This window comes from Cohnella sp. OV330 (assembly GCF_900112065.1).
In the GTDB taxonomy this organism is placed as follows: domain Bacteria; phylum Bacillota; class Bacilli; order Paenibacillales; family Paenibacillaceae; genus Cohnella.
Genome location: NZ_FOKE01000002.1, coordinates 247,230 through 304,900, shown reverse-complemented (window position 1 = coordinate 304,900; position 57,671 = coordinate 247,230). Strand labels below are relative to the sequence as shown.

The 57,671-nt window shown below is 57.1% G+C and carries 43 protein-coding genes and 1 pseudogene (1 of these 44 only partly in view); 27 read left to right on the top strand and 17 right to left on the bottom strand.

The features are described from left to right. Window positions 1-30: 30 nt before the first annotated feature. Together BM235_RS05255 and BM235_RS05250 are read left to right on the top strand one after the other, a co-directional pair. A complete protein-coding gene (locus tag BM235_RS05255) occupies window positions 31-870 on the top strand; it encodes an AraC family transcriptional regulator (protein WP_090111031.1) in 840 nt (279 codons plus the stop codon). A gap of 157 nt (window positions 871-1,027) precedes the next feature. After that, complete coding sequence (locus tag BM235_RS05250; RefSeq protein ID WP_090110195.1) at window positions 1,028-2,002, top strand: GNAT family N-acetyltransferase; 975 nt, start codon at window positions 1,028-1,030, stop codon at window positions 2,000-2,002. 821 nt (window positions 2,003-2,823) lie between these two features. On the opposite strand, the gene BM235_RS05245 is transcribed toward BM235_RS05250, so the two are convergent. Next, window positions 2,824-5,100: a helix-turn-helix transcriptional regulator gene (locus BM235_RS05245; protein WP_090110193.1), complete on the bottom strand. Its 2,277-nt coding sequence runs from the start codon at window positions 5,098-5,100 to the stop codon at window positions 2,824-2,826. Window positions 5,101-5,335: 235 nt separating this feature from the next. Here BM235_RS05245 and BM235_RS05240 point away from each other — a divergent pair, with 235 nt between their 5' ends. The 7 genes from BM235_RS05240 (at window position 5,336) to BM235_RS05210 (ending at window position 17,069) form a co-directional block, all read left to right on the top strand. Continuing rightward, window positions 5,336-6,316 carry a Gfo/Idh/MocA family protein gene (locus tag BM235_RS05240; protein ID WP_090110191.1) on the top strand — a complete coding sequence of 327 codons (981 nt, stop codon included), beginning with the start codon at window positions 5,336-5,338 and terminating at the stop codon, window positions 6,314-6,316. 128 nt (window positions 6,317-6,444) lie between these two features. Continuing rightward, window positions 6,445-7,350 carry an ABC transporter permease gene (locus BM235_RS05235; protein ID WP_255374063.1) on the top strand — a complete coding sequence of 302 codons (906 nt, stop codon included), beginning with the start codon at window positions 6,445-6,447 and terminating at the stop codon, window positions 7,348-7,350. A 19-nt stretch (window positions 7,351-7,369) separates the two neighbouring features. After that, the gene (locus BM235_RS05230; RefSeq protein ID WP_090110187.1) at window positions 7,370-8,236 is read left to right on the top strand and encodes a carbohydrate ABC transporter permease; all 867 of its coding nucleotides are present in this window, start codon (window positions 7,370-7,372) and stop codon (window positions 8,234-8,236) included. Window positions 8,237-8,286: 50 nt separating this feature from the next. Continuing rightward, window positions 8,287-9,846 carry an extracellular solute-binding protein gene (locus BM235_RS05225; protein WP_090110185.1) on the top strand — a complete coding sequence of 520 codons (1,560 nt, stop codon included), beginning with the start codon at window positions 8,287-8,289 and terminating at the stop codon, window positions 9,844-9,846. A gap of 135 nt (window positions 9,847-9,981) precedes the next feature. Next, window positions 9,982-15,294: an S-layer homology domain-containing protein gene (locus BM235_RS05220; RefSeq protein WP_090110183.1), complete on the top strand. Its 5,313-nt coding sequence runs from the start codon at window positions 9,982-9,984 to the stop codon at window positions 15,292-15,294. 625 nt (window positions 15,295-15,919) lie between these two features. Further along, window positions 15,920-16,414 carry a hypothetical protein gene (locus BM235_RS05215; RefSeq protein WP_090110181.1) on the top strand — a complete coding sequence of 165 codons (495 nt, stop codon included), beginning with the start codon at window positions 15,920-15,922 and terminating at the stop codon, window positions 16,412-16,414. A 1-nt stretch (window position 16,415) separates the two neighbouring features. Further along, window positions 16,416-17,069 (top strand): PspA/IM30 family protein, encoded by a 654-nt coding sequence (locus tag BM235_RS05210; protein ID WP_090110178.1) that lies wholly within the window; start codon window positions 16,416-16,418, stop codon window positions 17,067-17,069. Window positions 17,070-17,138: 69 nt separating this feature from the next. Here BM235_RS05210 and BM235_RS05205 read toward each other — a convergent pair whose 3' ends face one another. Beyond that, window positions 17,139-18,386 carry a carbohydrate-binding protein gene (locus tag BM235_RS05205; RefSeq protein WP_090110176.1) on the bottom strand — a complete coding sequence of 416 codons (1,248 nt, stop codon included), beginning with the start codon at window positions 18,384-18,386 and terminating at the stop codon, window positions 17,139-17,141. A gap of 334 nt (window positions 18,387-18,720) precedes the next feature. Here BM235_RS05205 and BM235_RS05200 point away from each other — a divergent pair, with 334 nt between their 5' ends. Next, window positions 18,721-19,809, top strand: a complete 1,089-nt coding sequence (locus tag BM235_RS05200) for a VanZ family protein (protein WP_090110173.1) — start codon at window positions 18,721-18,723, stop codon at window positions 19,807-19,809. Between the two features lie 78 nt (window positions 19,810-19,887). Here the strand turns inward: BM235_RS05200 and BM235_RS05195 are convergent, their stop codons facing one another. Both BM235_RS05195 and BM235_RS05190 read right to left on the bottom strand, forming a co-directional pair. Then, window positions 19,888-20,439, bottom strand: a complete 552-nt coding sequence (locus BM235_RS05195; protein ID WP_090110171.1) for a dihydrofolate reductase family protein — start codon at window positions 20,437-20,439, stop codon at window positions 19,888-19,890. Window positions 20,440-20,579: 140 nt separating this feature from the next. Further along, a complete protein-coding gene (locus BM235_RS05190; protein WP_090111028.1) occupies window positions 20,580-22,007 on the bottom strand; it encodes a DHA2 family efflux MFS transporter permease subunit in 1,428 nt (475 codons plus the stop codon). Window positions 22,008-22,295: 288 nt separating this feature from the next. Between BM235_RS05190 and BM235_RS05185 the strand changes: the two genes are divergently transcribed. Further along, the gene (locus BM235_RS05185) at window positions 22,296-22,889 is read left to right on the top strand and encodes a TetR/AcrR family transcriptional regulator (protein WP_090110169.1); all 594 of its coding nucleotides are present in this window, start codon (window positions 22,296-22,298) and stop codon (window positions 22,887-22,889) included. 23 nt (window positions 22,890-22,912) lie between these two features. Here the strand turns inward: BM235_RS05185 and BM235_RS05180 are convergent, their stop codons facing one another. The 5 genes from BM235_RS05180 to BM235_RS05160 form a co-directional block, all read right to left on the bottom strand. Further along, a complete protein-coding gene (locus tag BM235_RS05180; protein ID WP_090110167.1) occupies window positions 22,913-23,920 on the bottom strand; it encodes a bifunctional glycosyltransferase family 2/GtrA family protein in 1,008 nt (335 codons plus the stop codon). Between the two features lie 34 nt (window positions 23,921-23,954). Continuing rightward, window positions 23,955-24,980 carry a phosphodiester glycosidase family protein gene (locus BM235_RS05175; RefSeq protein ID WP_090110165.1) on the bottom strand — a complete coding sequence of 342 codons (1,026 nt, stop codon included), beginning with the start codon at window positions 24,978-24,980 and terminating at the stop codon, window positions 23,955-23,957. A gap of 617 nt (window positions 24,981-25,597) precedes the next feature. Next, window positions 25,598-26,410, bottom strand: a complete 813-nt coding sequence (locus tag BM235_RS05170; protein WP_090110163.1) for an AraC family transcriptional regulator — start codon at window positions 26,408-26,410, stop codon at window positions 25,598-25,600. A gap of 28 nt (window positions 26,411-26,438) precedes the next feature. Then, a complete protein-coding gene (locus tag BM235_RS05165; protein WP_255374062.1) occupies window positions 26,439-27,197 on the bottom strand; it encodes a sugar phosphate isomerase/epimerase family protein in 759 nt (252 codons plus the stop codon). Window positions 27,198-27,317: 120 nt separating this feature from the next. Continuing rightward, the gene (locus BM235_RS05160) at window positions 27,318-28,214 is read right to left on the bottom strand and encodes an AraC family transcriptional regulator (protein ID WP_158543907.1); all 897 of its coding nucleotides are present in this window, start codon (window positions 28,212-28,214) and stop codon (window positions 27,318-27,320) included. Window positions 28,215-28,370: 156 nt separating this feature from the next. Between BM235_RS05160 and BM235_RS05155 the strand changes: the two genes are divergently transcribed. The 3 genes from BM235_RS05155 (at window position 28,371) to BM235_RS05145 (ending at window position 31,381) form a co-directional block, all read left to right on the top strand. After that, complete coding sequence (locus tag BM235_RS05155) at window positions 28,371-29,216, top strand: sugar phosphate isomerase/epimerase family protein (RefSeq protein WP_158543908.1); 846 nt, start codon at window positions 28,371-28,373, stop codon at window positions 29,214-29,216. A 10-nt stretch (window positions 29,217-29,226) separates the two neighbouring features. Then, complete coding sequence (locus BM235_RS05150) at window positions 29,227-30,228, top strand: hydroxyacid dehydrogenase (RefSeq protein WP_090110157.1); 1,002 nt, start codon at window positions 29,227-29,229, stop codon at window positions 30,226-30,228. Window positions 30,229-30,424: 196 nt separating this feature from the next. Then, window positions 30,425-31,381, top strand: a complete 957-nt coding sequence (locus BM235_RS05145; RefSeq protein ID WP_090110155.1) for a Gfo/Idh/MocA family protein — start codon at window positions 30,425-30,427, stop codon at window positions 31,379-31,381. Here BM235_RS05145 and BM235_RS05140 read toward each other — a convergent pair. Further along, window positions 31,378-32,319, bottom strand: a complete 942-nt coding sequence (locus tag BM235_RS05140) for an AraC family transcriptional regulator (protein ID WP_090110153.1) — start codon at window positions 32,317-32,319, stop codon at window positions 31,378-31,380. The genes BM235_RS05145 and BM235_RS05140 overlap by 4 nt on opposite strands. A 98-nt stretch (window positions 32,320-32,417) precedes the next feature. Between BM235_RS05140 and BM235_RS05135 the strand changes: the two genes are divergently transcribed. The 9 genes from BM235_RS05135 (at window position 32,418) to BM235_RS05095 (ending at window position 46,521) form a co-directional block, all read left to right on the top strand. After that, the gene (locus tag BM235_RS05135) at window positions 32,418-33,632 is read left to right on the top strand and encodes a neutral/alkaline non-lysosomal ceramidase N-terminal domain-containing protein (RefSeq protein ID WP_158543909.1); all 1,215 of its coding nucleotides are present in this window, start codon (window positions 32,418-32,420) and stop codon (window positions 33,630-33,632) included. A gap of 13 nt (window positions 33,633-33,645) precedes the next feature. After that, window positions 33,646-34,842 carry a DegT/DnrJ/EryC1/StrS family aminotransferase gene (locus BM235_RS05130; RefSeq protein ID WP_090110148.1) on the top strand — a complete coding sequence of 399 codons (1,197 nt, stop codon included), beginning with the start codon at window positions 33,646-33,648 and terminating at the stop codon, window positions 34,840-34,842. Window positions 34,843-35,304: 462 nt separating this feature from the next. Next, window positions 35,305-36,570 (top strand): extracellular solute-binding protein, encoded by a 1,266-nt coding sequence (locus BM235_RS05125; protein WP_143106631.1) that lies wholly within the window; start codon window positions 35,305-35,307, stop codon window positions 36,568-36,570. A 12-nt stretch (window positions 36,571-36,582) separates the two neighbouring features. Then, window positions 36,583-37,578, top strand: a complete 996-nt coding sequence (locus BM235_RS05120; protein WP_255374061.1) for an ABC transporter permease — start codon at window positions 36,583-36,585, stop codon at window positions 37,576-37,578. Continuing rightward, on the top strand, window positions 37,538-38,461 hold the full coding sequence (locus BM235_RS05115; RefSeq protein ID WP_090110142.1) for a carbohydrate ABC transporter permease: 924 nt from the start codon (window positions 37,538-37,540) through the stop codon (window positions 38,459-38,461). The genes BM235_RS05120 and BM235_RS05115 overlap by 41 nt, the downstream gene beginning before the upstream one ends. A 16-nt stretch (window positions 38,462-38,477) precedes the next feature. Continuing rightward, window positions 38,478-42,761: a family 43 glycosylhydrolase gene (locus BM235_RS05110; RefSeq protein WP_090110140.1), complete on the top strand. Its 4,284-nt coding sequence runs from the start codon at window positions 38,478-38,480 to the stop codon at window positions 42,759-42,761. 221 nt (window positions 42,762-42,982) lie between these two features. Further along, the gene (locus tag BM235_RS05105; protein ID WP_090110139.1) at window positions 42,983-43,900 is read left to right on the top strand and encodes an ABC transporter permease; all 918 of its coding nucleotides are present in this window, start codon (window positions 42,983-42,985) and stop codon (window positions 43,898-43,900) included. A 22-nt stretch (window positions 43,901-43,922) separates the two neighbouring features. Continuing rightward, entirely contained in the window at window positions 43,923-44,861 is a 939-nt protein-coding gene (locus tag BM235_RS05100) for a carbohydrate ABC transporter permease (protein ID WP_255374125.1), read from the top strand. 58 nt (window positions 44,862-44,919) lie between these two features. Then, window positions 44,920-46,521, top strand: a complete 1,602-nt coding sequence (locus BM235_RS05095; protein ID WP_090110126.1) for an ABC transporter substrate-binding protein — start codon at window positions 44,920-44,922, stop codon at window positions 46,519-46,521. A 67-nt stretch (window positions 46,522-46,588) separates the two neighbouring features. Here the strand turns inward: BM235_RS05095 and BM235_RS05090 are convergent, their stop codons facing one another. From BM235_RS05090 to BM235_RS05080, 3 genes are all read right to left on the bottom strand, one after another. Further along, on the bottom strand, window positions 46,589-48,334 hold the full coding sequence (locus BM235_RS05090; protein ID WP_158543910.1) for a cache domain-containing sensor histidine kinase: 1,746 nt from the start codon (window positions 48,332-48,334) through the stop codon (window positions 46,589-46,591). Next, the gene (locus BM235_RS05085; RefSeq protein WP_090110122.1) at window positions 48,327-49,889 is read right to left on the bottom strand and encodes a response regulator; all 1,563 of its coding nucleotides are present in this window, start codon (window positions 49,887-49,889) and stop codon (window positions 48,327-48,329) included. Before BM235_RS05085 ends, BM235_RS05090 begins: the two co-directional genes overlap by 8 nt. A gap of 186 nt (window positions 49,890-50,075) precedes the next feature. After that, complete coding sequence (locus BM235_RS05080) at window positions 50,076-51,800, bottom strand: S-layer homology domain-containing protein (RefSeq protein WP_090110120.1); 1,725 nt, start codon at window positions 51,798-51,800, stop codon at window positions 50,076-50,078. A gap of 241 nt (window positions 51,801-52,041) precedes the next feature. On the opposite strand from BM235_RS05080, the gene BM235_RS05075 reads away from it, so the two are divergent. Then, the gene (locus BM235_RS05075) at window positions 52,042-52,812 is read left to right on the top strand and encodes a YhcN/YlaJ family sporulation lipoprotein (RefSeq protein WP_090110118.1); all 771 of its coding nucleotides are present in this window, start codon (window positions 52,042-52,044) and stop codon (window positions 52,810-52,812) included. A gap of 134 nt (window positions 52,813-52,946) precedes the next feature. Here the strand turns inward: BM235_RS05075 and BM235_RS32450 are convergent. Next, a pseudogene (locus BM235_RS32450) lies at window positions 52,947-53,027 on the bottom strand (DNA-binding response regulator); the annotation flags it as partial. 191 nt (window positions 53,028-53,218) lie between these two features. Here BM235_RS32450 and BM235_RS05065 point away from each other — a divergent pair. Next, window positions 53,219-54,688 (top strand): serine/threonine-protein kinase, encoded by a 1,470-nt coding sequence (locus tag BM235_RS05065; RefSeq protein ID WP_090110116.1) that lies wholly within the window; start codon window positions 53,219-53,221, stop codon window positions 54,686-54,688. Window positions 54,689-54,907: 219 nt separating this feature from the next. After that, entirely contained in the window at window positions 54,908-55,546 is a 639-nt protein-coding gene (locus BM235_RS31940) for a hypothetical protein (RefSeq protein ID WP_177244192.1), read from the top strand. A 43-nt stretch (window positions 55,547-55,589) separates the two neighbouring features. Here BM235_RS31940 and BM235_RS05055 read toward each other — a convergent pair whose 3' ends face one another. From BM235_RS05055 to BM235_RS05045, 3 genes are all read right to left on the bottom strand, one after another. Continuing rightward, window positions 55,590-55,868 carry a transcriptional repressor LexA gene (locus BM235_RS05055; protein WP_090110114.1) on the bottom strand — a complete coding sequence of 93 codons (279 nt, stop codon included), beginning with the start codon at window positions 55,866-55,868 and terminating at the stop codon, window positions 55,590-55,592. A gap of 11 nt (window positions 55,869-55,879) precedes the next feature. After that, on the bottom strand, window positions 55,880-56,560 hold the full coding sequence (locus tag BM235_RS05050) for an SOS response-associated peptidase (RefSeq protein WP_090110112.1): 681 nt from the start codon (window positions 56,558-56,560) through the stop codon (window positions 55,880-55,882). Between the two features lie 108 nt (window positions 56,561-56,668). Further along, entirely contained in the window at window positions 56,669-57,055 is a 387-nt protein-coding gene (locus BM235_RS05045; protein ID WP_090110110.1) for a YhjD family protein, read from the bottom strand. Between the two features lie 122 nt (window positions 57,056-57,177). On the opposite strand from BM235_RS05045, the gene BM235_RS05040 reads away from it, so the two are divergent. Then, window positions 57,178-57,671: the 5' portion of an ATP-dependent DNA ligase gene (locus BM235_RS05040; protein ID WP_090110108.1), read on the top strand. It continues 358 nt past the right edge of the window; the window shows 494 of its 852 coding nt (coding positions 1-494); it begins with the start codon at window positions 57,178-57,180; the stop codon falls past the right edge of the window.

The window sequence follows — 57,671 nt, the reverse complement described above, 5'->3', positions numbered from 1 at the left end:
GTACGAAGGGCGGTGGAGGCGGTGGAGGCGGTGGAGGAGATCCGTTACGACAACGAGGATGGCACCTTTACGGTCTCCCATCGGAAGGCGCCGCGGCATCACATGCCGGTTCGGCACTTTCACGGCACGTACGAGATCTTTTATTTGATGTCGGGGCGGCGGCGGTTTTTTATCCAGGACCGGACGATCGTCATCGGCGAAGGCGACATCGTCGTCATCGCGCCGAACGTCGTGCACCGGACGACCGATACGGACATGCCCGAGCACGAGCGGCTCGTCGTGAACCTGCGCGGGGAAGACATGCTCGCAGTGAATGGCGCCTGCGCGGGTATGCTGAATGCGCTGTCCGGACGGGAGTACGCGGTCGTCACCGCGGGATCGCCGTCCGACCGGCGGGATGTCGATGCCCTTGCCCGGCGGATCGTGCGGGAGGTGCAGGGGCGCGAGCCCGGGTTCGAGGTTTACGCGCAGACGCTCGCCATCCAGCTGCTCGTGACATGCTTCAGGCTGGCGGGTACGGGAGACGAGGCGCGCGGCGAAGACCTCAGTCCGATGCATGCGCGCGTGTCGGAGGTCGTCCGGTACATCAACGAGCATTACGCGGAGCCGCTGTCGCTGCGTCTGCTGTCCGAGCGGTTTTTCGTCAGCCCGTATTATTTAAGCCGCTCCTTCAAGGAAGCGACGGGCTTCAGCTTCGTGGAATACGTCAACAGCGTCCGGGTCAAGGAGGCAAAGAAGCTGCTGGAGCAAACCGCGCTTCAGGTCAATCAGATCGCGAGAAAGGCCGGCTTCCGTTCCGTCGCGCATTTCGGCCGCGTTTTCAAGGAAGTCACGGGGCATGCGCCAATGTACTACAGGAAGGGGAGATAGCGGCTTATCGTCGCGGACTCCCTTTTTTCGTGCGAATCCGATCGGATCTTATCAGATAAGAATAATCGTTAAATCTGCTTATTTGCCCGGCCCCCCGCTTCCGCTAGATTGTCTAGTAGGCACGAACATCCAGGAACGCAGGAGGACGAGAAACGCGATGATATTCGAGAGGTTCGAGGAGAAGCACATGGAGGGCGCGGTGGCGTTGTGGAACAAGGAGCTGGGCGCGTCGTATCCGATGCGCCCGAGGCTGCTGCGGCAAAATGCGCTGGAGGATCGCCGGCTCCTTCGCAAGGGATCTTGGGTCGCGCGGGCGTCCAAGGACGGGGCGGTCACCGGGCTTGCGATCGCGAAAAGGGCGGGCGATGACGACGGCCGCTTCGGACTTCGGCGCGATGCCGGGTGGATTCAGGCGCTGCTGGTCGATTCGGCGCATCGGGGGAGGGGCTTGGGGAGCGAGCTGCTTCGCCTTGCGGAGGATGCCTTGCGCGCCTCCGGCGCGGTGCGGGTCGCGCTAGGCAATGATCTGCACCGCCGGCTGTTCCCAGGCATACCCGGCGAGCTGGCGGAGACGCGGCTTTGGTTCGAGCGTCGGGGATACGTTCACCGGGAAGACGTCTACGACCTGATCAAGACGTACGGCCCTGACGAGCGCGTCGGCATGCCCGAATTCGAAGGCGGCGCGGCGGCGAGAGTCGCGGAGCCGGCGGACCGGAAGGCGCTGACGGCGTTCATGGCGCGGTGCTTCCCGGGTACGTGGGATCTGCAGCACCGCGACTATTGGGAGCGTGGCGGTACGGGGCGCGAGTACGTCCTGCTCGAGCGGGACGGCGCGATCGTCGGCTTCTGCCGGATGAACGACGCGGCATCGCCCCTGCTCGCGCAGAACGTTTACTGGGCGCCGCTGTTCGAAGAGGAGCTGGGCGGCATCGGCCCGCTCGGCATCGACGAGGCGTGCAGGGGACACCGGTACGGCATCTCGATCGTGCAAGCCGCCATTCACTTCCTGACGGCGCGCGGCGTGCGGCGGGTCGTCATCGACACGACCCCGTTCGTCGACTTCTATGGCAAGCTCGGCTACGAGCTGTGGAAAACGTATGCCAAGTACGACAAGGCGCTGGACGAGGCGTAGGAGGAAGCGAGCTCCGCGACCGCATCGCTAAGCTCGGGCTGTTGTGGGAGCAGCGGTTGCAATTGCGGCAAGCGACACCCGTGTTGAGGCTGTAACCGCAAATCCAGCGGTTGCAGCCAGCTCCCTCACTTAGTCACACCACCGCACCGTAATCCCGCCTGCAGTGGCACCACAGCCAGTAACGCTAGGTTTAGCATTCTACGAGCAGCAAATGGACTCAGCGGCCGCTATTTTCGAGGTTTGTGCGCATATGGAGGAGGTTGCGGACCAAGGTTCCGTTATTTGTGGAAAAGAGGAGGGATCGAGTGCCTGGAGCGACGAATAGCGACTCCTCAGTCCGCAAAGACGCGAAAATGAGCGATATTCGAGAAATAGCGGCTCGTGTGTCCGCAACTCGCCGCCCCGCAACGCCACCATCCGTAAATCTACCACCGCCTTGACCCAGCGTTCCTAGACTCATCATCCGCACCGTAATCCCGCCTGCAGTGGCACCACAGCCAGTAACGCAAGGTTTAGCATTCTGTGAGCAGCAAATGGACTCAGCGGCCGTTATTTTCGAGGTTTGTGCGCATATGGAGGAGGTTGCGGACCGAGGATCCGTTATTTGTGGAAAAGAGGAGGGATCGAGTGCCTGGAGCGACGAATAGCGGCTCCTCAGTCCGCAAAGACGCGAAAATGAGCGATATTCGAGAAATAGCGGAACGTGTGTCCGCAACCTGCTGCCCCGTAACGCTATAATTTGTAAAACCCCCACCGCCAAGCCTCACAGCCAAGCCCCACGCCAAGCCCTACCGCCACGCCCCCACGCCCCCACCGCACCTTCACCGATTATGACTCCGCCTGAACTCGCTCGGCGTAAGCCCCGTGTACCGCTTGAACACGCGGTTGAACGAAGCGACGGTGTAGTAGCCGACGAGCGAAGCGATCTCCTGGATGAGCAGATCGGTATCCCGAAGCATCTGGCTCGCTTTGTTGATGCGCACGGTCAGAATGTAGTCGCTGAGATTCGTGCCCGTCTTTTCCTTGAAGTACGTGGACAAATAAGGTCCCGTGATGCCCAGCTTGCCCGCGATCGCGTCGAGCGAGAGATCGTCGCCGAAATGCTCCTCGACGTATTCCATGACGAACTTCGTGATGATGTCGGTCTCGGATTTTTTCGCGCGCACGGCTTCGGCCGACCGCGACAGGAATTTCCCGAAGAACGCCTTGTATTGCTCCAGCGTGTAACAGCCCTTCAAGTGATCGTAGGGCGATCCGCCCTCGGCGAAGGTCGTGAACGAGATATTTTGCGCGTATAAAATTTTGATCGTCCGATTGACCACATCCTTCGCGAAATCCTGAAATTGATGGGCGAGCGCTCCCGCTCGCGCGAGCTGGTCGAGCAGCTGGTTCACGAGCGGCACCGTCACTTCGTCGCAGCCGGCCTGCAGGTTTGCCGTAAGCTCCTGCTCCTCCGAAGGCGCGGGAATCATGAGCGAAGGCTGCGGGATCCATTCGCCGATGACCTGCACGTCCTCGCCGAGCCTGCGCTGCTTGACCAGGTCGAGGACGTCCTGGTACGTCTCCGCGAAGTCGGCGGAGTGGCTGCGGACCGGGCTTATCGCGATCGTGAAGTTGCAGTACGGGATATCCGTGCCGAGCATGCGGACCAGCTCGTCCATATTTTCGCCCCGCAGGCTCGCGCCGCGGTCGCTTTTGACGAACAGGATGGTAAGCACCTGGTCCTTCTCCAGCTGGAAGGTCAGGGAATCGTCGTACCGGCTGGAGAAATGCGCGTCGATCAGCTCCTTATACATGTTGAAGGCGCGCTGCGGCGCATTCGCGATCTCCTTGGCGAAGCGGTCTTTGAATTCGATCTGCGACAGCACGAGCCGATAATGAGTGTCCGAGTCGACGTCCATCGGCAACTGATCGCCGCCGCCGTGGATCTTTTTCAGCTTCTTCATATAAGCGAACTGCTGCAGCAAATTGTTTTTGGCGAGCAAATCCTCGTGATACTCGCGGTTCGAGCGCGACAGGTCGCTTAAGGTGTCGTGCAGCAGGTTGAATTCCTTGATCCGGCTCCCCTCGCCCGCGGGGACGCCGACCACGCGCAAGGACTGCACGGAGCGGATCATGTTCGCAAGCGGATTGTGGAACCGTTTGGAGAACCAATACGAAACCGCAAGGCCGATCAGCACCGACAGTACGAGCAGCGCCAGCATGATCAGGTTCAGCCGGCGAAGCTGCGCGGCCAGCCCTTTGTCGGGCACCCGCTCGACATACGTAAACCCGGTCTCCCCGCCGGTCCGGTAGAAGTAGTAGCTATCTTCGATCTTGACGTAACCCTTCCCGGTCTTTCCGGCGAGCGCCTTGGGGAGAGCCAGACGATCGTCGGAAGAAAATAGCGTCTGACCGCCGCCGTCGACGATAAAAAACGTGCTGCTCGGCTTGGCCTGGTGGAAAGCCGCATAGATGCGGTCGCCGTTCAGAAAGGCGATGAAGGCGAAGTCGTGATCGTAACCGTTTTTGACCAGAATCGGCAGCAGCGTCCCGAGCGGCTTGCGCTCGAACGGCGTGACGGAGGCGAACGAAGCGGCCGGGTAAACCTTAAAGCTCTCCTCGCCGTCCATCTCGTGCCGCCAGAATTCGGCCGTGTAAGCAGGTTCATAGTAAAACTTCGAAAACATCGTGCCCGCGTCGCGCGTGCCGTCGCGGTCGATGATGAATGCGTCGCTGCGGAAGTAATAGACGATATTGTCCAAATAAAGCGAGGTGTTGTTCAGGTCGTGCGCCAGCGCCTTCTGCACGTCGACGACGACGTCGTACCGCCGCATCGGATCGCCGCGCTTCAAGATTTCCGTGTCGTTGTCGAATAGATAGCCTAGCATGAAGCTGCGGACCAGCTTGATATGCTTCTCGTAATTGGCTGCGGTCGCGTTCAGATTGAGGCTGCTGTTCAGGATGATCTCGTCCCGGATGCTTTGCCTGAAAAACGTGAAGGCGACCCAGTTGATGGATACCAAAAGGAGAATGATCGCGATGAAGCTGCCGAACAAGGTGTAGAAAAGAGACATCTGGTTTTTGGCCGTCCCCCGGAATCGCGCCGTCCATTTCATCCGATTACTCCTTTTTAACAATTTCGTCGATCAAGCTTTACATAAATCAGAGTATAGCCCCGTGTCAGCTTTTCGCTCAATACTCATCGCTTCGGATCCTTATCTTTTTTTACGATCGTCCTCAGGTCCCCACACCTTTTTAAGATTCGACAAGAACCGTAAGATCCACTGATGGCGGGCCTGCCGCGGCACTTGGTATGATGACCGCATTCGAACGGAGGAGGCGGTCTTACAAATGGCATATCGCGTGGCCGTGATCGGGGCCGGCATCATCGCAGGCTCGCATCTGAAGGCGATGCGCAGCATGGATGCTCTCGCGCCCTGCGCGATCGCGGACATTGCCCTGGATCGGGCGAACGCCTTGGCGGCAGAGCACGGCATCTCGTCCTACGCGGACTACAAAGAAATGATCGAAAAAGAACGGCCGGATATCGCGGTCGTCACCCTGCCTCATTACTTGCACAAGGAAGCCGCGTGCTTCGCCGCCGCCCGAGGCTGCCATGTCATGCTCGAGAAGCCGATGGCGATGAACGTCCGCGAGTGCGACGAGATCATTGAAGCCGTTCATGCGGGCGGAATCAAGCTGATGGTCGGCCACACGCAGCATTATGACGCGGCCAACCTCGCGGCGAAGGCCTGGATCGACGGCGGTCGGCTCGGGCGTCTCACGATGATCAACGACAGGCGGCACCAGCGGTACGATACGCCGAGCAGGCCGGCATGGTTTTTCGAGAAAGACAAGGCCGGCGGAGGCATCCTGACGAATCTGGGTTCGCATTCGATCGACAAGATCTTATGGATGACCGGCGAGCGGATCGCGAGAGTGACGGCAAGCATCCGCTATGCGGATATGAGAGGGGATATCGAAGGCGGCGGCTCGGCGTTCCTCGTGACCGAGTCGGGCATCCCCGCGACGCTGTCGCAGTCGGGCTACCCGGGCGCCGTCGTCGACGAGACGGAATTCAGGTTCACCGGCGGCAGCATGAAGCTGCTGTCTGGCAGGGGGCTCTGGATAAGCGACGGCGGAGATTATGAGCAAGTACCCATGCCGTCGCAGCCGGACCCGTTCGTCCGCCAGTTCGAGGACCTGATCGGCGCGATTCGCGAGAACCGCGAGCCCGAATGCTCGATGGCTTACTCCCGCGGCGTCGTGGCGGTCGTGGAGAGTCTGTACCGTTCCCACGAGCAACAAGCGGAAACGGCCGTCGAACATTAAGAAGCTTCGCTTCCGTTCGGATAACCGAAGAAATGCGAGGTTTCCGCATATCGCATCATTGCGCCGCTGCCGGAACGTTCATTAAGCTAGGCGGCATAGACACATCGCTTCAGACTGGAGGGTCGCAAGTGGCGTTATTCCGATTGAAATTCAATAGAAGCAAGTACCTGCTGCTGCTCTTTTTGCCGGCGCTCGTGTATTACATTCTGTTCAAGTACGTGCCGATGTTCGGCATCCTCATCTCGTTCAAGGATTACAACCCGTTCAAGGGGATCTGGCATAGCGACTTGGTGGGGCTCAAGTATTACGAAATGTTTTTTCACAGTCCGGATTTTCCCAAGCTGCTGAAAAACACCGTCCTGCTCGGCGTCTACAAGGTCGTCTTCGGCTTCCCGGCCCCGATCATTCTGGCGCTGCTGCTTAACGAAGTGAGGAAGGGCATCGTCAAGCGGCTCGTGCAGTCGATCAGCTACCTGCCTCACTTTATCTCGAACGTCGTCGTCGTGAGCATGATGTTCCTCTTCCTGTCTCCGACCAGCGGCCTCGTCAACCATGTGGTCGAGTGGATGGGCTACAGCTCGATCAACTTCATGCAAAACGAGAACTACTTCCGCACGCTCTACATCCTGTCCGAGATCTGGCAGCATATCGGCTGGGAGACGATCATCTATCTGGCCGCGCTCAGCGCCATCGATCCGCAGCTGTACGAAGCGGCGACCGTGGACGGCGCCAGCCGCTGGCATCAGCTCCGCCACGTCACGCTGCCGGGCATCATGCCCGCGATCGTCATCCTTTTTATCCTGAACATCGGTCACGTCCTCGACATCGGCTTCGAAAAGGTGCTGCTCATGCTGAATCCTTCGATCTATTCGACGGCGGACGTGCTCAGCACGTACGTGTTCCGAACGGGGATCCAGGCGATGAACTACAGCTACGGCACCGCGATCGACCTGTTCACGAGCGTGGTCAACCTGCTCTTCATCCTCACGGCGAACTGGATCAGCCGCAAGACGAGCGAGACGAGCCTATGGTGAGGAAAGGAGCGAACGCGTCATGAAGCCTAAATTCGGTTTATTCGATGTCATTTTGTATGTCGTGCTATTCGCCGTCGCCGCGTCGGCACTGTATCCGTTCATTTACATGATCGCGGTCTCGATCAGCGGCACAGTGCCCGTGCTGAAGGGCGAAGTGTTCTTCTGGCCCAAGGAATTCAACCTGAACACGTACGCGGCCGTCTTCGACAACCCTGAGATCGGACGCGCCTACGTCAATACGATTATCTATACGGCGCTCGGCACGGCCATCTCGCTGATCGTCAGCGCGGCGGGGGCTTACTCGCTTTCCAAGCGGGACATGCTGTTCCGCAACGGCTTCATGGTCATGGTCGTCATCACGCTCTTTTTCAGCGGCGGCATGATCCCGACCTTCCTCGTCGTCAAAAGCTATCATCTCATCGATACGATTTGGGCGATGGTGCTGCCGGGCGCCGTCAGCACGTGGAATCTGATCGTCATGCGCACGTTTTTCTCCGGCATGCCCCAAGAGGTGGAGGAATCCGGCAAGATCGACGGCTTGACCGATATCGGCATCTTTTTCCGGCTCGTGCTTCCGCTGTCCAAAGCGATACTCGCGACAATCGGCTTGTTCTACGGCGTCGCCATCTGGAACAACTTTTTCTCCGCGCTGCTCTATCTGCGGGATGCCGACTTGTTCCCGCTGCAGGTCATCGTCCGCAACATGGTGCTGCAGGGCTCGGGGGGCGCCAACGGCGCAGGCAACATCGGCGGCGACAGCATGATCGTCGACGAAGCGCTCAAGTACGCGACCATCATCGTGACCACGGTTCCCATCCTCTTGATCTACCCGTTCCTCCAGAAGTATTTCGCCAAGGGGGCTCTCATCGGGTCGGTCAAAGGTTAACATACAGACATGGGAAAATTCGATCGGAAAACAGAAAGCGAGGGGCAACAATGAACAAAAAGACAGCCGTCGTATTGTCCGCGGTCATGGGCGCGAGCGTCATGCTCGGCGCGTGCTCGAACAACAACAACGAGGCGAGTCCGTCGCCGTCCGCGTCGGCCTCGGCGTCCGCAAGCGCATCCGCAGCACCCGCGGAGCTCACGCCGCAAACCTTCACGTTCCTGGATTACAGCAATCCGAGCTGGCCGTACGACGCGAACTGGAAAATTTGGTCCTACATTAAAGAGAAGACCGGCGTCACGCTGGACATTCAGCTGCCCGCGGGCAATCTGCTCGAGGACGCGATCAGCCTGGCCATCGCCGGCGGCGACATGCCCGACATCATGTGGACGCAGGAGAAGCGCCTCGCCGACAAATTCGGCCAGCAGGGCGCGCTCGTCAACATCCTCGACTACGTCGACGACATGCCGAATTTCAAAGCCTGGATGGAGAAATACCCGGCCGAGACGCAGAACATGCTGTCCTCCGACGGCAAGATGTACGAATTCCCGAACCAGGGGCTCGGGGAGTCCAACCGCCGCACGTGGATGTACCGCGAGGACGTCTTCAAGAAGCTGAACCTGTCGACGCCGAAGACGTGGGACGAGCTGTACGAGACGCTGAAGAAGCTGAAGGCGGAATACCCGGACAGCTATCCGCTCACGGTGCGCAACGGGCTGCGCTACTTCGAGGACTTCGCGGCGGGCTTCGGCGTGTCTGCGCCAGTCGACGCGCAGCGGGCAAGCGCTTATTTAGACGGGACCAGCGGCGAATGGAAGTATGCGCCGGTGCAGCCTGCGTACAAGGACATGCTCGTTTATTTCAACAAGTTCTATAAAGAGGGACTCATTCCGAAGGACTTCCTGACGATCGACACGAAAATGTGGCAGGACATCGTGTCCACGAACCGCGCGTTCGTCACGCTCGACTACATCGGGCGGATCGACTTCTACAACAGCGCGCTGCGCAAGGACAATCCGGACTTCTCCATGAACTTCATGACGCCGCCGGCAGGTCCGAGCGGTCTGCAGAAGAACGCGTTCACGGCCGTCACGGAGGAAGGCTTCATGATCTCCTCCAAGTCGAAGAAGATCAAGGACATCGTCAAGTTCATCGACTTCTTCTACTCCGAGGAAGGGCACAAGCTGGTGAGCTGGGGCAAGGAAGGCGACACCGTCAGCGGCGACAGCTTCATCGAGAAGTACACGGACATCTCGGACCTGCGCAAAAAGACGGGCCTTTCGACCGACGGCACGTACACCTGGTTCGACTTTAACGCTCATATCTCGGTCTCCTCGCCGGAGCTAAAGTCCGCGTACGAGCAGGCGCCGCAGTACGACAACGACAAGACGTCGACGCCGCCGTTCACGCCGGAAGAGCAGCAGATTCTGAGCACGAAGGGCGATTCGCTGAACAGCCACCGCGACGAGAACTTCGCGAAGTTCATCATGGGCACGCGCAGCTTCGATACGTGGGACAAGTTCGTGGAGGAGCAGAGGAAGCTCGGCTACGAAGAGATTTTGGAGATTTACAAAAAAGCGGACGAGCGAGCTAAAGCGGCCGTGAAGTAAGCAAGCGAGCGTTGACCGACAAGTAGAACAGAACAAGCAGTTAACGGAACATGCAGCAAAAGGAAACATCGCAAGCCCCGTTGGTCGATTCGGCGGGGCTTTGCCATACCCGAAGGCGCGAAAGGAAGGTTCTGCATGACTCTTCTCACGTTGAAAAAGAAGCTGGCGGCCGCAATGGCCGCGCTCCTGCTCGTCACGAGCGCGCTCGCGGCGCTGCCGCCGAACGCGGCGGAGGCGGCCGGCGGGGGCGACTCGCCCCTGATCGTTCCTTATTCGCAGCAGCTGAACGCCATGGATTCTACGACGAACGTAGCGGGCGACACGGTCGGCACCGCTGGCGTCGCGCTCGTTCCGAATACCGATCCGGCCTATATCAAGGAAGGAACGGGCTCCAAGAAGTGGCTGCTCGCGATCAACGTCGACGCCGCGAATCCGACCGCGTACATCGCGGGTGCGGCGCTGATCTATCCGAAGGTCGCGCCGAGCGTCGATCTGAACGGCTACAGCACGCTAAAGTTCTGGGCGTATAACGTGAAGGCGCGGACGGGCGACCAGGCGGACAAGCCGATCCAGCTCCGGTTTTTCATGAAGGGGGACAGCGAGTACTACTACTACCGGCTGCCGCTCGATTGGACCGGCTGGAAGGAAGTCGAGATCCCGCTGTCCGTCGTCAAGACGCAGACGAGCTCGGCCGGCGTCAAGGCATGGGGACCGCTCGACTACGTCCGGCTCGACCAGGCCGGCGTCTCCGGCACGACGCTCGATCCGAGCTTAAGCATGTATCTCGACGACTTCCGCCTGACGGGAACCGGCGAAGTGTATCCCGCCGTCGCGGACAAGCCGTCGGGCGAATACGTCAACAAGGCGACGGTAACCTTGTCCAGCGCGACGAAGCCGTCGGTGCTTGCAGGCGTTTATTACAAACGGGTCGGCGTCGACGCCGATTTTAAGCGCTATGCCGCGCCGCTGGTCCTGACCGAGGATACGACGCTGGCGGTTAAATCGTCTCTCGCCGGGACGGACAGCGCGGAGATGACCTATAACTATACGTTCGTCTACCGCGACTTCGTGGAAAACGTGACGGCAAGCCCGGCCGCCGGCACGTACGCCGAACCGAAAACGGTTGCCTTGCGTTCGGCTACGGAAGGCGCCGAGATCTATTACAAGATCGAGGGCGTGGATGCGGACTTCAAGCCTTATACGGCGCCGCTGCTCGTCGACCGCTCGCAGACGATCAAGGCTAAGGCGGAGTTCGAGGGGAAGGTCAGCGAGGAGACGAGCTACGCCTACGATATCGATCTGTCGAGCAGCTCGAGTCTTCAGATCGGCAATACGGAGACGTTTGCCGGCTGGACGAATACCATCCCGGCGGCGGAGCCGGCCGTCATGGGCGGCTTCTCCGGCCGCTGGCTCGATCCGACCGCGCCGATCGACGTCGCGGACGTGACGAATGCGCCATGGCAGTCGAACGACCAGCTTGAATTTTGGCTGTATTCGGACCGCGTGTCCAACAAAAAAATATACGTCATCATCAGCACGCCGGACGACGCGAATCCGGGCAACGAATATTTCATGAGCTCCTTTTTCGTCGACTGGCAGGGCTGGAAGAAGATCGAGCTCCCATTCAACAAATTCCTCAACTCCAACGGCGGCGCGAAGCTCGCGAACATCCGCAAGGTGATTCTTCATCCCCGCTGGTACGATTCGGACCCGGTATCGAGTCCGGACGACAAGCTGTACTTCGACGCGATGGCGCTTGCCAAAAACGCGGTCGAGCCGTCGATCCGGCAAATCGACAAGAGCGCGCTGCCGGGCAGCGAGGTTCACTACGCCTTTTCGCTGAAAAACATCGGCGGCGCCGATACGGCTTATGCGCTGTCGCTGAAGACGCCGATGGGCGCGGGTTACGGGACGACGTTCCCGGCGACGACCGCCGTCGTGGCGAACGGTGCCGAGACGGACGTCGACGTGCAGGCGACCGTCCCGGCAGCCGCGCAGGCGGGCAGCACGGTCAAGGCGGTCCTGAACGTCCATCCGCTCGCGGGCGGCAAGGATACGACGATTGAACTGAACTTGAAGGTCGGCGCGCCGCGAACCGCGACGAAGCAGCATCCCTACGTGATGGTCTCGCAGGATCAATTAGCAGAAGCAAAGGCGAAGATCCAGTCCTACGGCTGGGCGCGCGATTACCTGGCGGCGATCCGGCTCAAGGCGGACGCATGGGTCGATAAGACGGTATATTACCCATCCAAGCCCGGCGGCGAGAGCACGCTGTACGTGTGCGGAGATACGCCGCTCGTCTTCGACTACGATAAACCGAACGAGCATCAATGCCCGACCGACGGCACCTGGCATACGGGCGATGACCTGGACGCCGCCTGGCGGTTCACCGCCCACACGGTGAACATCGAGGCCGCTCGCAATCTCGCGCTCGTCTACGCGCTGACCGGCGAGACGAAATATGCGGCGAAGGCCAAGGAGATTCTGACGCATTATGCGGCGCTGTACCCGAGCTATCCGCTGCAGCCGCTGAACGGCAGAATCTACTATCAGTCGCTGGACGAGGCCGTCCAGATCATCGAGCTGGCGCATGCCTACGATCTGATCGAGCCGAGCGGCCTGCTGACCGCCGCCGAGAAGTACGACATCGAGCAGAACTTGTTCGCGCCGTCGGCGAAAACGCTGCAGGGCTACGATGTCGGCAAGTCCAACTGGCAGACGTGGCACAACGCGGCGATCGGCACGATCGGGGCGATACTGGAAGACAAGACGCTGATGGACTTCTCCGTTGAGGGCCGCAGCGGTTTCAACTTCCAGATGAACAATAGCGTGCTGTCCGACGGTTTCTGGTACGAAGGCGCGATCGGGTACCACTTTTACGCGCAGTCCGCGCTGTTGGACCACGCGCAGGCTTTGCTCGGCATGGGCTACGATCTGTTCGCCAATCCGAACTTCAAGAAAATGTACGACGCGACGCTGCAGTACGCGTTTCCCGATCTCGGCATCATCAACGGCAACGACTCCGGCAAATATCCGACGAGCCTGGCGGCGCCGGGACGCGTCGTGCCGATGGATTACGAGGCCGTCTACGCGCACTATGGCGATCCGGTCTACGGCGCGCTGCTGAACAAACTGTATGCGGACAAAGGCCGCGTCAGAGGCGGATTCATCGTGCCGGGCAACACCGCCTCCGGCATTGCGGGCGAGCAGGCGGTCTTCTACGGTGCGGAGGTTGTCCCGAACGGCGGATCGCTGTCCGCGGAGAGCATGAACTTCAACGGACTCGGCCATTCGGTGCTGCGCGCCGGGGAAGGCGAGGACCAGCTGTACGCGCTCGTCGACTACGGCCTTCACGGCGGTTATCACGGCCATCCGGACAAGCTGCATCTCGAGATTTTCGGCCAAGGCGAGCGTCTCGCGCCGGATCTCGGCATTCCGCCATACAGCAATTCGATGTACGAGTCTTATTATAAAAAGTCGTTCGCGCACAATACGGTGCTGGTCGACGGAGATACGCAGCAGATCCCGACCGCGAACGGCGCGGAGACGTACGAGCCGACGAAGCTGTTCCTGCAGTCGGGTCCGCTCGGCATCATGACTAATACATCGAGCAAAGCTTACGCGGGCATGAATGGTTACGAACGCACCGTCGCGGTGACGAAGGACTACCTGATCGATCTGTTCAGCGTCGCCTCCGATACGGAGCGCCAGTACGATTGGGTACTGCACGGCATGGGCGATTTCTCGACGGATCAGGCGATGACGCCATTTGCGGGGCCGCTCGGCACGAAGGACGCGTATTCCTTTTTCCGGAACGGCAAGTCGCAAACGGTGGCGGGCCAATGGGAGGGCGCTTGGAAGCTGCCGTCCGGTAACGGGCTGAAGCTGTTCAGCCTGACGGCCGCGTCGGATTCGCCGACGCGGATGATCGTGGGCGAAGCGCCTGGGCCCGGCAACGCAACCGACGTCTATACGCCGACGCTGGTAAACCGAGTTCAGGCCAAGAACGCGCAGTTCGTCAGCGTGCTGGAGCCGTACGCCGGGGAGAGCGCCATCGCTTCCGTAGGCAAGACGGACGACGGTCGGGTCGACGTGAAGCTGAAGGACGGCCGCGAGCAAGTCTTCTATTATAAGGCGGACGCCGAGACGGCAGGCGCGCTGCAATATTACTTCGTGGACGGTAAAGAAGGGACGGCGGCGTTGGTACGGCCGACGGCGAGCTTCGCGGATGGCGTGCTGGACCTTGCCACCGGCGATGCGGGCGCGTTCGATCAAGTGACGGCCGTCGTCTATGCGCCGGGCGCGTCCAAGGTCCGCTGGAAAGGCAAGGAGATCGCCTTCAAGTCGGACAATGGCTTCGTCATGGCGAGCGTCCAGTCGGAAGGCGAGCCTGAGCCGTCAACGTCGCCTTCGCCGACGCCGACGCCCGCACCGACGCCGACGCCGATTTATGTGCCGACGCCTTCGCCGGCCAAGCAGGCGGAGCGGCAGGTGCAGGCCGGCGAGGCCGCATCGTTGTCGATTGGCCAAGAAATCGTCGTATCGGTACCGGCAGGCGCGCTCAACCGGATGGCGACCTACAAGATCGTCAAGCTGGGCGATGCTGCCCTCATCGCGCAGCTCTTGAAGGAGGGGGATCAAGCGGCCAGCCCGATCTACGAGATCACGAAGAGCGAATCGGGCACGTTCGGCGTGCCGATCCAGATCCGGTTGACGTTCGATCCCAGCAAGATCGGAGAGGGGCAGAAGCCTTCCATTCATTATTACGACGAATCGAAAAAGCAATGGGTCGAGATGGGCGGCACGATCGACGGCAACGCTGTCGAGGTCGCGTCCGACCACCTCACCAAGTTCGCCGTACTCGCCGTGAACGCATCGCCGGCTGCATCGGCATTCGCCGATACGCAAGGACATTGGGCGAGCGCCGACATTCAGGCGGCCGCGAAGGCCGGCATCGTCAAAGGCTACGAGGACGGCACGTTTAAGCCCAACCGGAGCGTCACCCGCGCGGAGTTCAGCGTCATGCTGATGAACGCGCTGCAGCCCGAAGGGCAGGCGGGTGCCGTGACGGACTTCGCGGACCGCGACCAGCTCTTCGATTGGGCCGCGGAGGCCGTCGCGCAAGCGGTCAAAGCCGGCATCCTGCACGGCTACGACGATCGTACGCTTCGACCGAACGCCGGGCTGACCCGGGCGCAGCTCGCCGTCATGCTCGCAGCCGCGCTGGGCAACGAGCCCGCCGCGGATCCCTCCGCCCCATCCGGCTTCGCGGACGAAGCGCGAATCCCGGCCTGGGCGTCGCCCGCAGTGCGCGCGGTTCAGGCGAACGGCCTCATGAAGGGCCGAACAGCCGGCCGCTTCGAGCCGGACGGGACCGTAACCCGCGCCGAGGCTGCGACTGTCGTCGTTCGTCTAATCGAGCTCATGAAGGCGAAGGCGCGTCCATAAGCTCGCCGTAAAAAATGCCGCCGGCGCCCGTATCGGGCTGCCGGCGGCATTTTTGTCCGAAGATTAGAAAGTATATATTTGGGTGAAAATTTCCGGAAAGGTAAGCGCGCTTTCGATGGGCGGGGGCTTTATGGAGGTTGACGGGTCAAATAACTGCATTTGTACATGCATTCTCTACCGACTCGTCCCACTTGATAAAATACCCGCAAATATGCAGGTAAATGCAATGGACAAGCCAGAAATTCGGCTGATGACGTAAAATAACTGCACTTTTGCATCTATTCTGTTTAAACGGATCGAAACCGGCGAATAGAGATGTATATTTGCAGGCATTACGGCGAAAAAACGACGCTGGCGGCGATAAGCTGGCTCGTCGGAACGGCTGTCGGAGAGCCATCGATAGACGTTCCGTGCGACTCCGGTTTCGGATATCCGCCAAACTAAACTTAAAAGGACCGTCAGGGCGAATCTTTCCCTGGCGGTTTTTCTTAGTGGCAGCCATTTTGGCATTAAGCGCATTTTCAGTTCCCATTCAACCAAGCATCAGTTGGCATTCACGCAGCATTCAGCCTGGGGGGATATCCTTGTCTTACCGGAACAACCGGTGAGGGAAGGAGGTGACAACGTGAAACGCGCTTCAATACTTAAGGGAATCGCCATCGGCTCGCTTGTCGTTCTGTTCATGATCCTGGTGGCCAAGCTGATCGGGACTCCCCATCACGAAGCGGTCGTTCACCAGCAGGCATGGGGCCATGGGTTCGGACGGCGCGGATGGCAGCCGCCTTCGCAGGCCGGACAAGCCGCCGGCATCTACCCGATCGTGATGATCGTCTTGCGGAGCGTCCTGCTGTTCTTCGGCGCCGTCGTGTTCTTCAAAGCGAAGGGTCTGCTCAAATGGGCGGGCGCCCTGATCGCAGCCGTCTCCCTGATGAGCCTGTTGACGCCGTTCTGGGGCCTCGCCGTCGTCGCCCTTGTCATCTGGCTGACTCGCAGAATCAACCGCAACAAAGCCTTCGCAGCATCCATGCAAGAGGCCATACGGTCACCGCATACGACCAGCGTGAGCCGCGGCCAGTTTTTGGACGAGTGGGAACGCAGCCAATACAAGGAGGAACGATAAAATGGGAATATTCTCGAGAATGAAGGATATCGCAACCGCAGACGTAAACCGGGTGTTGGACCGCATTGAAGATCCGATCAGCATGGCCCGGCATTATATCAGGCAGCTGGAAGAGCAAATCGACCGTGCCCGCGGCGCGTTGGCGGCGCAGATCGCCGCCGAGCAGCAGTACGATCTGCTCGTGGCGAAGACGGGACAGATCGTGGACAAGCGGGCTAGGCAGGCAGAGCTGGCCGTGGACCGCGGCCAGGACGATATCGCGGCGCTGGCCTTGCAGGAGAAGCTGCATCACGGCAAGCTGCTGCAAACTTATCTCGAGCAGCGCGACGTCATCCGCAATCAGACGGCGAATCTGCGGCAAGAGATCGACCGGCTGCAGGAGCTGCACCGCGAGCTGAACAACAAGCTTTCCTTCCTGATGGCGCGCGCCAATGCGGCCGCGGCGATCCAGGAGACCGTAAAAGCCGTACCCTACGGCGACGCCGACAAGATCTCCAGGGAGTTCGGACGCATCGAACAGAAGGTGATGCGTTGGGAAGCGGGCGCCGAAGCTCATCTATCCACGAGCCGTCCTGCGGTCAATCTGGCGGAATGGTCGGAGCGGGACGAGATCGATTCGGAGCTGGCGAAGCTGAAGGCCGCAAGGCAGGCCTAATCTCCAAAAGAAGAAGCAGTCCCCTCGGGATAAACCTCGGGGGACTGCTTCTTCGCGCGAATCAATCGATCAATACAATTGCGTGATCTTCCACCAATTGATATCGAAGCCGCCCGTGACGGCATAGAGGCCGAACTGGTAGGTTCCGGCCGTCATCTGGACGACGTGCGAGACGGTACGGTAGCTTGCGAAGCTGCCGGTATTCGGCACGTCGATCTCGCCCAGCACGGTCGCGCCCGAATTGATGTCGAGCGAGATTTTGCCGTTGTTGTTAGGCGTCGCGACGCGGTATTCCACAAGATAGGTTCCTGTCCTCGGAATTTGCACGTTGCCGAACGCGATCCAGTCCTGGCTATCGATGCCGCCGACGTCTTGGCCTCCGCCCGTATCCGGCGTCGTCTCCTTCATGACGCCGCTCATCGACGTGTAGTCTTCAGCCTGGAACGTGCGCGCGTAGCAGCCTCCCGCGCTAAGCTCGCAGATGTCCGCCCGGTTCGTGGATACCTTCAAGTCGTCGTACCATACGTACGAGTCGTTCGCGGGCGCGAACGAAGACGTCGCGCCGCCGAAGAACGAGGAGAAGTACGCTTTGTCCACCAGATCCGCATTCCGTACGAAGCGCAGCCCCGTGATATTCGCCGCCGATACGCCGTTGTACCAGATCTGGATCTCGCCGTCCGGATTGGCGTTGCCGCCGGTTACCGTATTCACCTTCAGGCGCTGGACGATGTTCACCCAGGTTCCTTTCGGATAGTAGATATCCGAGCCGTTGGCGTTTTTAAGCACCGCGTAGTCGCCGTACTGCCCCGCATCGTCCATATGATAGTAGTAAATGGCGGCTTGCCCGCCGCTGCGCCAGATCATGCGCGAGGTGAAGCCGTTGTAGCCCGTGCATGGAATTCCGCCCGAACACGCACCACCACCAGCTAACCCAAGCCCTAGTTTGCCCGCGAACTCGGTCGTTCCCCAGCTGTAATCGCTGCTGAAGCGAACCCAATAAGACAAGTAATACTCTCTTCCCGGCGTCACCTCAAACGGCGCCTGAGCGCCTGAGTTTGGCGGATCGATCTGTCCTTGCGGATAAAAGACGCGCAGCGACTGGCCGCCGGAGTGGTTGAAGTTGTAGCCGTCGATCCAGGTGCGCGTGCTCATGCCGTTGTCCCACGGCGCGCTCCAGCCGTCGAGCGCCCACTGGCTTAGCGTGTAGGCGCTGCCTCGGGCAGGCCGTTCGAACGTATTGATTTTGGGCGCGGCGAAGGCGGCGCCCGCATCCGTCAGCAGAAGCAATAGCACGATCAGCGATACTAACTTTTTCATCGTATCCCTCCTCATTTTGATAACGCTTCCAAGTTTGCCGTCACATCCGATCCGATCGGGTTCGCCAGGGCTCCATCCGCCACCCCCTTATTTATGCGAGTCGCCTTGAGCCCGTTTTCAAAGGAATGTCGTCTCTCAGGCGCAAAATGAACTTATCATCTAGCCAAGAAGCATGATATGGTCACGTTTACCGAAACTTTTCAATTATTAAACGGTCGAGCTTTCGCGCGCATATGAATGGTTTCGATTCTTTGCAATCGACTTGAAGCGGGGGCGCTCGGATCCGGAATGCGGTATAGTTAAGCCTGAAAATGTAAATGGCAGGTGTTCGCTCATGCTCGGTTCTTATCTGTTTCCCATTTCCTATGCATTCTTAAGCTTTCCGATCGCTGCCGCGATCTTCACCGTCCCTTTCCTGGTCGTGCAGTACCGGCGACATGGCTATGTCCACAAAATACGGGCGTTGATCCTGTACCTGCTGCTGTTGTACCTGCTGAACGCCGTTTTTATCATTTTGCTGCCGCTGCCGCCGTCGATCCACAATGCGCCCCCGGATGCCGGCTCGTATTTCCAATGGATCCCGTTCCACTTCCTGACCGACATCGTCCGGGAGACCGGCGTCAAACCAGGCCGTCCGTCGACGTATCCGCATCTGCTCGGCGAGCGGGCCGTGCTCCAGGTAGCCTTTAACGTGCTGCTGACGATTCCGTTCGGGCTGTTTCTCCGGTATTACTTCAGCGCGCATTGGATTCGCTGCCTGCTGCTGTCCTTGGGCTTGTCCTTATTGTTCGAGACGACGCAGGTGACGGGCATCTTCGGCATCTTCGATTATCCGTACCGCCTGTTCGACGTCGACGACCTGATCACGAATACGGCGGGGGGAATGCTTGGATATGTGTTGGCCGAGTGGTTCGCGAGCCGTCTGCCCCGGATCGACCGGCTGGACGCGGAGGTCGACCTTTCCCTTAAGCGGGTGAGCTATACGCGACGAGCGTTGGCCGCCGGGATCGATTGGTGCTTGCTGCTGCCGGTCTGCGCCGTTCTGGGGATGCTCCGTCTGCCGATTCTCTACGTCTTCGGCTTCGTCGTCATCGTCTATTTTATCGTCATTCCCTATGCGACGAACGGTCGGACGGCCGGCAAATGGGTCGTGCGCATCCGCGTGCGCGGAAAGGGGGAGCGCGTGGCGCTGCAGGAGCTGATCGTGCGGTACGGCTTGCTCTACCTGCTCGCCGGCGGCATTAACCTGACCTATCCGATCGTCGCCGTCCGCGATTTTCCGCCGCTCGTGCTTATCCCGTACGCTGTCGGACTGTTCGCCATGAATGTCTGGCTCGGCATCCATCTGATTCGATGCGTCCTGGGCCGCCGTCGCGTGCCGTTCCACGACAGGTGGAGCGGTACCCGGCAGGTCGTCAGTTAGAAGGACGGGATGCGCTGCTAACAAGACGAACAGCCTGCCGAATCGAGCCGGCAGGCTGGACAACAAAAAGGCAAGCAGCTAACGAACGGGCACGTAGCGGAGCGCCACGACGCCGGATCCGAAGCGTTTGGTCTCGGTCAGCTTCAAATTCAGCCGCTCGCGAATGCCGCCCAACAACCGGGGGCCGGATCCGGCAACGATGGGCTGTACCAGAAAGTGATACTCATCTACCAAGCCCAGTTGCGCGAGGGTGGATCCGAGGCCGGGACCTCCGTTGACGAGCAGGCTCTTCCCTTCGGCTAGAAGCTTCGGCACTTCCTCGGAAACGGGCCCCTTCAACAAAAACGAGTTCTGCCACGAAACGTGATCCAGCGTCCGCGAGAAGACGTACTTGGGTATCCGATCGAGCTTGCGCGCGAAGTCGACCATGTACGGAGGTCCTTCGCCGCTGCTGGCAATGGCCGGCCAAGCGCTTTCCATCAGCTGGTAGATTTCGCGTCCGAATAGCCCGCCGTCGGTCTGGTCCATCAAGTCCTCCGAATACCGGTGGAGCTCTTCATCCGCGATCGCCTGTCGGTGGTCGCAGCAGCCGTCCAGCGTCACATTCATCTGCAGAATTACGCGTCCCATATGGAACCTCCTTAATAGCCGCATTTATGTCTACATTTTAACATCCAAAAGCAGGCACGGTTTCTCATGGATTGCTCATGTGCGTGCAGCGCCAAAAAGCCGGCCCCGCATTTGCGGGAACCGGCTTCTTTGGCAGTCCATTAAGCCTCTTGGACTTTGACTTCCGTCCGCGCCGACAAATCCTTTACCTCGTGCGGATGTTCCTTGCGCTTGATGAAGAAAGAGAGCAGCAGGCCGACCGCGCCGATCGCGATGATGACGAGGTACGCGTCGTTGATGCCTTGAATCATCGCTTCCATGGACATATGCGCTTGGTCGGTGCCGCCTGCGGCCGCCATTTCCATGTAGTGCGTCTTCGAACGGTCCGTCATGACGGTGACGAGCAGCGAGGTGCCGATAGCGCCGGCGACCTGCTTGATCGTGTTGGAGATGGCCGTGCCGTGCGCGTTCAGCTTCGGCGGCAGCTGGTTGAGACCGGCGGTCGTGATCGGCATCAGGAACATCGCCATGCCGATCCGGCGTCCCGTGGACATGAGGACCAGATACGTGTAGCTGGTCGAGTCCGTCAGGTTAATGAAGCCGACGGTCGTGCCGATCGTGATGGCCATGCCGATGACGGACAGCCACTTCGCGCCGAATCGGTCGAACAGCTTGCCGGTGATCGGCATCATGAAGCCCATCAGCAGCGAACCGGGCAGCATCAGCAGGCCGGATTCGAGGGCGGTGTAGCCCCGGGCGTTTTGCAAATAAAGCGGGAGGAGCATCATGTCGGCGTACATCATCATCGTAACGGCAATGTTAATGATCGTCGTGAGCGTGAACATGTCGTACCTGAAGGCGCGAAGATCGAGCAGCGGATTGCGGGAAGCGAGCTGCCGCCAGGTGAACAGCGCCAGCGCGACGACGCCCGCGATCAGATAGGCGATGACTTCGGCGCTCGACCAGCCCAGCGTGCCCGCCCGGCTAAAGCCGAACAGCACGGCGCCGAAGCCGATCGTCGACAGCAGCACGCTGACCATGTCGATCTTCGGGAAGGTCCGCTCCGATACGTTGCGCAGATAAATAAAGGCCAAAATGATGACGAGCACGACGAACGGCAGCATGCCGTAGAACATCGTTTCCCAAGCAAAGTTCTTCAGTACATAACCCGCGAGCGTAGGTCCGATCGCCGGCGCGAAGATAATCGCGAAGCCGACCATGCCCATCGCGGCGCCCCGCTTGTTCGGCGGGAAAAGCGTCAGAATGACATTCATCAGCAGCGGCATAATAATGCCGGCGCCAGCGGCTTGGATCAACCGCCCGGTCAGCAGCACCGGGAAGCCCGTCGCGACGGCCGACGTCAGCGTGCCGACGAAGAAAATAATCATGGAAGCCTGGAACAGCTCCCGCGTCGTGAAGCGCTGCATCAAATAGGCCGTGATCGGAATTAACACGCCGTTGACCAGCATGTAGCCGGTCGTCAGCCATTGGGCCGTCGTCGCCGAGATATCGAAGTCCTTCATCAGCTCCGGCGTGGCCACGCTCATGACCGTCTGATTCAGCGTAGCCAGAAACGCCCCCAGAATCATGATGAACAGGATCGGCCCTTTTTTAAGCGAACCGCCCTCTCCAGCCAAGGTTTTACTCAACTACCCCATCCCTTTCAAGTCCGCGGTGGACTAAATTTACACTGTGTAATATACTTAACACGGCATAAATTAGATTTTAACCGGATCTGCGAGCTTTGCAATCGACAGTAATCAATGGATTGTCAATTAACTTGCATGGAAACGGCATCCCGTCGTTTATGACCGATAAGATAGACAAAATGAAGAGAAACTGTCGTCCAATCCGCGGATCTTGAAAGGGAGGTTCATATGAGTCACGCTACGCCGCGTACCGATCCTCGCATCGTACGCACACGGCGCATGCTGCGAGATGCGCTTGTCGAACTGCTGGAGGAGATGGACGTCGAGAAAATATCGGTGAACCGCCTGGCCGAGCGCGCCACGATCAACCGGGTAACGTTTTACCTGCACTACCGCGACATTCCGGACATGATGGAAAAAATGGCGGACGAGATGATCGAGGACCTTCGCGGGATCCTGCAATCGCCCGCTTTGCGGCAAAGCCCCGTCCAAGCGGAGGGATGGCCGCTGATGGTGAACCTGCTCGAGCACATCGCCGATAACTTCCGATTTTACAAAGTCATTCTCACGACCAGGCGAACGACGGTTTTTACGGAGCAATTCTTAAAGCTGCTGACCGGCATGGTCATCGAACGCATCGACAGCCCGGAGGGGGAGGCGAACCTCGCCGCCCTAGGTATCCAGCGCGATATCGTAGTCTGGTACGGCTCTTCTGCCTTGATCGGCACGATCATCTCCTGGCTGCGCAACGACATGCCCTACACGCCGCAATATTTGGCCAAGCAGTTCATGCTCATGAGGCGCCAGCACGAGAAGCCCTGAAACGCATTGCCGCCCGAAGCCGCTTAATAAACGTATCTCCGCTGCCACCAATAGCTGAACAAGAATAGCGAAGCTTCGGTGAGCAGCTTGGCGGCGAGCAGCGGAATGCCGATCGTCTCGTGGAACGAATACAGCAGCACGTAGTTGAACAGTAAAATCGTGGCCGCCAGCGCGTAATAGCGGGGCAGGGAGCGCCGGACGCCGGTGCGCTTGCCACCGAACACGTACTTGCGGTTCATCGCATAATTGAAGGCGGAGCTGACGATGCGGGCGCCGACGACGGCGACGAGCAGGTTCGACGTCATCCATTGCAGCAAGAACAGCAGGACGAAGTCGAGCGCGGCCGACAGGACGGACGAGGCGCCGAATTTAATAAACGGAAAATAGATGCGTGCCGAGTCGGCGAGCGGGCGGAAATGCGAAGACTTGTTGTCGTCGAGGTAGACGGTGTCGATCGGCACCTCGAGCGTCGCGTATCCCGCCGGCTTGGAGGCGAGCAGCATGTTCATCTCGTACTCGAACCGTTCGCCGGGGACGCGGCACAGCCAGTCGAGCATGTCGGCCGAGTAACCGCGAAGCCCGGTCTGCGTATCCCGGATCGGCGCGCCGGTCGCGTACGCATACACCAATCGGGTGGCGGAATTGCCGAATCGGCTGCGCAGCGGCACCTTGCCGGTGAATCGCCGGCTGCCGAGCACGATATGGCGCCGGTGCGTCCGGACCGTGCTCGCGATGCGCAAAATATCGTGGGGCAGATGCTGCCCGTCGCTGTCCGCGCATACGATGCCGTCCGCGTCGCCCGTACGTTTGATATAGTCGAAGCCGGTTTTTAACGCGCATCCTTTGCCTTTGTTGTCCTCGTGCGTCAAGACGGTGCAGCCAGCGTTCCTGGCCGATTGGAAAATGCCGCTGTACTTGTCTCCGCTGCCGTCGTCCACGATCAGGATCGGAGTATCCGTGACCTCTCTTAAATCATGAATCAGCCCCAGCAACCGCTCGTCGGGTTCGTAAGACGGGATGAGTATCGTCATATAAGTGCCTCCTCGGCGAGATTGTCGTCAGCCCTTATTCGGGCAGATAGATGATGTCGCTTACGCCTCGCTCTTTTTCCTTGCCTTGCGGGTTGTTCACGACCCTGCCCATGAAATACATCGTAGAGGAGCCGCCGCCGTCCAAGTTGTAAGCCTCGGTCGCGCCGAGCTCGGCGAACAAGTCCGCGAATTCGTTCAGCGTCATGCCCCTGCTTTCTGACGAACGGCCATCCACGACGACGAACGCGTAGTGGTTCGGGGCGATCATGCCGATGCCGGTCCGCGGATTGGCGCTGTCGATCGTGCGGTTGCCGAAGTTGGTGTCGATCTTGACGTTGTCGAAGTTGTCTGCCGCGACGCCGTTCTGGACGAGCGCCGGGCCGAACGAGAAGGTGTTGGTGACGCCTTCGGCCAGCAAGTCGGATGAGCTTTCCTCCTCTTCGTCGTACGACTTCATCGTCCCGTTCGAGAGAAGGGCCAGACCTTCGCGCGCCGGCTCGTCCCGGTAGAGCGTGCCGTTACGGATGACGACGCCGTCGTTGCGGAAGCCGTAGTAATCGCCGTTGATCGCGAATACGGCGCCGTGATTGGCAGCGATCGTGGACGTGTTCTGCGTGATGTTCGTGCCGAAGGCGTCTTTGGCGAAAGCCGTCTGGATGCCCGCGCCGTTCTTGAGAACCACGTCGGCGACAAAATAGGTGATGAGATCGTCGCCCGAGCCTTTTTGCGCCTTTTGAATGCCGATCTTTTCATTGTCGCTCTCGTAGTTCCAGTCGTCGGACTGAACGCTGCCGGAAGAGGCCGTCGCCGAGCCGGACGTCGAAGCTGCGGACGAGTCTGTAGTCGAAGCTGTCGATGTATCGTTTGCCGAGGCGCTTGTCGAGCCGTTCGAAGCCGTCGTTCCGTTAGAGCCGGCCGGCAAGTTCGATGTCGTTTGCGCGCTCGCGACCCGGACCTCCACGTGTTCGATCAAGTACCGGTCGGCGAGCTTATACGTTACGGTTCCGAGCGTCGCGAGGACCAGGACGACGGTGACGGCTATTTTGGTTTTTCGTTTCATGCGTTTAATGGCGACCACTCCCTGTCGGTATGAAGAAGATGTTTGCTTACGGATTCATTATCGCGGAGGGAACTGAAGCGAGCTTGAACGCAAGCTGAAGGAAGGGTGAGCCGAAGCTGACCGATTGCTGAAAGTGAATAGGGGCGAATCGCAGCTTGAGCGGCGGATGCGAGAGGGGCTGTTCGCCGGACGGAAGGGGAATGCCGGGGAGAGGGCGTGAAGGTACCGGGAAGGGGGATGAGAAGGTGATAGGAGGAAGCAGGCAGAGGTTCTAAAGGTACCGTCGCAGAAGACGAAGCAACGATAGATCGTGGCATGAGTTGAGAAATGGTGCGGACTGTAAAGCCGTTATTTTAAGTAAATTGGGAGAATGGAAGCGGGTTGCGGACCGTAGATCCGCTATTTAAGGCGTTGCGGTGCTCGGGGCACGGTAATCGGCGCAATAGCGGAACGTCTGTCCGCGAGCGAGCCGGAATTGTTGTTTTTTGTGTAAATAGCGGCTCTGGTGTCCGCAGAAGGCGGTATTCCGGTCCGTTACACGGTTTTACCGTGTAACTCGGTCGCTGCCGCGAATGCCAAAAAAGCCCTTCCGGCCATCGGCGGGAAGGGCGTACATATCAAGAAATCGGATAACTCGCGCGCTTCTGCTGCTCCTCCCGGTATTGGCGGGGAGACAGCCCGTAGCGCATTCGGAATTGCCGGTGAAAATAAGTATAGCTATTGAAGCCGCAAGACGCCGCAACGGCATCGAGCGACATCGACGTGAGCCGGATGCGCTCGCAGGCGGTCGCGAGCCGGACTTCGATCGCATAGCTCATGATCGACTGATTGAAGCAGCTCTTGAACAGCGACACGGTGCGGGATACGCTGACGCCGGCGTGTCTCGCGATCTGCTCGAGCGTCAGCGCCTCTGCCGCATGCTGGTCGATGAATCGCTTGATGCTGTAGGCGACGTAGGCGGGGGTCGAAGCTCTTTCCGTACCGGCCGTCTCGTACAGCCGCTGCAGCGTCAGGCAGAAAGCGCGCAGCAAGTAATCGGTCAGCTCGTCTCTCGCGTTGCCGGTTCGGAGCGTTTCCCGCTCGAGCCGGCTCCACAGCTTCAGCAGCTCGTCGTCGAGCGGAACGGCGGTTTTTCTCGGCGGGTCGAAGCGAGCCCACCACTCATCGATCCAAGAGCCCGTGCAGATGACGTAATAATCGATGCTGTTGTCCCTCAGGATCAGCTCGTACGGATCCCCGGGCCTGAACAGGAGCAGGTCGCCGGGCAAAATCTCGACGAATGCGCCGTCGATCAGCGCCTCGCAGCTGCCGCTCGTCTGTAAGCGAATGACGTACGAGTCCAGCTTCTGAACGGGATTGCGGGAACGTCTCTTGTGGTGCGCCATGCCGACGTATAGCGGATCGGCGCGTAGCTGCTGATCGTTCGACATGGCGAATGTTCCTTCCTTCCGTTCGTCTTTAATATCCGCGCTCGCGAAGCCACTCCCTGCTGATGCGAACGCTCTCGAGCGCCGGACCCGCGCAGTCGTCCTGCTCCACGATGAGCCATTCGGTGCCGGCCGCTTCGGCGGCCTCCAGCACGGCGGGCAGATCCATGTCGCCGCGCCCGAGCTCCACCGTCTCGACTTCGCCGGCCGGGGATTTGCGCATATCCTTCAGATGGATAAGCGGCACGCGTCCCGCGTATTTCCGAATATATTCGACCGGATCGCAGCCTCCGTGCGCAACCCAGCATACGTCGAGCTCGCTCTTCAGGTAGTCGGGCGAGATTAGTCCGAAGAACGCGTCGAACCATCGATCGCCCTCGTGCGTCTCCGTAAACTCGATCCAGTGGTTGTGGAAGCCGAACGTAATCCCTTGCTCCGCAAAGCGCTCGCCGCAAGCTTCGAAAAAGGCCGCCGCCTCGGGCAGGGGCATGCGCTCCGACGCGGCGATCCCCGGGCAGACGGCAAAAAGGTTGCCGAGCGCCGCGCTCATGGCAAGCTCCTCGTCCAGGTGATGGCGCAGCCGGTTCACGTTCACGTGCGTGCTGACCGTCTTCAGCGACAACCGGTCCATCAGTTCGCGCAGCTGCTCGGGGCCGTAACCGTAATAGCCCGCGAATTCGACGCCTTCGTAGCCGAGCTCGGCCACCCGCTGCAGCGTTTGCTCGAAGTCCCGCTCCAGCTCGTCCCTTAACGTATACAATTGCAATCCGACCTTCATTTTCGTCATCATCCGCATCCTCCGTATTCGCAGTTCGCTCAAGCTTCTTCCTATTATAAAAGCGGCTGATCGGCTCGAATATAAAGGATGTCATTAAAACATGAACGATCTGACTGCCGGCGCGAGGCGGGATCAGGCCTGATGCTTGCGATAATCGCCCGGCGTGAGCCCGGTGTGCTTTTTAAAGGTACGGTTGAAGTGGCTGATATGATTATAGCCCGCGCGCGTCGCGATCTCGGTCACGCTGAGATCCGTGCCCAGCAGCAGCTCCATGGCCGCCTGGATGCGGAGCGCGGACAGCAGCTCGATGTACGATTTGCCCTTGACCAGCTTCAGCAGGTTGCTGAAGTAAGACGGCGCCATGAGCGCCCTTGCCGCCATGTCCTCCAGATGAAGATCCTCGTCGTAGTGCGACTCCATATAGGCGATCGTCTCGAAAAAAGCCTTGCGGTGGTAGGCGACCTGCTGCCGCTCGCGGGAGCTCTCGGCACCGGAATATCGTTTGTACTGCCGGCAGGTCAGCACGAGCAGCTTGAGCAGCTCGGCCCGGATCGCGAGGCGATAGCCTTCCTCTTTTTCTTCCCACTCGGCCGCGATGACGTCCAGCAAGCTCTCGACGACGGCCTGCGCGGGCAGCGTCAGCGTCATCTTGGGCATCAGGTCGGCCTCGGCGATGAGCGGGCGGATGAAGGCGAAGTCGACGAACGTCTCGATGCTCGCCAGGTCCCGCAGGCTCTCGTGGACCGCGTGCGGCATGAAGTCGACCTGGTACATGACGAAGTCCATCCCTTCGCGCCGCTCGAGCCGGTGCTCCTGGAAGGGCGGGATTGAAAAAAGGTCGCCTTTGGCCAGCACATGACACTGTCCGCCCGCCCAATGGAGGCAGCTGCCGGAGCGCATATAGCAAAGCTGCAGGTGCTCGTGAGCGTGCAAAACGTTGTTCATCGTCTGGGGCCGCCGAATCTCGATCTTGAAGGGGAACGCGTCGTCCAGCATCTCTTTGGAGCCGTAAATCGGATAATCGGGCATAGGACCTCCGCTGCGTCTCGTTCTCTTCCTATCATCGTACACGGATTCTCGGAAATGTTCAAAAGAAGCGCGGAAAAAGGGAGGCGATCGCCCTGAAAGCCCTGCCATAATCATCATGTCCGATCGCAAGCGACGGAAATGAAAGAGAGGTGCGGCATGAATCGATTGGCATTCAGCACGCTCCCCTGCGAGGGCAGGACTTTGGACGAGATGCTGGAGCTGGCCGTCCGCTGGGGCTTCGGCGGCATGGAGCTCAGGGAAGGCGCGCCATGGGGAGTATCCACCGACATGACGGCAGAGGCGCGCAAGTCGGCTTTCCGCAGCTTTGAACGAGCCGGCGTCCGGGCGACCGACATCGCCTCGGGCGTTTGTCTTACCGGTCTTGACAGCGACGAAGCGCAGCTCGAAAATTTGCGGCGCTCGGTCAGGCTGGCGCATGACTTGCAGGCGGGAGGCGTACGGGTTTTCCTCGGCTACTTCACCGAACGAAGGGACCAGGTTATGCCGGCCATCCCGTTCGAGGCGCTCGTCGCGCATATCGCGGCGGCCTGCGACGACGCGGCGCCGCTCGGCGTGCCGATCTGGATCGAGACGCACAACGAGTTCGCGACCGGCCGCTCGCTCCGCAAGCTGCTGGACGATGTCGGGCGCGACAACTGCGCGGTCATCTACGATATCATCCACCCGCTCGAAGAGGGCGAGCAGCCGGAGGAGACGGTGGCGCTGCTGGGGGCGCAGTGCGCCCACGTCCATATGAAGGACGGCGTCCCGTTCGAGGATCCGATGCGAAGCAACTGGAAGTACACGCGGATCGGAGAGGGCCGGGTTCCGATCGTTTCTATTGTAGAAACGCTGGAGCGCGCGGGCTATGCGGGCAGCTACTCCCTGGAGTGGGAGACCAAATGGCGGCCCGAGCTGCAGCTGCCGGGCATGGAGCCGGAGACGATTTTTCCCGCCTATACGGCGAAGATGCGCGATATTTTAGACCAACTGGGGAAATGAGGGACGCGATATGAAAACATTGGTTACGATTGCGGATCCGGGATTGCTCGAGCTGTTCTGGCGGCCGGCGGTCCGCGACAAGCTGGCGAGCTTTTCCGAAGCCGACTTCGTCTCGCCGGGGCAGCCGTTCGACGCCGCGGCGCTTGCCGAGCGGATCGGCGATTACGACGCCTGCATCACGTCGTGGGGCTCGCCGTTTTTCTCGCCGGACGTGCTCGCGCGCGCCGGCAAGCTGAAGTTCATCGGCCATGGCGCCGGCAGCGTCGCCTCGATCGTCGGCGACGACGTGTTCGATACGCCGATCGTCGTGACGAGCGCCAACACGGTGCTCGGACGCTCGACCGCCGAGCTCGCCGTATCGCTTATTCTGGCCGGCGCCTGGGATCACGCGGGCTATGCCGCCAGGCTGAAGCGCGGGCAGTGGAGCAACAACAACCGCGAATCCGTGCTCGGCGTGACGCGCAGAACCGTCGGCATCGTCGGCTACGGCGAGATCTCGAAGCAGGTCATCGCCATGCTGAAGCCGTTCGACGTCCGCTTGCTTATTCATTCCGGCTATTGCCCGCCGGAGGAGGCGGCCGCGCTGGGCGCGGAGCTCGTCGGCTTGAACGAGCTGTTCGAGCGCAGCGATATCGTCTCGCTGCACAATACGTGGACGCCGCGGACCGAGGGCATGATCGGCGCGGAGCAGCTCTCCCGCCTGCGCGACGGGGCGCTGTTCGTCAACACGGCGCGCGGCCCGATCGTGCAGGAGCTGGCGCTGGCGGACGAGCTGCGCGTCGGGCGCATATTCGCGGCGCTCGACGTATACGCGTCGGAGCCGCTGCCGCGGGAGCACGAATGGCTCTCGATGGACAACGTGCTCTGCCTGCCTCATATCGGCGGCTTCCACGGCCTCCTGAAGCGTGATCTGTGCGACTTTATCGTCGACGAGCTTCATCGGTTCACGAAGGGCGAGGCGCCGATCGGCACCGTGACTCGCGAGCATTTCCGCCGGCTGACGCCAAGATAACGATCCTGAAGGCGCGACGCATAAGCAAGACCTAACAAAAAAGCGGGATGCCACGGCTTAGATTCCCAAGCCGCGGCACCCCGCTTTTTTGCGTTCTCTTTGAAATATCAGAATTGACTGCTTGCATAACAATTTTGACCTTCCTTTTTAGCGGATATCATTACAATGAAAAAGAAAGAAGAGGAGGCTGGTAGGAATGAACATTGGTTTAATCGGGTGCGGCGCAATGGGAAGCGTTTATGCCGAACGTTTGATAAGGATGAATGGGGTTCGGGTAACCGCAGTCTGCCATCCCGAGCGGGCGAAAGCAGCCGGTTTAGCCGATCGTCTGCAAGCCGGCATCCATGAATCCTACAGCGACATGATCGCGCGTCCGGACATCGATATCGTCTGCGTGACTTTACCGACTTACTTGCATAAGGAATACGTGCTGCAGGCGTTGAACGCCGGAAAACACGTGATTTGCGAGAAACCGCTGGCGCTGACAGAGGCGGATTGCCTGGAACTCATAGAGGCAAGCCGAATCAATGGGGTCAGGTTGTGCGTCGCGCATGTGGTCCGATTTTTTCCGGAATATAGAGATGCCCGAACGCTCATGCGCGCAGGGAAGGCGGGATCGGTCGCGTCCGTGCGTGCGGCAAGAGCAAGCCTAATGCCGGCGGAGAACAGTTGGTTTTTGGATAAGCGAAAAAGCGGCGGCATTGTGTTCGATCTGATGATTCACGATATTGATTATGTGCTGTGGCTGCTAGGAGACCAAATTGCGCATATAAGCGCGGAAACGATAGCTCGCGAGGGAATGGAGCAAGCATGGGCACGGCTCTATTACGCCAACGGAACCGAAGCTAGCCTTGAGGCCGTTTGGGGCGCGTCCGAATTTCATGCCGGCTTCGATATTACGGGCGATCAGGGAGAGCTTCATTACGGCAGCGCGCAAGAAAACATTGCGATAGACAATAAGGCGGTTCACGCGCATTCAGCGGATCGGGGCGTCGTTATACCCGAGGCGTCAGCGCTTGAGGACCCTTATTATTGCCAGTTGCAGAGCTTTATCCGGGCCATCGAGACGAACGGTCCGCTCCCTATAACGGCGGAAGAAGCCTGTTCGGCGGTCCGAATAGCGAATCTGATATTAGCGTGCATCGAATCCTAATTCTTTGAAACGTCTGGCATAGAAGGTAAGTTTGTCGTGCCTCGGGCGCATTTTAAACGGTATTCGCGAGGCGATAGCCCTTCGAACTTAACGAAGACCCGGGAAAAGGTGCGGAAGGATTGAAAGCCCGTCTCCACGGAGATATCCAGGACGGACATGCTGGTGTTCAGAAGCAGGCCGGTCGCTCTCCTGATCCGAAGGCTGTGCAAATAATGGAGAAAATTCGTTCCCATGACTTCCTTGAACGAAAGACTGATAGCCGATACGCTGGCATCGAATTGGCTGGAGAGCGTTTCTAGGGATAGGTCGTCCATATAATGGGTGTTTACGTATTGAATGACGTTCCAAATCAGCTTTTTCGTACGATAATTGGAACTCGGCGAAGGAAGATTATTGCTCTTTTGATGAGCGCGGAAATAGATAATCAAGGCTTCAATCAGCTTGCTGCGAATATACGAGTTTTTAGCCAGTTTGTCATCCAGGTATTCCAACCGCATTTTCTCAAGGCAACTGCGCATTTCGGCGTATGGTAGAGGTTCGAGATCTACATAGGAAGTCGATCCGTCATTCGTTCCCAGGATGATCGTTCCGAAATCCGCCTCCATGGTCGATCCGAACAGCAGGCTGATATCGAACATGCAGCAGATCACTTCCACGCCCGAATCGTCGCAGAATATTTCATGCATATCATGGGGTCGTAAAAAAGTGACTGTTCCCGGTTGAAGTTTATGCGGACTTCCATTAATAAACTCGGTCCCTGTTCCGCTCACGACGAGGGCAAGTTCGAGCACGTCATGGTGGTGCAAAGCGTAATGCTTTTGGAGCGTGTGCGTTGTAACCACGCAGGAAAACTTGCGGCTCACGGCCCCGGATAAAGATAGAACATCTTCGTATTCCGGAAACTTCACCATGTTGATTTCCCCCGTTTTCTTCTTCATTTTCTTTCTGTTTTCTTTCTATTGACCGGGAAAAAATAAAAAATGACCGATTTCTGAATGAAATGTATTATACCATAGAAATCGAAAGGAGTGATTCTGTGGCGCTTCCATTGCGTGTCGGTACGGCCAAAATCGACATCACCCCGCCATTCCCTTTGCCGCTTGCGGGATTTGCCGTCCGGGAAAATCGAAAGTTCGAGACCGTTAACAGCCGCTTGTACGTTCGGACGTTTTATTTCCGGCAGCACGCGGCGGATCGCTCGAAGCGACAGGCGCTGCTTGTATCTGCTGATATTTTGTTCTGGTCGGATCAACTGGCTGACCGGCTGCGCACGCTTATTGCGCGGCGGTGGAGAATCCCGCTAGGTGCCATTATTTTAAATGCCACCCATACGCATTCAGGTCCGGCCATTTCAACGCAAACAATCGGTTTAGGAGAACCTGATCCCGATTACCTCGCTTTTTTGGAGCAAGCGGTTATGCGGAGCGTGGAACAGGCAGTAGGCGATGCCGAGTCCGTGAGCATACATAGGGGCAAAGGCAGCTCCGGAATCAGCGTGAATCGCAGGAAGAAAAATGGGGAACGGATTGTGTTGGCGCCGAATGAGGAAGGCATAACCGATCCGGAACTGAGGGTTTTCGTCTTTACGACTTCCGCAGGCAGGAAAAAGGGCGTGCTAACCCATTATGCTTGCCATCCCACGTTATCTGCCCGCAATGCCGTATCCTCTGAATTTATCGGGTACGCGATGGAGCAGCTGGAGAGCCGATACGATTCCTTGACGGTATGCGCTTATTTACAAGGATGCTGCGGCGATATTAATCCTGTTAGGCCGGAAGCTGCAGAAAGCGATCGGGACGCCATTTCCATCGTAGGAAAAAAGTTTGCCGACGATGTGGAGGCGATTGTATCGGGAGAACTTGAACGGCTGGAACCGGCAGCGTTGACTAGCAGGCGGTCAATTACTGTGCTCCCTTTCGCAGAGATACCGTCGCCGCACCGCAAGACCAGGGAGCAAGCCCTATTTGAAATAACGAAAATAAATATAGCCGATGGTTTAACATTTATAGCGATGAACGGCGAGATGGTCGTGGAATACGGCTTGTTCGTGAAAAGCCGCTCGCCCGATCTAATCCCTCTGGCTTACAGCAACGGAATGCTTGGCTATATTACAACCGCCGAACAGCTGCTGGAGGGCGGATATGAGCCGATCGAATCCGTGCCTTATTTCGGCCTTCCGGGTCCATTCGATCAATCCGTCGAGGCAACGGTGAAAAGACAACTCTTGGCTATTATCAACGAACATACTTAGGAGGCGTAGCAGCATGCAGAAGTCAAGACTCGCAGTAGATGGCGGTAATCCGGTAAGAACGCATCCATTTCCCGATTGGCCGATCTTCGGAGAGCTGGAAGAGAAGCTTGTGCTGGAGACGGTCAGATCGGGGAATTGGGGCGGGGTTAATCCGGATAAAATCAAATCGTTCGAGGAAAAATTTGCCTGTCTGCAGGATGCGAAATATGCGATAACTGTCAACAATGGCACAGTCGCCATAAGCATTGCTTTGCTGGCTGCAGGCGTGGATGCGGGCGATGAGGTCATCATGCCCCCCTATACGTTCATTGCTACGGCTACAGCCGCATTGCTGATTGGAGCAATTCCGGTATTTGCGGACGTTGACGAGTCGATGTTGATTGATCCGGACAAGGTCGAAGCGGCGATCACGCCGGCCACGAAGGCGATTATCGCCGTTCATATTGCAGGCGCACCGGCCAATATGACCCGGCTACGTCAAATCGCGAAGACGCACAAACTAAGTCTAATCGAAGATGCCGCACAAGCGGTAGCCGCCAAATGGGAGGACCAAGGCATTGGAGCGCTAGGCGATCTGGGCACCTTCAGCCTCCAATCCAGTAAAAATCTCAATAGCGGCGAGGGTGGCGTCATTGTAAGCAACGACGAGGAGCTGGCCGAGCATGTCTGGTCGATTCATAACTGCGGTCGTATTCGCAACGGCAAATGGTATCAGCACGAGCGCATTGGCTGGAACTTCAGGTTCAGCGAGGTGCAGGCCGCGCTGGCGCTAGCGCAGCTGAGCCGCGTAGAACAACAGATGGAGATACGCCAGCGCAGCGCGAACGATCTGGACGAACGATTGCGGCGTATTGAGGGCATCCATCCCGTGAAGTACGATAGCAGAATTACAAAACATGCGAACCACCTTTATATGTTCAAGCTGGACAGAGGCGTTAAGGACAAAATCGTTAAAGAAGATTTTATCCGCAAGTTGAACGCGGAGGGAATACCCGTCACTGCAGGTTACGTGCCTCTTAACAAGAACGCCGCCGTTATCGATCGAATACGCATGCTGGTCGGAGAAGCGAAGACGAACAGCTGTCCGGTGGCGGAAAGAGCGTCCGAACATGAATTGCTCTGGCTGCACCAGCACGTTCTTCTTGGATCCGAGAGGGATATGGAAGACATTGCGAGCGGTATCGACAAAGTCATGCAATCTTATTTATAGATCCATATACGATGCGGTTTCATAGGATTGGCCAAATGCCTTGTAGGATCGCGACCTCGGGCAGATGGCCGCCTTGCAAACATAAATCATGAAGGACACTAGACGAGAGGGGTTCACGAAATGAAGAAAATTTGGTTCTCCGTCATCGCACTTGCACTCATGCTGTCCGCGTGTTCCGGCAATGAAAACAAAGCAAATGAGAGCAGTCCGAATAGCGAAGGAAAATCAAGTGCTGAAGGTAAAAATGAAAGCGGATCCAAAAGTCCGGATTCAGGCAATAAATCGATTAAAGTACTCCTTTCCCATGCAGAGGCGGAGTATGCCAAAACGGTAAAAGCAGACGATCCCTATATCAAAGAATTAAACAGGCTGTCGGGATATAATCTCAGTTTCGATTTTTTGGGACATTCCGACTACGATCAACAGCTCTCTCTGCGATTTGCTTCCGGGGATTTGGCGGATTTGGTCCGGACGCCCAGCATCGATTCGACCATTCACAAGGATGCGGTCGAACAGGGGATCTTCAAAGAATTAGGGCCCTTGATCGATCAGTACGGTCCAAACCTCAAAAAGCGGATTCCCGAAACCGCATGGAACAGCCCGCGCGTTCAGAAGGACGGGAAAATTTACGGCATTCCTGTTCTTGTCGGAACGGCAAACGACAGAATCGGATTAATTCGCCAGGATTGGCTCGACAAGCTGGGCCTGAAGCAACCGGAAACGATCGACGATTGGCTGAACTATTTCGAGCAGGTTAAGGTTCAAGACGTGAACGGGAATGGCGATCCGAACGACGAATACGGCTACACGATGTTTGAAGGCGTAGGCTGGAGCTCGATGTTCTTCGGAACGTTCGGCGTCGATCCCGGAACTTGGCACTTGCAGGATGGCAAGCTAGTGCCGGATATGATCAGCCCGAAGATGAAGGAAGCCATCGCCTTTTATAAGATGCTTTATGAGAAAGGGTATGTCAATCGCGATTTGTTCACGAAAAAGGAGGCGGACTTCCGTGCCGATATTTATAACGGCAAGTCGGGAAGCTTCGCTGCCGCCGTCTATCAATACACGCCGGACTTCAGCGCAGCCAACGCGCCGAAGAAGTTCGTCAACGAGCCTGACAAAGTAAAGATCTCGATGATTGCTCCGCCGGCCGGACCTAGAGGCGAGAGAGGTTTGGGGGCCGTGTCCGATGGCATTTATTTCGTGTGGGTGATTCCGGAATCGGTTAAAAATCCCGAAGAAATCATCAAGTATCTCGATTGGGCATGGAGCGCCCCGGAAGCCGACAAGTTTTTCGCTTATGGGATTGAAGGCTCCAACTATACCGAAACGGGCGGAGAAATCAAATACGATGTTTCGGCTCCCGTTAACGCGGACAAAAACGCATTTCAAATGTTCCAGCTGTCCATCAATCCCCGCGAGATCGGGTTCAACAACGACCTGGTACTGAAGACGCTGCCGGAATCGGAAAAGATTATCGCAGGCTATAAGCTCTCTGCGGATATTGCGTTCCCGCACGACAGCCTGTATATGCCGCCGTTGGTCACCTTCCAGAACAATCCTGAAATCTCGACTTGGGGAACGATGTTCGTCGAGATGTTCTCCAAGATTATGACGGGAAATCAACCGATCGACGCGTTCGACAAATTCGTTGCGGACTGGCATAAACGCGGCGGGGATAAAGCCATCGAAGAAGCGACCCAGTGGTACGATTCGTTCCATAAATAACGTTTAGGATGGATGGCGCTGCATGCCTCATGCATGCAGCGCGGTTCGCGAATGATCGGTAATGGTTGTAAAGCAGATGGCCATCCACAAGAACCGGCAGGTGATGTTATGAAAAGGCGATTGGTGTTGCGCGACAAGGGCGTTCTTATCTTGTTCGCTTTGCCCGGATTGCTCTATTTTTTACTATTTAAATACGTTCCGCTGCTTGGCAATGTCATTGCCTTTCAGGACTATAACATCTTCAAAGGCATTTTACACAGCCCGTGGGTGGGCTTTGCGCAATTCGAGCGGATGTTCGGATTCGAAGATTTTTATGAAGTGTTTCGCAATTCCGTGAAACTCGGCATCTATTCGCTGTTGTTCGGCTTCCCCGCACCGATCATTCTAGCGCTGCTGCTGAATGAATTGAAATCAATGGCGTTCAAGAGAGTCGTGCAAACCGTTGTCTACATGCCTCACTTCTTATCCTGGGTTATCGTCGGTTCCATCTTCATTAATCTGCTCTCTTACGAAGGCATTATTAATACGATAGCCGGTAAAATGGGCTTGCCAAAGGTTGACTATGTGACGCAAGGAAACACATTCATGGCCGTACTGATATCCACCGGGATCTGGAAAGAAGTCGGATGGGGCACGATTCTCTATCTGGCGGCATTATCCGGCATTAATCCGAATCTGTACGAAGCCGCCATGGTTGACGGCGCCGGCAGATGGAGGCAGATGCGGAGCATTACGCTGCCCTTTTTGATGCCGACGATGGTCGTGGTGCTGCTTCTCTCGATTGGACATATTCTGGACGCGAATGTAGAGCAGGTGCTGATCTTCCTCAATCCGCTCGTTAGGGATGTAGGAGAGGTGTTCGATACGTATGTCTATACTTTCGGTTTGGTAGGCGGCCAGTACAGCTATACGACGGCAATTGCCTTATTTAAAGCCGTGATTGGCATCGTACTTGTATTCGGGCTGAATGCGATCAGTCGTAAAACAACCGGAGAGAGCCTTTACTAACATCGGAGGTGGATTCGTGCGTAAACCTGCAGCCTTTCAATCGTTTTTGATCGCCATTTTGACCGCTCTAAGTCTGATTATGCTGGCGCCGTTAATTCACATCCTTTCGGTATCCTTAAGTTCCCCGCTTTATGCGCAGGCTAAGCTGGTCTATTTCTGGCCGAAGGGATTGCAGTTTGCCGTTTACAAAAAAATCATTTCGATGGATGAGATGTGGAGGGCGATGGGGGTCAGTGTCTACATTACCGTCATCGGTACGTTGATCACTTTGGCGCTCACGTCCATGATCGCGTATTCGCTATCCAGAGCGACCATGCCGGGCCGAATATGGATCATGCGGCTCATCGTGCTTACTTTTATTTTACCCGCGCCGCTTATACCGGGTTTCCTGTTAGTCAAATCTCTCCATATGCTCGATACGCTTTGGTCATTGATGATACCGGGAGCAACAAGCGCTTTTTACGTGATCATCATGCGAACTTTTTTCCGGAATGTATCCGGCGAGCTGTTCGATGCGGCGAAGATGGACGGCTGCGGCGAGGCGGGCATCTATTTCCGTGTCGTGCTGCCCTTATCGACGGCCGTGATCGCCACCATCGGACTATTCCATGCCGTCTATCAATGGAACACTTACTTTTCCGCGCTTGTGTTCATCAGGGACAAGACGCTCTATCCTCTGCAGGTGCTGCTGCAAAACCTGGTCGCCAAAAAAGGGCTGAACAACTTCATGGGGGAGGTTCAGTTCGAACTCAATATGCCCGTGACGCCGGAAATGATGAGCGCAGGCATTATTATCTTTGCCACGGTTCCGATTCTGATCGTGTATCCGTTCCTGCAAAGATATTTTGTGAAAGGCGCCATGCTGGGCTCGCTGAAAGAATAATAGAGGAGGTCATCTAATGAAGCGTTATCTGATGCATCTGGCAAAAGTGGTAATTGCGTTAGCCATTGCGGCACCCGGATTTGTGATGGGTCCATCTGGACGCGCCAATGCGACGATCGCAGATATCGATAAAATCGTTCCGACGCCGCAGCAGGTCAGCTATACGGACGAGTTTCTGACGCTGCATGACGGCACCTCTTATAAAGCGGCGATCGTCATCGGCAGGGAAGCTTCGTCGGCGGAGGAGGAAGGCGCAAATCTGCTGCAAAGCGTCATTGCCCGCAAAAACGGGCAGCAAATTCCGATCCTCTACGACGATCAGTCCAACGCGGTCTATTCGGTGGTCATCGCCATCGGAACGAAAAATACGAATACCGTTAACGGCAGTCACGCCATTGACGTTCCCGATCATAAGGAGGGTTACGCCATCGAACGGGCGTTGGCCGGCAATCGGCATATCGTGCTGGTCACCGGTTACGAGGCGATCGGAGCCTATTACGGTTCGACGAGCCTTGCCCAAATGGTAGATTCGAGCGGCGCCTTAACCCGGCTGCGGGTCATATCGGTCCGCGACTATCCGGATATGGATATGCGGATCTTCAAGGACATCTATACCAAATTTCATGTGAATAATGAAGGCGAATTTACGTATTCCGACGCTAGAGACTGGATGCACATGCTCCCTTTGCTGAAGGTCAACGTGTTCAGCTTATGTTACAGCCATCTTTTAGAGACCGGTTGGAGAAATCCGAATGCCGACTATGTGAATGCGGTGAAAGAATTCAGCAATTATGAACGGGATAAAGGCATCATCCAATTTATGCAGGAGGTTAATCCCGGCTACTCGGGGGGGATGCCGACGGACGCAGAGTTCGGCAAGCTGCTTGACTTGTTTAAATTATCATTGGATGAAGGCGCTTCCAAGATTATGCTGGCTTTCGACGATCAAGGCTCTCCGGATCCGGCGAAGCATCGGGATTTGGCCAATAAGATCCAGAAGAGCCTGTCAGGTCCTGAAGGGTTTTATTTGCTGACGACGCCGGAGAAGTATAATCTGACCGAGTCCGATATCGGCACCTACTTGAATACGTATACGACCGGATTGATCCCGGAGATCGGGGCAGCTTGGACGGGTTATAATGTCTTCTCGACGGAATTGACGCCGGCTCACGTATCCACTTGGAGAAATTATACGAGCAGTCCTTATAAAATACCGTTCTATTGGCACAATGACTACGAACTTGCGGATACCAGATTGAATTTTAACGATCCGGACGTTCCGAAGTGGGAGATCGACAATTATTACTTTACGGATCAAAGAGTTCCGTTTAAGACGAAAACGATGGTTCCTCCGGCGCAATCGCTGACCTTGCCGGGCGGGTACGTGTGGAACGATATGCCGCGGAATACGTCCGAAGGCGTCCTCGAAAATATTTTCCGGCCGACGACGCCGCACAAAATCTACGCGATATCGATGGCGAACTGGATGTGGAATCCCGATGCCTACATGAACGACGCGACAGAGTTCGCGCGTGCCAAAAGATACTGGGACACGATCGTATCCAATCCGGGATTTAAGAAAACCGCTACCGCATCATCGCAGTTCAGCGCAGCCTATGCGGCCGATAAAGCCGTGGACGGTATTAACAGCAATGATGCCGTGGAGAATACTTGGGCGACCGCCAGCGGCGCTGCGCTTAATTCCTGGTGGAAGCTGGACCTGGGCAAAAAGCAGAAGATGGAGGGCGTGCGCGTCAAGTATCGTGAATTTCAGAAAAAAGCATACATGGTTCCGAACGCGGTAACCGTGCAAATCAGCAACGATAATGTCAACTGGACAACGGTCGTGAATCAATCGACGAATGTCCCGCCTGAAAATTCCACGTACGCTTCCGAAGTGTATCTTTATCCGTTCCAGGCGGAGGCCAGATACGTACAGCTGAAATTTCCGACGGGCGGGCAAAATTCGCTGATCGAGCTTTCGGAGGTAGAAATCGCTCGGGAAAAAACGGTGCCGGCATCCGCGAATCTGGCGATTGGAAAGACAGCTTCCGCTTCCTCTGTATTTGATGCCACCTATACTGCAGGCAAGGCGAATGACGGGTTGAACAGTCATGGAACCGTTAATCCGAACAATGCGTGGTCCAGCGCCTCGGGTACGAATCTGAACAGTTGGTGGAAGGTCGATCTGGGGCAGCAGGAAAAGTTCAAAACCATCGAAGTGAAATTCAGGGAATCTCCCGCGAATATCGCCTATATGGCGCCGAAGACGATCACCGTCCAGACAAGCGACGACAATACGAATTGGACGACGCTGCTGGCCAGATCGGCTAACGTTCCTGTGAACGGTCAATCCTACGGGTCCGCTGCGTACGCCTATTCCGTAAACGGGCAAGGCAGGTATGTCCGCCTGCTGTTCGAGGACGGCGGCCAGAGTACGTCGGTGCAATTGTCGGAGGTCGGCATCTACAACCGCAAGCTGCCTCAGCATGAGCGGCAGACGCAGAATGCCGCCTTCAAGAGAAAAGCGACGGCTTCGTCGGAATATTCGGCGATGTATCCGGCCGGGAAGGCGAACGACGGCACGCACTCCCGCAGAACGGCGGAGAACGCCTGGGCCTCCACCGCAGCGGGAGCGGCAAACGCATGGTGGGAGGTAGATCTGGGCAGGCAGACGTCTATACAGGATGTGGCATTGTATTTCCGGGAATTTCCTTATGGCTCTGCATATACCGTACCGGCCAACATCGCCTTCGAGGTGAGCAACGACAAGACGACCTGGACGAGCGTTCTAAGCGCGACGAACGTACCCGTCGAAGGTCAGAGCTACGATTCATCGAAGTATACGTACACCTTGAACGCCTCGGGCAGGTATTTGCGATTGAAGTTTCCGGGAGGCGGCCAGAGCAGCCTTGTGGAGCTGTCGGAAGTAGAGGTGCGTTCGCCGCAGCTTGCCCGATCCGATTTCCATAATGTCATCGCTCAGGACGGCGCCGACGCCTGGATGTACAAACATACCGACGGCTACTATTATTACACCAAGACGACGGGCAACAATGTGACGATCTGGAGATCCAAGACGCTGTCGGGTATCGAAGCCGGCGAGAAAAAGGTCATCTGGACCCCGCCCGCCAACAATCCGAACGCGGCGAACTGCCGGTCGATCTGGGCGCCGGAAATTCACTTTTTGAACAATGCCTGGTATGCCTATTATTCGGCTACGACCTGCGCCGATTCGAAGGATCTCAATCATCGTATGTTCGTACTGGAGAATACGAACGCCGATCCGTTCCAAGGAACGTTTACCGATAAAGGAAAAATAACCGACGCGACGGATTTGTGGGCGATCGACGGCACCGTGTTGAATCTTGCGGGGCAGCTCTATTGGTTCTGGTCCGGATGGGATTCCCCGTACCAGGATCGCCAGAACATCTATGTGGCTTCGATGAGCAATCCTTATACGTTGTCCAGCCCCAAAACATTGCTTTCATCGCCGAATTTCGGTTGGGAGAAAACCCAATTCCCTTATGTAAACGAAGCGCCGCAGCCGATCGTCAAAGGAAATAAGGTTAATCTTGTCTACTCGGCGGATGGCAGCTGGAGCAATAACTACAACTTGGGACTGCTGACGGCAAGCGCTTCGTCCAATTTATTGTCCGCGGCATCCTGGACGAAGAGCGCCGCGCCGATTTTCAGCGGCGGCAGCGGCGTCATGGGCCCAGGGCACAACAGCTTCACCAAATCGCCTGATGGCACCGAGGATTGGTTGATCTATCATGCCGCCCGATGGTCCGGCTCAGGCTGGACGAGGAGCGTAAGGGCGCAGCCCTTTACCTGGAACGCGGACAACACGCCTAATCTCGGCGTTCCGGTCTCGCCGAACTTTCCGATCCTGACGCCGTCCGGGGAGCCGGTGAGAAAGAGATATGAAGCCGAAGAGGCGACGATCGCGAACGGGGCGAAAAGGGTGCAGGACGAGACGGCCTCGGGCCGAAAAAAGGTTGGATATATGGATAATTCGAACAGCTACGTGGAGTTCGACGTTACCGTCGCTGCGGCCGGTTCCTATATCCTGTCGGCAAGAACGGCTAACGGAACGATCGGCCAACCGATCGCAACCTACAGCATGACCGTCAACGGAGGAACGAGCCAGGCGGTCGACATTGTGTATTCCGATTGGGGAAACTGGGGAACGACCGTAATGGAGAAAACCTTAACGGCAGGACACAATAAAGTCCGGTTTACCAAAGGCGCTAATTACGCGGAGATCGATTATCTGGATGTTATGCTTAAACCATAATTCGAAATAAGCGGTCCGTCCTCACCCGAGGGCGGGCTGCTTTTTATTGCGCATCGAAGGGATGGCATTTTTTTGGCGCTTCTTAATATCCGACAGATAATCGAAAGTTTAGGGGGGACGAACCGGACGTCGACCCCTCTATAATTAAGATCAGACAACCGGGGGAACGCGAGCCGTCCGCGGCTGCCGCCGCCACACAGCCCGCGAAAGGAGAGAAATCCATGAAATCCGCGTTTATTCGCGACTTCTTGAATTACAAAACGATGCTGTTCATGCTCATTCCGTCCTTGTTTTTCGTCTTATTGTTTCAATATCTTCCGATGTTCGGCCTCATCCTCGCCTTCAAAGAGTACACCTACAGCAAAGGCATACTCCGAAGCGCTTGGAACGGCCTCGAGAACTTCAAGTTTTTCTTTATCTCGGGAGACGCCTGGCGAGTGACGCGCAACACCGTCCTTTACAACGCCGCCTTCATCGCGATCAACCTCGTCCTTCAGGTCTCCATCGCCATCATGCTGTCCGAGCTGAAGAGCAAATGGTTCAAGAAAATCAGCCAATCGATGCTGTTTCTGCCCTACTTCATCTCCTGGGTCGTGGTCGGCACGATTGTCTACAATCTGCTGAACTTCGAGCACGGCACCATCAACACGCTGCTGCGATCGCTGGGCATCGAGCCTTTCAACTTCTACAGCGACAAAAGCGTCTGGCCCTTCTTCCTCGTCTTTTTCTCCGCATGGAAAGCCGTAGGCTACGGCGCGGTCTTTTACTTGGCCGCGATCATGAGCATCGACGCCGAGATGTTCGAGGCGGCCGAGACCGACGGCGCGAACATCTTCCAGCGGATCTGGCATATCACGATTCCTTCGCTCAAGCCTACGATGATCGTCCTGACGCTGCTGTCGGTCGGTCACATTTTCCGCGGCGACTTCGGCCTTTTCTACAACATGATCGGCAACAACGGCCTGCTGTTCGGAACCACGGACGTCATCGACACGTTCGTCTTCAGATCGCTGGTCGAAAACAACGAGATCGGCATGTCGGCGGCTATCGGGTTCTATCAATCGATCCTGTGCTTCGCGACCATCCTGCTCGTGAACGGAATCGTCCGCAGAGCGGACAAGGATTCGGCTTTGTTCTAATCGGAAAGGAGCGTCACGCTTGATGAATTCGGTAACCGATACCCGCGTGGCGGCCGCCGGCTTAGACCGGATGCCCGCCCGCAAGATACGCGCGGACCAATGGATTTTAAATACGATCTCTTACTTTTGGATCACTTTCGTCGCCCTGCTGTGCATCCTGCCCTTCCTGCTGATCCTGAGCGGATCGTTCTCGTCGGAACGGGCTATCTTGATGGAAGGCTTTAAGCTCATCCCGGCGGAATTTTCCTTGGAAGCCTACCGCTTCGTCTTCAAGTTTCCCGAGCAAATCCTGCGCGCCTACGGCGTCACCGTTTCCCTGACCGTCCTGGGCACCGCCCTGTCGCTGTTCGTCATCGCGATGTGCAGCTACGTGCTGCAGCGGCCAGACTTCAAGTGGCGCAACGGCTTCTCCTTCTTCTTCTACTTCACGACCCTGTTCAGCGGAGGCCTCGTCCCGTTGTACATCCTGATCGTCAACTATCTGAAGCTCAAAGATACCTACTGGGTGCTATTGTTGCTGCCGCTCGTCAACGTATTCTACATTTTGGTCATGAAAAGCTTCATGCGGAGCATCCCGGCCGCGATTACCGAGTCCGCCAAGATCGACGGGGCCGGAGACTTTACGATTTTTATCCGCCTGATCCTGCCTCTGACCAAGCCCGCGCTGGCGACGATCGGCCTGTTCGTGGCGCTCGGATATTGGAACGACTGGTTCAACTCCTTGCTCTTCATCAGCGACCAGCGGCTGTATGAGCTTCAGTATTATCTGTACAAGGTGCTGGGCAACGTGGACGGGCTGAAGATCGTGGCGGAGAAAAGCGGGCGCCCCGTGCCGGACCTGCCGGGCGAAGGCCTGAAGATGGCGCTGACCATCGTCGTGACCGGGCCGATCATCTTCTTGTATCCGTTCATCCAGCGCTATTTCGTCAAAGGTTTGACGATCGGGGCCGTCAAGGGATAACGCCGGAATTCCGGTTTATCATAGCAAGCATTATCATCCATTCATCGGGGGGAAGCGTATGAGTAAAAAGAAGAAAGCTTGGTTAGGCACGTCCACGGTTCTGGCATTCAGCATGTTGGCCAGCGCTTGCAGCGGCGGAAACGGGAACAACGCGGCTTCAGGGAGTCCGTCTGCTTCCGCGACGGCAACGTCTTCGGCGAGCGCATCCGCCTCGCCTACGGCCAGCGCTTCGGCGTCGGCGATCGATACTTCGGAGCACGTCAAGCTGAAGATGGTATTGGTCGGGCCGAAGGCGCCGGACACGGACGAAGTATACGCGGAGGTCAACAAGATTCTGACCGAGAAGATCAATGCCGAGCTCGAGGTGAGATTCCTCGATTGGGGCGAGATGAATCAGAAGTACCCGCTGCTCTTCGCGGCCAACGAGGACTTCGACATGGCTTTCACGTCCAGTTGGGCGTTCTATAATCCGACTGCGCGCAAGGACGGTTTCCTCGAGCTGACGGAGGACTTGCTGAAAACCTACGCGCCGAATACGTGGGCCAATCAGGATCCGGTCGGCTGGGATCAGGCCAAGATCGACGGCAAGATCTATATGGTGCCGCAGGACGCCTTCGAATCCGGCTCCGCCGTCGCCATGGTCCGCGGCGACTTGCGGGAGAAGTACAATATTCCCGAACTCAAGACGCAGGCCGACTTCGTCAACTACGTGAAAACGATTGCTAAGAACGAGAAGGGCATAGTCGCCTACAACGGACCGCCGACCACGCTTAACGGCTCGGGCTCGGCTCTCCTCTTCCTGGATCTCGAAAAGCGCTGGGTACACGGGAGCGCGCCGCTTGTCTATGACATGAATTCCGAATCGCCGCAGCTTATCAACTATCTGGAAGACCCGGCATCGCTCGCAAAGATCGACACGATGTACGACATGGCGCAAGCGGGCGTATGGCCCAAAGACGCGATCGTCGCCAAGACGGACTGGCACGCCGCCTTCAAGGAAGGCAAGATGGCGGCGGATGCAGGCAACATCCTGACGGCATCCGCGACGATGGAAGCGATGAACCTGGCGCATCCGGAGTGGAAGGTGGAGGTCTACGATCTCTCGCCCGACGCGAAGCGCTTCCAGGATCCGCTCATCAACAACGGCGTCGGCATTCACGCGACCTCCAAGCATCCGGAACGTGCGCTTATGGCGCTCGACTTGCTCCGCTACGACCGGGAGCTGTTCGAATTGACGACCTACGGAATCAAGGGCAAGCACTGGGAACCGGTCGGCGAGGACAGGTACAAAGTCCTTCCCGGCTCTACCGGCTACACGCCCGACGGCGTATGCCCATGGGGTTGGAGAACGGAGCTCGTCCGTACGCTCGACGGCCCTGCAGGCGATCTGCTTCAATCGTTCTATAAGAAGTGGAAGGAAAACAACATCATTCACAGTCCGCTCGAGACGTTCGCGCTCGACGATGCCAACATCAAAAACGAGCTTGCCGCCCTGGCCAACGTCCAGAAGACGTATCTGCTTCCGATCTACTTCGGTCTCGTCAAACCTTCGGAGGGCATTCCCGAAGTCATCGAAAAGATGAAGCAAGCAGGGCTCGACAAGGTGCAAGCCGAAATGCAAAAGCAGCTCGACGCCTACGTGGCAAGCCATAAAGCATAATCATTAAGAAGCGGCGGTCTCCGGAAGGAGCCGCCGCTTTTTTCGTTTGTCCGCCCTCGGGTCGCGCTTATTCCGCGCCGACGACGAACGGAATATGGATCTCGACCGCCATCCCGTCGCCGGGAGAGCTGAAAAACTGCAGGCCGTAGCTATCGCCGTAATATACTTTGATCCGTTCCTGCACGTTGCGGATGCCATAGCCGCTGCCGGACGTCTTGAGCCTGGCGCCGGCCCGAAGCCGTCCAAGCTGTTCCTCGTCCACGCCGGCGCCGTCGTCCATGACGGTCAGCACGATCCGGTCGTCCTTGCGTTCGCAGGAGATGGCGATGCTGCCCTCGCGGTTTTCGCTGCCGAGGATGCCGTGGAGGATGGCGTTCTCGACGATCGGCTGTAGCGTCAGCTTAGGGATGAGACCCTGCAGAAACGGCTCGTCCACTTGCGCGATCAGTTCGATTTTCTGCTCGAACCGCACGTTCTGTATCTCGACGTAATAGGCGATCAGCTCCAACTCCTGGCCGATCGTGATGATATCCTGCCCGTTGCTTAGCGTCAGCTTGTAGTAGCGCGCGAGCGACTGGACGAGCGAAGCGATCTGGTCGTTCATGCCGAACTGCGCCATCCAGTTGATCTGATCCAGCGTATTGTACAAAAAATGCGGGTTGATCTGGGATTGCAGCGCCTTCATCTCCGACTTGACGGCTCTGACCTCGACGTCCTTCAGCAGGGCAAGCTGGCGAGACATCGCGTTGTAGCTATGGATAAGCTCCCCGATCTCGTCTTCGCCGGCCGGCTTCACGATCGGTTCGAGCGCGCCGGTCTCCATCGATTTCATTTTCTGGCTCAGGTGGGTGATCCGCCTGGTCATGTTCAGCGATATGATATGGGCGAGCAGCATCGCGAGCAGCGCGACGCCGATGAGGCTGATCAGCAGGCTTCGCTGCAGGCTCGCGCTTTTGGATACGATCTCCGAACGCGGAATCGCCGTCACCATCGTCAGATCCGTATCGGGGATGCGCAGCTGGAGAAATTCGAGCTCGCCATTGCCGGCGATCGCCTCTTCGCCGGCATCGGGAAAATAACGCTTCATCAGCGCATCGTCCGAAGCGATCAGGATGGCGCCGTCGCTCCGCTGCAGGTAGGTCAGGCTGTTCTTGACCGTATTCGCGCGGGATACGATCTCCTTGAGGACGCGCTCGTTCAGGTCGAGCCGCAGCAGGCCGATCGGCTCGTTGTAGTGGTCGGGATTGCGAATGAGCCGGACGAGGGATGTCACCTTCTGCGCGCCCGGTCCGCCGGTCGTATCTTCAAGCCCCGAGAACCACATGAGCTTCACCTGCGCGGCCTGCAGCTGTTCGTACCAATGCGTTTTTTGCGCGTCTATTAATCTGAACATGGAACTGCCTTCGCCCGCGTACAAGAAGCCGTCCGGCATGTACAGCTTGACGGCGACGACATCCGTGCCGTCGCGATAGGATTCGAGGAACTGGCTAAGCTTATTGCCGTCCTCAAGCTGCTCGTACAGCGAATAGGCGGACGGATCTCGCTTCAGGATGCGCGTCAGCTGGTCTTCGTCCAGCGCGATCAGGTCCGACGTGTCGGTGATGCGCTTCATTTTATACGAGAGAAAAGAATGCGTCTGGTTAAAGCTCTGGTTAAGCGAGAAGCTGACCATCTCCTGAATGATGCCCGCGACCTTCCCGGATGCGTAGAGCTGGAGATATAGAATCGGTAGCAGAATCAGGAGCAGGTAAGACAACAGCAGCTTGTGCTTGAGCTTCAGCTTGAGCAGAATCCGGTTAAGCGCGTTATGCATCGACGATTCGCTTCCTGTATTCGGACGGCTGCATGCCTGCGATTTTTTTGAACATTTTGCTGAAATACTCCCCGTCGGCATAGCCCACCTGAAGCGCGATATCGAACAGCTTCAGCTCGCGGTTCGCGAGCAGCGTCTTGGCCCGGTTGATTCGGTATTCCGACATGTATTGCTTGATCGTCATGCCGGTGCCTTCCTTGAAAACGGAGCAAAGATGCGGCACCGTCACGCCGACGTATTCGCCGATCTCGGAGAGCGACAGCTCCCTGTTCTGGTAGTGGCGTTCGATATATTGCGCGACTTGCCGGACGATCGAATTGCCCTTCCGCGCTTCGAGGCGCTCGAACAGGGCGGCTAGCTCGCCCTCCAGCAGCGCGCGCAGGTCGTCCAGACGCTGGCATGCGTGCAGACGCTCCGCGAACGGGCCGACCGAGGCGTCTTGCCTGAATTCGGTGAGCCCGCTCTCCTTGCCGAACTGCCGAAGAACCTGATAGAGCTGCAGGTAGACCCCTTTCGTGTAAGAGACCGCGGTATGCGGATGCCGGCGGATGTCGCGAGCTAGACTTCCCAGCCAGCGCCTGGCCTCGTCTTCGCCTCCCGATTGAAGCGCCGAAGCGAACGCGGCCGCTCGATCGTCGTCGAATACGTACGCGTCCGTTCGTTCCTCGGCATCCGTCTCTCGCAGGACGGCATTCGGAGGCCGGTAGAAGCTCTTCTGAAGCTGAAGGACGGCGGACACGTACGAATCGTAGGCGCGCGACATGCCCGAGACCTGCCTGCCAACGGCGAGGTGGTAGCCGGGACTGTCAGGCAAGCGGGCGCGCGCGAGCTCGATCCAGTCCTGAAGCCGCGCAGAGAAGGCGATGGGGGGATGGCGGTCCGGGCGCGCGCAGAGGTGCGCGACGAAGTGGTATTCGTCTTTTTTGAGGCAGTAGCCGTCCAGACCGGCGTCGCGGGCGGTATCCTCGAGCGTCAGCAGCACCGAGTCGGCGGCGGCCCCGGAGGGACGATGCCATTTAAGAATGGCGCTGCAGCAGGCTGCGATATCGGAGGGCTGCCGATTGATGAGCGAGAGCAGCCTGGACAGCTTGTCTGACGGCAGGTCGGGCGAGAGGAGCAGTCCCGCGATCTCGCGTTTGATCAGCGGCTGGCTCTCCGCCTCTCCGAGGTTCGACCGCCGCTCGTTCAACACCATTTGCGCCGCGCCCTGCAGCGCCTCCAGCAGCTCCTCCTGCCGTATCGGCTTCTCCAGGTAGTGGACGGACTGCAGGGAGATCGCGGCCTTCAAGTAGGCTTTGTCCGAAAATCCGCTCATGAAGATGATGCGCACGTTCGGACAGAGGCTTCGAATGGCGCGCGCCGCTTCGATCCCGTCCATGCGGGGCATGCGGATATCGGTGAGCAGAATGTCGGGACGGAACCGCTCCGCGATCCGGACGGCTTCCCCGCCGTCCTCGGCGTGCTCGATCTCCTCGATTCCGCAGCGCTTCCAGTCCGTTTTCAACAAGATTCCCTTGCGTATCAACTGTTCGTCTTCCACGAGCAGCAGCTTCACCCGTATTCCTCCCCGCGCGCGATGTTCAATAGCCTCATTATAATCGCTTTTGGCCGCGCAAAAGGCGATATCTTAATTTTGAACAGGAAGTATTAAGAATGAAGGGGGTTGCGGGGTTTGACATCTCGCCCGTAACGAAAAACCCTCCCGACTTCCGTTTGGAAGGGGGAGGGGAGGAAGGTCCGCTTATTCGCCGAACAGACCGGCTTGCGCGAGCAGCCGCTTCAACACGACGGCGGCTTCGGCACGGGTCGTCTTTGCCAGCGGCCGGAAGGTTTGCCGACCGTCGCCGGTCAACAAGCCCGCCGCCGCCGCTTCGACGATCGCCGGCCGGGCCCATGCTGCCGACTGCTGCAGATCGGCGAACGCCTGGTCGCCCGCTTCGGCGGTCGCCTCGGCCAGCGGCCGCTGCACGTATTCGGCCGCGCGCATCAGGATGGCGGCGAGCTCCTGCCGCGAGATCGGGTCTTCCGGCCGGAAGCGGCCGTCCGGGTCGCCCTGGATCAGCTTGGCGGCCGACGCAGCCTGAACGGTCACCGCGTACCATTTGTTCGGTCCGACGTCCGCGAAAGCCGTCGCGGTCGGCTCGGCCGCGTTCAAGGCCAGCGCGCGGGCGAGCAGCGCGGCGAATTCGGCGCGCGTCACGGCTTTGTCCGGATCGAATCGTCCATCGGCGACGCCTTGGACGAGCAGCTTGCTCGCCATCGTCTCGACCGTCTCGCGGCTCCAATGACCGGTCACGTCGCCGAACCGCTTGTCCAGGGCGACCAGCGCGTAGACGCTGTTGCCTTGGCGGTACAGATCCGCGACCGCTTCGCCGTTCACGACGCGAAAAGCCGTCGGCACTGGGCGCAGCTCGCCGGTATCTGGATCGATATACACGCCGGTCGTCCGGCTCGGATCGACTTCCCCTTCGAGCTTGAACGAGCGGGATACATACGCGTCGAACCGGTCCATCGTCACGGTTCGGCCGTCCGGCAGCGTGGCGAATACGTCGAACGCCACCGGCTTCGTCAAGAGCTTTGCGCCGAGCGCGGACGCGCTCCGCTCCGCTTGGTTCGTCTGGGCGGCGCCGGCCTCGGCCGCCTGAATCGTGATGCGCGCCGAGGCGGCGTCTTCGCCCAGCCGCGCCAGCCATGCCGGCGAAGCCAGCTCGGCGAGCGGCAGCGAATAGGTCGCGCTGCCGGACGCGATTTCCAGGACGGCGTCGGGTTTTTGCCGCGCCCAGGCTAGAAGCGTCGACAGCGGCGCTTCGACGGGGCGATCCGTCGGAATGACGATTCGTCCCGACGCCAGTTGGCTCGCGCCGTCGTTCTCATCGATCGCTGCCGGCTCGTCGGTCCCATTGTCACCGCCGGTACCGCCCCCGTTTTCCCCGCCTCCGTTTTCGCCGCCATTCACCGTCGTCCCGCCGCTTGCCGCGATATGTACCTTGACCGTGCGCGGCTCGGCGAACGTCGTCGCCGATAGCTTCGGATCGAGCGTCTTCACGCTCGTAAGCCGGATCTCGGCGTCGCCCTCGACATTCGATCGCAGCGTCAGGCGGGCCAGGACAAGCGCGCCGTCGATGCCGGACGCTTGTCCCGTCTTCGTCGATCCGTATCGGAGCGTATGCCCGTTCAAGACCGGCGCCGCCGACAGGCCGCCGGGCAGCCGGTCCTGGGCGTCGACGACCGATACGCCTGCCGGCAGATCGACGAGCACCTCGTACGCATACAAGCTTTTGAGTCCGGTTCCTTCGATCGTCACGGCGAAAGGTTCGTTAACCTTAACCGACGCTTGAGCCGCCTTCAGCTCGAACGCTGTCGTCGCGTTCTCCGCGGCATTCGCCATTCCGACGAGACCGAACTGACCGATGCCCGCGAGCAATAGCAGCGCCGCCATAGCCCCGCGCCATTTTGCGCTTCTCATCACTTTTCCTCCTCGCAGGTTGATCAAGCTTGTCCATCATGATGACAACGGTTGCAAAACAGCGATGTATTGTACATTGTAAGGCTCCGCCGGCTCCCCCGACATTCACTATTCGCACGCAAGTTGCCTTAATCGGTCGAAAAAAAACGCATAGCGCCCCATTGCGTTGGTGATTCTAACGATTGGCGCAACATCGTGTTCCAAACATTCTAACTATTGAGACAAAGGGGAGTCGGATCTGATGTGGCAAAAGGCAACGGCGGCCGCGCTCGTATTGACGGCGTCGCTGACGATGGCAGGATGCGCGAGCAAGCAGGGCGATGTCGGCAATTCGAACATCAAGTCTCAGAGTATCAACGACCGGTTCGCCGACGACGGACGCAACGAAATGAACCGCATGAACGGCACGCAGCGCATGAACAACAACGTGGTCGGCCTTCACGGCAACAGCCATCTGGAGATGGACCAGAAGATCGCGGATAAGCTGGCGGCGCGATCCGACGTACAATCGGCTTACGTCGTCCGATCCGATCGGAACGCGTACGTCGCGATCATGTCCGAGGGCCACGGAGACCACGAGCTCACGAGCAAGCTGAAGGGCGAGATCGCCGACGAGGTCAAGGCGCAGTCGCCGGCCACGGACCACGTGTACGTGTCGTCGAATCCCGAGTGGGGCGACCGGATGCGCGGCTACGCGGAGCAAGTGAGGCAAGGGCATCCGATCCAAGGGCTCCTGACCGAATTCAACGCGATCGTGAACCGGATCTTCCCCACGGCCGAAGACGGCGATCGGACTGCCGGCAACGGGGGCATGACCGGCAACGGCGGTATGGCCGGCAACGAAGCAGGCAATGGAATCCGCGGCAACGGCATGCACGGCAATGGCGTGCATGGCAACGGCATCCAGGGCGGCGGCATCCACGGCAGCGGAATGACCGGCGGAGGCAATGGCGGCCCGGCCATCGGCATGAACGCCCGTCACCCGCATATGAACAACGTTTCCCGTCCGTAGCGTTCGGCCGCTGCCGAATACGCTTGAACAGCCTGTCGCGATGGATGCGGCAGGCTTTTTTCCAACCAAAAACCTTCTTTCCCTCCGCCTAAAGCGGTGAAAAGAAGGCCGGTCCGCGTCCGGATCGCTCCGGATCAGATTTTCAATTCCCCGAGCTTAATCAGCTCAACGACCGCTTGCGAACGACCCTTGACGTTCAGCTTTTGCATGACGTTTTTTTGTCAACCCATCTTACCGGGGGCGCTCGTTTTTATGCAAAGCGCAAAATTAACGCTCTACAGGAATCCTAACGGGGTCAGTTTAACGTAATAACATAGATTAACGTACGGAAAGAGTGGTTTATTGTTTTGGATATATATGGTTTAATGGGTGATGCTTAATAATATAGTTGGAGGACATTCTCTATATGGATCATGTGATTAAGTTGAAACAACAATGGAGGCTTGGCCGCCAAATTGGTGAGGGCGGTTTCGGACATGTATTTCTCGCCGAGAGCGAGACGGGAGTTCCAGCTGCTATTAAACTCATCCCTAAGCAGCCGGGAGCGCAACGTGAACTACTGTTTGAAGATCTAAGCGGTGTACGCAACATCATACCAATTATTGAAGCTGGCGAGCATAATAACGATTTGGTAATTGTGATGCCGCGAGCGGACAAGTCTCTTCGAGATCTACTTAAAGAAAAAGGGGCTTTGTCGATCCATGAAACTGTTGAGATTTTAACTGATATAGCAAATGCCCTATCTGATCTAAAGTTAAAGGTCGTTCATCGTGATCTCAAACCGGAAAATGTTTTACTTTTAGATGGCCATTGGTGTCTGTCCGATTTTGGTATAGCAAGATATGCCGAGGCTTCTACGTCGTCAGATACTCATAAGTACGCGTGGTCAAAACCCTATAATGCACCGGAGCGTTGGCGTTTTGAAAGGGCTACATCTTCGTCTGACGTCTACTCATTTGGGGTGATGGCGTTCGAATTGATCACTGGGGAAAGGCCTTTTAACGGTCCGGATTTCCGTGAACAACATCTCAATCAGGAGCCACCGAAGATTACAGGACAGCCCCCATTGTTTACTTCTCTGGTAGCAGAATGTCTTATGAAGGCACCTCAAGTAAGACCAACAGCTGACAACCTGTTAAACCGACTTAAAAATATCATTCGCCCCTCGTCGTCTGGAGCTTCATTGCTACAAGCTGCCAACTTGGCTCAATCACAACAATTAGCTAATCAATCGGCCGCAATGTCTGCAGCACAGGATGAAGAGAAGAGGAATAAGGAAATTGTAGCTTCGGCAGGGAAAATTCTGTCCTTGTTTGTCGAGCAATTGTCTCAAGCTGTATATGAAAATGCCCCTAGTGCGACTATAAAGCAGCTACAAGATCTGCGTCTTTATAGTTGGACTGCTACTTTGGGATCAGCTAGCCTCGATGTAGGAGCTATACATGAGGTCAAAAAAAATCCATGGGGACCGCGTTATCCATCGAATATAAAGGTAATGGCACAATCTTCGATCAGTATTCGGATTCCAGCGGACAAGTACGGATACCAAGGTAGAGAACACTCTCTTTGGTTCTGTGATGCTCAGAAGGAAGGCGAATTTGGATGGTTCGAAACGGCTTTTATGTACAATCCTGTGATCGGTAAGAAAGGTCATCGGGACCCATTTAGTCTTCCGCCTGGTGAGGAGTCTGGCAAAGCATTATCTCCGGTATTTGCAGAATATCAAGTTGCTTGGCCCTTCACTCGTCTCGAGCTTGGAAATGAGCAGGAATTTATGGATCGCTGGTTAACCTGGTTTGCACTTGCAATTCAGGGGCAATTAACATTCCCCACAACTATGCCGGAGAGGCCTTCCCAAGGTACTTGGCGGAAGTAACATAGTTAAAAGTCCGTTCAAAATTTAGGTAAGAAGAGTTTTGTATTTTTGTGTTTGAAAATACACTACATTCGTAATATATTTTGAAACACATATGATTAAAACCCTTGCTGTGCTTCATTTAACCGGCGAACTGAAGTTTACAAAATCAATTCTTATAGTGACTTGTTGAAGTATGTATGATGACAAGGTACTATGGGAATGGGAGTTGATGGCAGAATGGACAAAGGAAAAGTTCAAAATCCTTTAACAATAATCGCAATATTTGCAGGAATCGCTGAGGTTACTGGTACTACAGTTTTATTGGGTTTACCCATTGACGTACAGAAAACATTCGTTTGGTTCGTTATGGCTTTTCCCATAATGCTCATAGCAGCGTTTTTCCTCATACTTAATTTTAATTATAAAGTCCTTTATGCTCCTAGCGATTATAAAAATGAGCAGCTTTTCTATGAAATAATTATGCAAAACAAAAATATACAAAATGATATTTCTCAGGCAACTGAAATCATAAATGCTGCGAAAGGGAAAATAGTTGGATCACCAAAAGAAAGCGATGAAAAAACCATCACTGTTGTCGAAGATTTACTCGATGAGATTCAAGAAAAGTTATTCTCAGCAAAAGCAAAATCGATTGAAATTGAATTAACATCAGCAGTTGATTCAAACGATAAAATTGATTTGCGAGAAAGTGGTCGTCGATTTAGGGAATTGTTAGAGGATAATCCCAATGGAGTAACTTTTGAAGATGCGCTGGCGGCAACTAATTTAAATAAAAATAAGCTGAAGGAATTTCTATCAAGGATGGTTGCTCAAGATATGATTAAGTTTGAAAAAGACAAATATTTAAAAAATTAGACACCATCAAATGGTGTCTTTTTATTTTATCTGAGGCTTCGTATTAAAAACTCTCCATCTCCCAAGGATCAATCGACCGCACTTCCTTCTGCGGCCGCAAATTAACCCCGTCTTCCCATTCCTTCAATATCCGAGCTTGGGCATGCTGCGCTGCTTCCCAGTCGATATATCCTTTTTCCTTCAGTGACTTGAGCGATCGGAGCAGATCGGCCTCACGGCGCCCTGTCTTCCGCCAAAGAATCCACATGGACGGGAATCGCTTGTGCTTGAATACATAAGCGGCCAGGATGCGCAGCAATTTGCGTTCGAGATCAGGCAGCACGATCGAGCCTCCTATTTGCTGTTCAGCGGTATTTCTTCGATGAGAGACGCGCCTGTATTCTTTACCGATCCGACGCTCTTAGATACAGGGTAGCGCCGCATCTTGTCTGCATCGTAAGGCACGAGCAGCTCCTGCAGCTTTTCCGCATCGTCTTCTTCCGGATCGAGCCAGGCGTCAACGGCCTTCGGGGGCAGAATCACCGGCATGCGGTCGTGCACGTCCTCTACGAGCTCATTCGGCGTCGTGGTGATAATCGTACAGCTACGCAGAGGGCCGTCAGGACCGTCCCATTCGTCCCAGAGACCAGCAAAGCCGAATGGATCGCCGGACTTGAGCACAAAGCGATACGGCTGTTTTCCGCCTTCAACGGCCTGCCATTCATAAAAACCATCTGCAGGAATGATTGCCCGCCGACGCTTGATCAAACCTTTATATGCCGGCTTCGAGGCAACCGTCTCTGCGCGCGCATTGATCATCTTAAACCCGATCTTTTTATCCTTGGCCCAAAACGGGATGAGGCCCCAATGAAACTGAGCAAGCAGTCGTTCGCCGCCATCGTTTATAATGGCCGGCACCGAATGCGTGGGAGCGACGTTGTAGTTAGGAGTCAAGTGGATGTCGCCGACGCGGTCCAGCTCAAACATGGTCATGAGTTCCTCGATCGTCGTTTGTATCGTATAGCGTCCGCACATGGTGGTGATCAGCTCCTCTAGAAAACGTCCTAATTGTTCTTTACACGCATTTATGACCATTCGGTCGAACTTGAAGAGAAAGAGCAGTAGCCTCCGAGGCCGCTGCTCTTATTTCATGCCGTTCATGTCTCGAACCATTTCCCCTATGTACTGTCCGAGCTGAACGCTGATTTGCGCTTTGGCGACTTCTCGATAAATTCCAAAATTGGCCTCGTATCCCCGAACGTTGTAGCGAAGCATGAGAATGTTCTCCATTTCCTCTTCAGCCTGGCCGTGAACTTTAATGCCTCGGTCCTTGAATTCTTTCCTGAGCCGGGCTGCCTCTGAGCCCATTCTCGTGATTAAGACGTGCGCCGCCTCTGCAAATATTCTGTTCAGCAGGTTTCCTGATCGTTCAGCCTCTTCTAGCCCCCGTTCCGCCATGGTTATCATGAACGGCAGGAGCAAGTAATCTCGGATCATTTCCAGCTCATCGGCGCTTGCTCGGGTACCCATGTAATCCACCTCATCGCCTATTATATTGCGAACGAGTGTTCTTATACAATACTTACCTGCATCCTCCTAGAGCTGCCAATGCTAAAATCAGTATTACCAAAAAGAGAGGCGGCGCCCGTATCATGTTCCTTCCACCGATGCTACTTACGAAACGCGAAGATCCCTTCGATGATCCCCGTTACCTATTTGAGCCCAAGATCGACGGGCACCGCCTCCTGTTATCCGTCCTGAACGGCCGCCCTATTCTCCATACCAGGCACGAGACACTCTGCACGGCTCAATACCCTGAGCTCCATGACGTACCGCTCCTGGACGCCTCAGACGCGGTCCTTGACGGCGAGGTCGCGCGCGTGGATCCGGCAACGGGGGCCGTTGATTTTGAATCGCTCATGGAACGTTTCCAGCTAAAGCAAGCACGGAAGATTCACGAGGCTGCGGCGTCCTGGCCGGTTCACTACTTCGTGTTCGATATCCTCCGATATAAAGGCGAAGATTTGCGAGCCTGGCCGCTCGCAAGGCACAAGGAGCTGCTGCACGAGGTTCTGCGGCCGAATGCCTATTTCAGCAACGTGATGAGCGTAGAGGGCACAGGGAAAGCACTATTCGATGTAATCAA

Coding starts and splice junctions, on each gene's coding strand:
- BM235_RS05110 (WP_090110140.1), top strand. CDS start 38,478: ATGAAGCGTTATCTGATGCATCTGGCAAAAGTGGTAATTGCGTTAGCC.
- BM235_RS05190 (WP_090111028.1), bottom strand. CDS start 22,007: ATGATTCTGGGGGCGTTTCTGGCTACGCTGAATCAGACGGTCATGAGC.
- BM235_RS05230 (WP_090110187.1), top strand. CDS start 7,370: ATGAAGCCTAAATTCGGTTTATTCGATGTCATTTTGTATGTCGTGCTA.
- BM235_RS05050 (WP_090110112.1), bottom strand. CDS start 56,560: ATGTGCGGACGCTATACGATACAAACGACGATCGAGGAACTCATGACC.
- BM235_RS05165 (WP_255374062.1), bottom strand. CDS start 27,197: ATGATGACGAAAATGAAGGTCGGATTGCAATTGTATACGTTAAGGGAC.
- BM235_RS31940 (WP_177244192.1), top strand. CDS start 54,908: ATGGACAAAGGAAAAGTTCAAAATCCTTTAACAATAATCGCAATATTT.
- BM235_RS05245 (WP_090110193.1), bottom strand. CDS start 5,100: ATGAAATGGACGGCGCGATTCCGGGGGACGGCCAAAAACCAGATGTCT.
- BM235_RS05160 (WP_158543907.1), bottom strand. CDS start 28,214: ATGCCCGATTATCCGATTTACGGCTCCAAAGAGATGCTGGACGACGCG.
- BM235_RS05195 (WP_090110171.1), bottom strand. CDS start 20,439: ATGGGACGCGTAATTCTGCAGATGAATGTGACGCTGGACGGCTGCTGC.
- BM235_RS05250 (WP_090110195.1), top strand. CDS start 1,028: ATGATATTCGAGAGGTTCGAGGAGAAGCACATGGAGGGCGCGGTGGCG.
- BM235_RS05145 (WP_090110155.1), top strand. CDS start 30,425: ATGAACATTGGTTTAATCGGGTGCGGCGCAATGGGAAGCGTTTATGCC.
- BM235_RS05140 (WP_090110153.1), bottom strand. CDS start 32,319: ATGAAGAAGAAAACGGGGGAAATCAACATGGTGAAGTTTCCGGAATAC.
- BM235_RS05120 (WP_255374061.1), top strand. CDS start 36,583: ATGGCGCTGCATGCCTCATGCATGCAGCGCGGTTCGCGAATGATCGGT.
- BM235_RS05175 (WP_090110165.1), bottom strand. CDS start 24,980: ATGAAACGAAAAACCAAAATAGCCGTCACCGTCGTCCTGGTCCTCGCG.
- BM235_RS05155 (WP_158543908.1), top strand. CDS start 28,371: ATGAATCGATTGGCATTCAGCACGCTCCCCTGCGAGGGCAGGACTTTG.
- BM235_RS05065 (WP_090110116.1), top strand. CDS start 53,219: ATGGATCATGTGATTAAGTTGAAACAACAATGGAGGCTTGGCCGCCAA.
- BM235_RS05210 (WP_090110178.1), top strand. CDS start 16,416: ATGGGAATATTCTCGAGAATGAAGGATATCGCAACCGCAGACGTAAAC.
- BM235_RS05100 (WP_255374125.1), top strand. CDS start 43,923: ATGAATTCGGTAACCGATACCCGCGTGGCGGCCGCCGGCTTAGACCGG.
- BM235_RS05105 (WP_090110139.1), top strand. CDS start 42,983: ATGAAATCCGCGTTTATTCGCGACTTCTTGAATTACAAAACGATGCTG.
- BM235_RS05220 (WP_090110183.1), top strand. CDS start 9,982: ATGACTCTTCTCACGTTGAAAAAGAAGCTGGCGGCCGCAATGGCCGCG.
- BM235_RS05185 (WP_090110169.1), top strand. CDS start 22,296: ATGAGTCACGCTACGCCGCGTACCGATCCTCGCATCGTACGCACACGG.
- BM235_RS05075 (WP_090110118.1), top strand. CDS start 52,042: ATGTGGCAAAAGGCAACGGCGGCCGCGCTCGTATTGACGGCGTCGCTG.
- BM235_RS05130 (WP_090110148.1), top strand. CDS start 33,646: ATGCAGAAGTCAAGACTCGCAGTAGATGGCGGTAATCCGGTAAGAACG.
- BM235_RS05240 (WP_090110191.1), top strand. CDS start 5,336: ATGGCATATCGCGTGGCCGTGATCGGGGCCGGCATCATCGCAGGCTCG.
- BM235_RS05045 (WP_090110110.1), bottom strand. CDS start 57,055: ATGGGTACCCGAGCAAGCGCCGATGAGCTGGAAATGATCCGAGATTAC.
- BM235_RS05095 (WP_090110126.1), top strand. CDS start 44,920: ATGAGTAAAAAGAAGAAAGCTTGGTTAGGCACGTCCACGGTTCTGGCA.
- BM235_RS05170 (WP_090110163.1), bottom strand. CDS start 26,410: ATGTCGAACGATCAGCAGCTACGCGCCGATCCGCTATACGTCGGCATG.
- BM235_RS05225 (WP_090110185.1), top strand. CDS start 8,287: ATGAACAAAAAGACAGCCGTCGTATTGTCCGCGGTCATGGGCGCGAGC.
- BM235_RS05200 (WP_090110173.1), top strand. CDS start 18,721: ATGCTCGGTTCTTATCTGTTTCCCATTTCCTATGCATTCTTAAGCTTT.
- BM235_RS05205 (WP_090110176.1), bottom strand. CDS start 18,386: ATGAAAAAGTTAGTATCGCTGATCGTGCTATTGCTTCTGCTGACGGAT.
- BM235_RS05090 (WP_158543910.1), bottom strand. CDS start 48,334: ATGCATAACGCGCTTAACCGGATTCTGCTCAAGCTGAAGCTCAAGCAC.
- BM235_RS05115 (WP_090110142.1), top strand. CDS start 37,538: ATGCGATCAGTCGTAAAACAACCGGAGAGAGCCTTTACTAACATCGGA.
- BM235_RS05150 (WP_090110157.1), top strand. CDS start 29,227: ATGAAAACATTGGTTACGATTGCGGATCCGGGATTGCTCGAGCTGTTC.
- BM235_RS05080 (WP_090110120.1), bottom strand. CDS start 51,800: ATGAGAAGCGCAAAATGGCGCGGGGCTATGGCGGCGCTGCTATTGCTC.
- BM235_RS05180 (WP_090110167.1), bottom strand. CDS start 23,920: ATGACGATACTCATCCCGTCTTACGAACCCGACGAGCGGTTGCTGGGG.